This window comes from bacterium, from assembly GCA_035295165.1.
Lineage (GTDB): Bacteria > Sysuimicrobiota > Sysuimicrobiia > Sysuimicrobiales > Segetimicrobiaceae > JAJPIA01.
Window position 1 is genome coordinate 1 of sequence record DATGJN010000112.1, and the last position, 57671, is coordinate 57671.

Below are 57671 nucleotides of genomic sequence, written 5' to 3' on the forward strand. Positions count from 1 at the left end.
AGCGCCAGCGAGCCGATGATGCGCCGACTCGGCGTCGGCTCCAGGGGCTCGCGGGGCAGTGGCCGCGGTTCGGGTACCGGCGACTCCATGTGTTGCTTCGCCGGGAGGGCCTGATGATTAACCACAAGCGCGTGTACCGGCTGTACCGAGAGGAAGGCCTGACGGTCCGCCGGCGGCGCCGGAAACGCGCCGCCAGCCTACGGGCGCCCCTCGTGCGTCCGACGCGCGCGAACGAGCGATGGTCCATGGACTTCCTGACGGATGCCCTGGGCGCCGGGCGCAGTTTTCGGGTGCTGACGATCGTCGATGATCGGACGCGCGAGTGCTTGGCGCTGGAGGCGGACACCTCGATACCAGGCAGTCGGGTCGTGCAAGTGCTCGACCGGCTGGTGGCCCAGCGCGGCCGTCCGGCCGTTATCGTCAGCGATAATGGCCCCGAGTCTGTAGGCCGTGCGGTGGATCAGTGGGCCTATCGAAAGGGGGTGCGTCTGCACTTCATTGCGCCTGGAAAGCCGATACAGAACGGCTACATCGAGAGCTTCAACGGCAAGCTACGAGATGAGTGCTTGAACGGCCATTGGTTTCTGACCCTCGGGGATGCCCGACGGACGCTGGAGGAATGGCGAACGATCTACAACCATGTCCGACCCCACAGTGCCCTGGGGAACATGTCGCCGGAGGAGTACGCTCGAGCGGCCGGCGGCCCGCAGGATGAAGTCCCAATGCCTCAGGTGGTACTCTCACTCTGGCTGGACCTCCTGATGGGGGCAGGTCACCAATACCTCCATTCGTTTCGGGAGTCGGGGCTTAGCGACCACTCGCCAATTGAGGTTTACTTTGCCTCACCGGTCTCGCTAGGGGTGAATCGTCAGTAAGCACCAAGAACATCTAGCATCCTGCCGGGGATCGGGCTTTAGGCAAGGAGGCCACCATGGGCGGATTGTTTCAGTTCACCTGCGTCAACTGTGGATATAAGGCTCAGGTTTCGGGCCGCCCAGACCGCGGCTTCTTCGTCTTCACCGACACGATGGCGTGTGCGAGATGCCAGGAAATCTTCGACGTCGTGGTGGGCGTGGACCGCGATGCCCCGCCGGCGATGCAACGCCCTCGACCGGAGACGCCGAGGTGCCCCATGTGCCACAGCACGGAAATCACACCTTGGGCCGACGCGCATCCCTGCCCCAAGTGCGGCGCCAAGATGGACTCGGGAGACCTCGTCTTGCTATGGGACTGATGCCAGCGCCGGCCCGCGCACGAGTGAATCGCTCACCGACCCGCAATTGGGTGGCCATTGTCCGGCTCGTGCGTGAGCAACTCGCGAATGAGTTCTTCAATCTCCTTGAAATTGCTGGTATCTGATATGTCCCCAGCGGCACATGGCCCGTTGTAGAAGTCTTGGACTCCCTGCGAGAGCGATGCGACGGTGTGAGCCTTGCCTATTCCGCGGACGCGTGCCTCAGGCAGCATCGCAACGAAGCGTACCCTCTTTCGCCTCACCTTGAGAAATGCCACGTTCTTTGGACTCTTTATCGAAATGTAATACTTCTGCGGATTGAAAGAGTCGCTCGCCGCCGGGGAGTGGCGGGGTGCGCTCACGTGCTTAGGCAAGGCGGCCATGTACGAGGATCAGAGCACGGCGCTTGTAGCCGGGCTGACTTGCCCCGTGGTTATTAAAATCGCAAGCATGACCTAGCAAATCGAAGCAACCGTATGCCCGCGCGAGTTTCGGCCCCGTAAGACACACTGGTACACCCCCTATCCTTCCTGAAATAGCGCCGATTTTGGAGAAACGGCGACGTCGCATTGACCCACACGAATCGCTTAGAATTGCGGCACAGGCAATGACGATAGGGAGAACGATATGGCGGGAACGTATGCGCGGAGATGGGGTCCCTCCGCCTCGAATGATCAATTGGTCCGCGCACGGACCCCAATGCCGGAAAATTGCGTCACCGAACAGAGGTTCATTTCCGAGAACCGTGGCACTACGCCGGCCAGAATTTCCGACGGTGCGGCCGTGATGGGGCGCCGAGCAGCGCGGCCGATGGCCCATGTGGCCCAGCCGAAGCGAGCGTTCGCCAACGTGGTCGTTGTCGGCCCAGTGCCAATGTAAAGGTGCTGGCCGTACCGGGCCACTTGGGCCACTCCGTTTAGCATAAGAGCTGCGGCGGATTCCATGGCGGGCCGTGCTTTCCCGCTCGTATTGGGTCGAGGCTGAGAGAGCCCGGTTCTGGGCACAATCTGGACGTTCCTGGAGGACCTGCGGAGTCTCGCGACGCCCTAAGATAGGGGAGCCACGGCAGAGTCAAGAAGTGATCTGCTTAGCTGGACCGTCGAAGTCCTTACCAACGGGGGCTGACGTTATCGTGCACAGTCAATGTCCCGCCACCCAGCCTCCCAATGCCGTGCCCGGTGACCCGTACTGACCGCGTGTCGCTCACGAGTTGTTAATGCAATGCGCTAACGGGCGCCTCCTGTTCTCGCCCACCGACCTCAATGACTATGTTGAGTGTGCCCATCTCACGACCCTCGCACTAGAGGTCGCTCGCGGTCAACGCCCGCGCCCACACCTTCCGGATGTGCAGGCCGACCTGCTCAGACGCAAGGGTGCAGAACACGAGAGAGCCTACCTCACCCGTCTGCGCGCGGAGGGCCGGCAGGTCGTCGAGATCACGGTCGGAGAAACCTGGGACTTCGCGCACGCGGCCCGTGACACGGTCGAGGCCATGCGCGCCGGCGCTGAGATCATTTCCCAGGCCACGTTCGTTGGCGGGTGCTGGCGAGGCCGTGCGGACTTCCTTCGCCGCGTGGACCGCAAGACGGCGCTCGGCCCGTGGGGCTACGAGCCCCTGGACGCCAAATTGGCGCGCGCGGAAAAGCCCACGTACGTCCTGCAACTCTGCTATTACTCACAGAGCATTCACGCGATTCAAGGGACACCGCCGGAGCAGATGCACGTCTTGTTGGGCATCGGCGAAGAGCGTGCGCTGCGTTACGCGGACTTTCAAGCGTACTATCGCCGCGTCCGCACTCGTTTCGAGGCTGCCATTGCGCAGCCCCCCGCCACGGAGCCGTATCCCATCGAACACTGCGCGCTCTGCCAGTTTCGCGAGGTGTGCGCCGGGCGGTGGAGGGACGAAGACCACCTGGTCCTCACCGCCAACATCCGGCGTGATCAAGTCTCTCGACTCCGGGAGGCCGGCGTCGACGCGCTCACGGCGCTCGCCCAATCGGCCGCCGGCACCGTGGTCGAACGCCTGGCGCCCCGTATTTTCGAAAACCTCCGCGATCAGGCCGCGCTGCAGCTCGAGCGGCGCACGACCGGCCGCCTCGGCTGGCATCATCTTACCGCCGAACCGGGGTGTGGATTCGAACTGCTGCCGCGGCCGTCGCCCGGCGATATCATCTTCGATATCGAAGGAGATCCGTTCTGGGAAGCCGCGCGCGGCTTGCACTTTCTTTTCGGCTTCCTCACCCGAGACGACGGCGACTGGCGGTACCAGAGCCTGTGGGCGCACGATCGGGTAGGGGAGCGCCGGCTGTTCGAAACGTTTGTCGATCTCGTCCACGACCGCCTCGCCGCTCACCCGGACATGCACGTTTACCACTACGGGGCCCACGAGCGGGTCACCGTCTCCCAGCTCATGGGCCTCTATGCCACACGCGAGGACGAGGTGGACCGGCTGCTCCGGCGCAAGGTTTTTGTCGACCTCCTCACTGTGGTCCGGCAGGGACTCCGCGCGGGTGTGCCATCGTACTCGCTTAAGGAGGTCGAAGCCCTTCCGGCGTTTATCCGCCACGCCGACCTGCGGAGCGGTACGCCGGCGGTGCTCGCCTATGAACACTGGATGGACACGCGCGACCCGACGCTCCTTGAAACAATCGCAGCCTACAACGACGAGGACTGCCGCGCGACCCTCGCCCTCCGGGACTGGCTCACTGTCCACCGTCCGGACGGCGTGTCGTGGGCCGACCCCGTCGGTGAGGAGGTTCCCGAAGACGCCCCGGGCGGCGAGCGAGATGTCCTCCGCCGTGCATTGACCGACGGGCAAGAACCCGGCGCGTCGCGCTGGCTCGCCGGCGAACTGCTCGAGTATCACCGTCGCGAAGCTCGTCCCGCCTGGTGGTGGTTTTTCGAGCGGCGCGATCAGATGACAACCGAGCAGTTAGTCGAGGATGCCGAGGCCATCGGTGGTCTCGAACCGGCAGGCGCTCCAGTGATGGTCAAGCGCTCCTTCGCGCACCCGCTGCGGTTTCCCGAACAGCAACATAAACTTGCGCCGGGCGACTCGCCTGTGGATCCGACGACGAAGGAGTCCGCGGGGACAATTGACGAGCTCGATGACGCCACCGGCATACTCACCGTGCGCCGCGGGCCCAGCCTCGCCGATGTCGCGCTTCCGCGCGCGCTCATCCCTGGCGGACCGATCCAGACATGGGCGCAGCAGGACGCGCTGGCCCGCCTCGCCCGATCCATCCTCGCCGCTGACGGAGGCTATCCCGCGCTCCGCGATATCCTGGCGCGTACCCCGCCCCGCACGACGGGTCGGCCGCGCCCGACCATCCAAACGACGGGTCTCTCCGATCTCCGGGGCCTCGCGGCGTCCTTGGACCGGAGCTATCTTTTCATTCAGGGCCCGCCCGGCACGGGCAAGACGTGGACTGGCGCGCGCATCGCTGTGGACCTTATGGCTAGGGGACGCCGTGTCGGCGTTGCGGCAACCAGCCACAAAGCGATCCACAACCTGCTCGATGAGATCGAGCGAGCCGCGCGCATCGAGTGCGTCCGGTTCCGCGGCCTCAAGAAAGCGTCGGCGACCAACGACGAGTCCGTTTACAACAGCCGGTCCATCGCCAGCACGACGGACGTCGCCACTTTCGCCGAGGCCCCTTCCGACGTGCAGCTTTTCGCTGGCACCGCGTGGCTATTCGCCCACGAGGATCTCGACGGCGCGCAACACCCGGTGATCGACACGCTCGTGATCGACGAAGCCGGCCAGGTCGCGCTCGCCGACGCCCTCGCTATGGGCACGGCGGCACAGAACGTCATCCTTCTTGGCGATCCTCTCCAGCTCGCACAGGTCTCGCAAGGGACGCACCCTCCTGGCACCAGCGCCTCAGTCCTGGAGCATCTCCTCGGCGAAGACGCCACCATCCCGCCTCATATGGGCGTCTTCCTCGAGCACACCCGGCGGATGCACCCGGACGTCTGCCACTTCATTTCGGAGGTCGTTTACGACAACCGGCTCACGGGCGTCCCTGAGGTTGCTCGCCAGGGTACCGCCTTCGGCACCGGTCTGCGATTCCTTCCCGTCGACCACACGGGGAATGCGTCCGCATCACCCGAAGAAGCCGTCGCCGTGGCCACCCGGATCCGGGCCATGCTCGGCGCGCCATGGACAAGCAAGGACGGCGTGACGCAGCTGCTCGGCCCGAGCCACTTCATGGTCGTGGCCCCGTACAATGCGCAGGTCCGCCGTCTCCGTGGAGCCCTCGATGCGGCTGGCCTCCGCGGCGTGCCAGCCGGCACCGTCGATAAGTTTCAGGGCCGCGAAGCGCCGGTCGTCTTTTTCTCGATGGCTACGTCAAGCGGCGAGGACATCCCGCGCACCCTCGAGTTTCTCTTCTCGCGAAACCGCCTCAACGTTGCCGTCTCACGGGCCATGTGTTTGGCGTTCGTTGTCGCTAGCCCGCGCCTGCTCGAGTCACGGGCGAGAACCATTGATCAAATGCGCCTGATCAACGCGCTGTGCCGATTTGTCGAAATTGCGGAGCAGCAACAATGTTGAGGCCGCCGAGTAGCGTAAGCGGCAGCGAAGCGGGGGGTGGTGACCGGCTGTTGATTGATGCCCCCAGTATTTTGGGGTCTGGGAGGGCGAGACCGAGCACGTTGAGAATTGATGAATGCTGACGTACAAGAACGACTCGGCGAACCGAATCTAGGAGTTGCCACTTTGATCGGCGACCTGACGGTGTCCCCGCGTGACCTCCAGCAGCTTGGCACGGCCGACGCAGTCGCGGCCTTCTTCGCCCGCCTTGGGTATCAGACCAACGCGCGGACGCCGCAACCTCCGGCCAACCTTGGCATCACCGCTGAGGGCACGGTTCGCTCACTGAGGCGGGTCGAGCTGATCGCGGACAATGAGGGACTTCAGGTCTACCTTTTCGAAGTCTCCAGCGTTACGCTTTCCCTCACTCGCGCCCTCGCCCGAACATTCCGCAACCGTGCTGGCAACTACCTCTTGGTCTTAACCAGTGACTACGAGCAAATCGACTTCGTCCTGCTGGAGCGCTACCTGTCATCTATGTCGCACGATGCCCTAGGCATCGGCACGCCTCATGCCGGCATCCGGCCCAGAGTATTGACGGTCGAGCGCAGGAATCCGTCCCGGGCAAGTCTGCGGGCGCTGCGGAGGTTCGTCTTTGCTGGTTCGGACGGATACGGCCAATACGAACGTCTACGTGCTGCTTACGACGTCGCCGATTGGTCCGAAGACTTCTTCAACAACCGTGGCCTCTTCTCCGACTACTACCTGTTAGAGCGTCTCCGTGAGAACCCCGCCTGGGTGGAGGATCCGAAGCCAGCGTTCCTGCGACTGCGCGAGGTCTTCCGGTCGGCAAGCGATGTTTCTGGGCAGCCAGAAGAACCACTGCGTCGCCTAATCGTCGAGCCAACCCTTGAAATCTTGGGCTTCCGATTTCGCGCAGGCGAGAGGGCAGGTGGTGAGGGGGTTGAACCTGACTACCTCCTGTCTACCCATGCTGGACTGGACACAACAATGGCAGCCTGCCTTGCCTATTCCTGGGGCCGATCACTCGACGGCAAGGACGAGCATCACGATCGAGAATCGCCTGAGGAGAATCCTGGCGCCATCGTCGTGAGCTTGTTGGAAAACGGCAAAGTCCCATGGGTTATCGTCACCAATGGCAAGCAGTGGCGGCTCTACTCTGCCAAGGCTCACTCCCGCGCCACCAACTACTACGAAGTGGATTTAGAAGAAGCGGTGACGGCATCGATTGCGAACGGGAGCGATTCTGCCGAGGCGTTCCGGTACTTCTGGCTCTTCTTCCGCCAACAAGCCTTTGAGCCTGCGCCGGTTGCACGCGGGGGTGCAACACAAACGCTCTCCTTCCTAGATTTGGTGCTGGCCGAGAGTGAAGACTACGCAAAGGAGCTGGGTGAGCGGCTAAAGGAGCGGGTGTTCACCCAGACATTTCCGCACCTCGTTGAGGGCTTCATTACGTCCATCCACCAGCGCGACGGTCGGCACACCGCAATCTCACAAAAGCGCTTAGATGAAATCTATCAGGGCACCCTGACCCTTTTGTATCGTCTGCTTTTCCTCCTATACGCAGAAGCTAGAGACCTGTTGCCCGTTAGGGAGGTGCGAGGCTACTGGGCGGCCAGCCTCGCGAGGCTCAAGCGCGAGATCGCCGACGCCGTGGGGCCGATCGCGGATGAGGCCGACGGCCGGCTACGGAAACGCTTCAGCCAAACCGACTACGAGCTCTATGATCGACTCGGACGGCTCTTTGAGGTCATCGACCAAGGTGACCCCGATCTCAATGTACCGACCTACGATGGTGGGCTGTTCATCTCCCTACCGGATGCCAAGGACGACTCCCCTGAAGGCGCGAACGCCCGCTTCCTTCGCTCACACAAGGTTCCCAACTACCACTTAGCCCGCGCACTCGACCTGCTAGCCCGCGACGAAGACCCGAAGCGTCATGACCTGGTGGCCATTGACTACAAGTCACTAGGCGTACGGCACCTGGGTTCGATTTACGAAGGATTGTTGGAATTCAGGGTGCGAATCGCCGACCGCACACTGGCCATTGTCAAGGAGAAGGGCCGTGAGGTCTATGTTTCCTTGGCGGGCCTATCGAAGTCGCAGGGAGAGCGAGCCGAACACCATGGCCGGGTGATCAACAAGGGTCAAGCCTATCTCGAGAACGATCGCCGCGAGCGCAAAGCTACTGGGTCGTATTACACTCCCGATTACATCGTGAACTACATCGTTCAGCACACTGTTGGCCCTGTGCTCCGTGAGAAGTTTGAGGCGTTGCGATCGAAGCTGCGGGACGCCCAACGTCGGCGACAAGAGTTTTTCAAACGGCAAGATGGCTCTCGCAAAGCGCATGTCCGACCAGAGCCATCGGAGAAGGCCGACCTCATCGGACAGGAGTTGGTCGCCGAGATGTTTGACCTGAAGGTGCTCGATCCAGCCATGGGATCAGGGCATTTTCTGGTGGAGGCCGTGGATTTCATCACGGACAAGATTCTGGACTTCCTGAACGCCTTCCCCTGGAATCCCGTCTTCACGGAACTCCACCGCACTCGCCAGACCATCCTGAAAGAGATGGCAGAACGAGGCATTACAATCGACGAGCGGCGGCTGACCGAAGTAAACCTTCTCAAGCGTCACGTTCTTAAGCGCTGCATCTACGGCGTAGACCTCAACCCGATGGCTGTTGAACTGGCCAAAGTCTCGTTGTGGCTGGACTGTTTCACTCTAGGCGCCCCATTGTCGTTTCTCGATCACCACCTCCGCTGCGGTAATGCTCTGATCGGCGTGACTGTCGCGGAGGTCGACGAGATTCGTGCGCGCGAAGGCCAGTTGCAGCTGTCCGAGTCAAGCGACTGGCAGGGGCTGCAGCAGGCGATTCAGGGAATGATCCTAGTTGGTGGACTGCCGGACGCGACTGCCACTCAGGTTGATACTTCCCGCACTGAATATCGACGAGCGTCGAATCTCCTTACGCCATTCAAGAGGATACTTGACATCCACACTGCACGCTGGTTTGATGGCGGTGTTTTTGCGAGCAAGCGCAAGGAAAATGGGTCGGCCGTTCTCGACGAGATTCTGAAGAGTGGTGACCTCTTCAATTGGGCGAGCGGTCGCGCTGCGTATATGTTCGACACTGAGCAGTATCAACTGATATTGAGAACCACCGAGAGGATCTCGCACGAGAGGCGCTTCTTCCACTGGGAACTAGAGTTCCCCGAAGTATTCTACGGTTCGCGCCTTGGGAAGGCGCAGACCTTCGAACGTTTGAAAGGCGCAGGGTTCGACGCCGTGATTGGGAACCCGCCATACATTAATGTAAAGCGGGGGATGGAGGACGCTCTCAAACGTTACCTTGAACATCGATATGCGCTGGCCATTGGACAGTGGGATCAAGGCGCACTCTTCTACGAACTCGCTCTCGGGAGTGTACACTGGCCAAGCATCGCAAGCATTCATGCAAGCGTCGGGCTCATTGTCCCCAAGCCATTTTTTCTATCTGAAAGCTATCAAGCGTTGAGAGCGCTTCTGATGGCCGCGGGCAGTATTCTCTACGGACCGTGTGGGGAGTGCTTCGCCGATTCCGGAGTGGAGGCGAGCATATGCATAGTCGACAGACGTTCTCGGGGGACTCTGTGCATCGTCGATGGTCGGCAACCCCCGAGCTTCCTGAAGAGGACGGACGTTCCCATTGCCGTGATGAGTCGGGTCCCCTTTGCCATTTTCACGTACATGCTTCCAGAACGAGCTTTCTTCGCACTCTACGCCGGCGCGAAGCATGAGAAACTGGTTCCATTGAGCGAGCTGGTAGAGTGGACTAGGGGCGTCGAAGCAGGTAAGGGAGACCTCGCGGTATCGAGAACAAAGGCTCCGGGGACCCACCCTTTAATAGTTGGCGAGGCCATGACGGCTTTCGCCGCCCCTCCTACCGCCTGGATTAGAGTCGATCTACATGATGAGAAGAAGTTTAAGCTCCCGACGCTGTATCGTGCCGTCCCGAAACTCCTCGTGCGTCGAGTGGCCCAGACTCTGATCGCTGCAGTCGACGAGACTGGAGCGTACGTCCTTAACACCATCTACATTGCTCGGGCGAAGGGAGAATTAGATCCGTACGCCGCCGCAGCGCTGTTAAATTCTGCGTTAGCAAGGGGCATCCTACGGGCGACGTTTAACATGGATGACACGCTTTTCCCCTACATTCGCGTTTCGCAGTTGGATCGTCTTCTCGTCCCGCTGCTTGCAATGAATGACGCTACGTTGGCACGTCTAGGTAGGCTCCTATCGAGCCAACCAGAAGAGGCAAAGAGAGATGTTCGCATAATGGAGTTGGAAACACGAGTGAGGGAACTTTACGGCCTCGAACCAGACCTTGCCGATGCGATCTGTGCTGTGGGAGCAACAACCGTTGCACCCGATGTGGAAGGACAGCAATGAGGATTACCGGTGCCCTCTGGGTCTGGATCCAGTCCTAATGGGACCAAGGTGCTACTCGGCGCACAAAGCGGAGGCCAAAGGGATATTCGCTTGGGCACGCGAGTCCGTCTTGAGCTACGACCGGCGCCAATACGAGTGGGCTCTGCCCCGGCCGAACGTCGGGCACGGGGTGGACGTCCGTTACGCTTGTTCCTTAAGCCGACTCCGAATAATGTCGGCAACAGCCGCCTGATCAAGGCCGCCTTCGCCCATGAGTCCCTCCAGGACGGCGGCCTGGTCCTGGGCGGGGCGGTTCTGGCTCATCTTCCACTTGCCTTCAAGGCGGGTGATGCGAATGACCACGCCCACGATGCCCCGCAGCATGCTGTCGATGAACTCGGACGGTGCGTCGCTGACCGCCCACGGCGCCGGCCGGCCGCCTTCGTGCGCCTTGGTGAGTCGTGTCACGTGTTCGCGCAACCGCTCGGGGTCGTCAAAGGTATGGATCTCGCCGTAGGCATGGATCGCCAGGTAATCCCAAGTCGGGACGACTTTGCCGGTCTCTTGCTTGGTCGGATACCACGATGGCGAGATATAAGTATTCGGCCCGAGGAAGATCGCCAGCGCGTGCGTGCCGGATCCGATGTCTTTCCACTGGCGGTTCGGCCGGGCCAGATGGCCGTGCAGCGTCCCACACGGCGCCTGGCTGTCGTCAAGCAGCAGTGGAATGTGACTGGCTTCCAGACCGCTTGAGCCGTGCGTGACGAGCGTGCCGAAGCCAAACCGCCGGATCGCGTCGTGAAGTACTGGCACGCGATCTTCCTTAAAGTGTGTGGGAACGTACACCGCGTTCCTCCCAACGTCGCTCTGCAGCCATTATAACGCCTGGTGTCACCGCGGCGTATCCGCGCCGCGGATGCGGTCCCCGGTCTTCGCGACCTGCACGTAGACTTGGTTCAGATGGTGATCGTGGCCTTGGTTTCTCGATATGGGCTATAATGAGCCGGAAACATCTCCTCCACACGCACGAGAGGAAAGGGCATGACACGCGTCTTTGCCGTCGCGATCGTTCTGGTACTCCTCGTGCCACTACAGCAGTACGGTGACGCCGCGCCACGAGACATTCACGTGATCAAGCACGTGATCATCATCATGCAGGAGAATCGCTCATTCGACCATTACTTCGGCACGTACCCAGGCGCCGACGGCATCCCGGTGAAGGATGGCAAGCCGACCGTGTGTGCTCCTGATCCTCGATCCGGGCAGTGCGTCGCACCTTATCCTGACCACCACGATGAGAACGGCGGCGGGCCACACGGTGCGGCCAACGCGGTCGCCGACGTCGACGGCGGCAGGATGGATGGCTTCGTACGCCAAGCGGAAGCCGGCGCGCGGGGCTGCTTGAATCCGTTCAATCCGGCGTGCTCGGAATCGGCAACGCCAGACGTGATGGGGTACCATGATGGTACCGACATCCCCAACTACTGGGCCTACGCGCGCAAGTTCGTGCTGCAGGATCACATGTTCGAGCCGAACGCCTCATGGAGTCTGCCGGCGCACCTGTTCATGGTGTCGGAGTGGTCAGCGCGCTGCCCAAACCACAATCCTTCGAGCTGCGTCAATGCCCTGCAGGCGCCAGGACTGCCGCCCGATTTCCGCGCCGGGCGGCCCGCGTCCCAGATCCGGCCCCCGATCTACGCCTGGACCGACCTGACGTACCTCCTCCATAACAACGGGGTGAGCTGGGGCTACTACATCGTGGCGGGGACCGAACCCGACTGCGAGGACGACGCGAAGGTGGATTGCCTGCCTGTACGGCAGGATGCGAAGACGCCTGGAATCTGGAATCCGTTGCCGTGGTTCGACACGGTCAACGCCGACCACGAACGCGACAACATCCAACCGATTGGCACCTTCCTCAAGGCCGCGAAGAGCGGCACGCTCCCGGCGGTGTCGTGGGTCACCCCGTCCGGCGACGTGAGCGAGCACCCGCCGGCCCTCGTGTCGACCGGTCAGACGTACGTCACGATGCTCGTCAACGCGGTCATGCGCAGCCCCAACTGGGCCGATAGCGCGATCTTCCTGGCCTGGGACGACTGGGGCGGATTCTACGACCACGTGGTGCCTACGAGGGTCGATCAGAACGGATATGGGCTGCGCGTGCCGGGACTGGTCATCTCACCCTACGCGAGGCCGGGGTTCATCGACAAGCAGGTGCTCAGCTTCGATGCCTACGTCAAATTCGTCGAGGATGATTTCCTCGCGGGACAGCGTCTCGCCCCTCGAACCGACGGCCGTCCCGACCCTCGTCCCGACGTCCGAGAAAACATGCCGCAGTTGGGCGACCTGGCCCGCGACTTCGATTTCGCCCAGCCGCCTCGCCCGCCCCTGATTCTTCCGGTAAAGCCCCCGACCCAGTTGATCGCCCCTGCCAAACGCTAGCGACAGCCGTGGAGATCGGGCCTTGGATCAACTCGGGGTCCGGATAAACGGCTGTCTCACTGAGCCGTTACATAGAATACTTCATCGGGCGACAGGGTGGGGTTATTCGCGGTGCACAACTCAGCGATCAATAGCTGGCGCGACTGCTACGACGGGCAGGTATGTACGAGACAGCGTAATTGACCCAACGGTCTTGTACAGATCGCTCCGCGGCTTCGGACGCGGGATGCGTTAGCGCGTCGGCCGCACTCCGGTTCTCCTACGGAGGTATCGGAAGCGCACATGTTGTGTTAGTACTGCGCCCACCACCAGCGCGGTCCAGTGAATGAACTGAGGGACATCTTTCCGCTCGAACTCTTCTCATCTAGCTCCACACGATAGCGCGCGAACAGTCGCCTCGTGTGGTAGGTGCAAATTGAGTGCAGGCCGGATGCGCGTCATCGGACGATGAGCCGATTCCCCAGGGAGCGCATACGCGCAAACCCTTGCGTACCACGCGGTCCCGAGCAGGTCGTCGTCATCGATTGGAATGGGCTGGTGCGGCAGTGGGGAGGCTCAATACCTGCATCGCCCACCAAGGCCTGCTTGGTGGCGGTGTGCAAGAGAAACAGAGAGCCCGCTCTCATAACGAAGGCGGGCTCTCATCACTTACAACTACTCGTCGAGCGATTCGTTAGCTCGCAGACGAGCGCTGAGACTGTCTCCGCAGAAAACTTACGATCGCGCTGACAGCAAGCGCCGCACCTAGGGCGAGCGGTACGCCAACAAGCAGGCGCTCAATGGAACCATTCCCTGCATCAGGGTCGATTCCGAATCGCTCTTCGATCCAGTCCTGAGGCAGGATCGCAAACAACACACCGACGGCGATCGCGATCGCTGAAGCCGCAGCTTGAGTCTGTACCGATAGCCATCTTTTCACACCCATCCCTCCCTGCGCTTGTCTTCCGCGTGTGTCACTCGAATTTCGCTGCAGTGCCGCGTCATCAAGCCCTGAAACACGGATAGGCGGCACCCTTACCTGCGCGCTATACGCCCTGACTTCGTCTCCTGTTCCACTGAATTCCTTCTCGCCAGGTATGCGAAGTTTGGTCCGTTGTTTCGCCATGGTAGCGGAAGCACGAGAGGCTCTTTCGGAACCGACCGAGATGAGGCCCGTGCGCTCGCGGAAAAGGGCTGGGCTCCCATTGCCGAAAGGAGTGCGGGCGTCAGAATGGGAATCCTGAATCGAGGTCGCCGGGGCCGGAAGCCTGGGTAAGCGCCCCGTGCGTCCGTACCGAGGTCGATGCGTCCGGTCGATTCGGCATCGGTTCCGTGCCCTAAACGGGCAAGCGGGGTGGCGGAGGCGGCAACGTTTCAGAGGGGGGGAACATGCGACGGGGGAACTTTCCATGGCAGAGCGCTCCGGTTCGACGATGAGACTCGAGGCCCTCAAATGGCGCTGCATCGGGCCGCCGCGCGGCGGCCGCGTCGTCGCCGTCGCGGGTGACCCGGAAGATCGCAGCGTGTTCTATTTCGGCGCCTGCGCCGGCGGTGTCTGGAAGACGGCCGACAGCGGCACTTATTGGCGTTGCGTGAGCGACGGGTACCTCGGCTCGGCCTCGATCAGCGCACTCGCCATCGCTCCCTCGGATCGCAACGTGATTTATGCCGGCACCGGGGAAACCGCGATCCGGCTCGATGTCTCCTATGGCGATGGTGTGTACAAATCGACTGATGCGGGCCGCACCTGGAGCCATCTCGGTCTCCGCGAGACCCGGTTCATCGGGCGCATCCGCATCCATCCGCAAGACCCCGATCTCGTCTATGTCGCCGCGCTCGGCGATGTGTTCGGCGCGAACGAGGAACGCGGGGTATTCCGATCAGAGGACGGCGGAAAGACCTGGAGCAAGGTGCTCTATCGAGATGCCAATTCGGGCGCCGTTGATTTGTCGATGGACCCGAACAATCCCCGCATCCTCTTTGCGGCGTTCTGGCAGACGCGCCGGAACTTCTGGAACCTGTCGAGCGGTGGGCCGGGAAGCGGCCTCTTTCGCTCGAAAGATGGTGGCGACACCTGGACGGAGATCTCCCGGTATCCGGGTCTGCCGGCGAGTCCCCTCGGCAAGATCGGCGTTGCGGTGTCGCCCGCCCGCGCGGGCCGCGTCTGGGCGCTCGTGGAGACGGACGCCGAGAAGACGGGACTCTACCGATCGGAGGATTACGGCGAGAGCTGGGCGCTCGTCTCGTCCAATCGCGACCTCATGCATCGGCCCTGGTACTACACGCATGTCTTCGCCGATCCCTGCCACGGCGAGACGGTCTACGTCGCCAATTTTCAGCTTTGGAAATCGACCGACGGCGGTAGCGGCTTCACAGAGATCCAGACGCCCCACGGCGATAACCATGATCTCTGGATCGATCCTACCGATCCGAACCGGATGGTCGAGGGAAACGACGGCGGCGCCTGCACAAGCTTCAACGGCGGCGAGACATGGTCGTCGATCTACAACCAGCCGACGGCGCAGTTCTATCGCATCGACACCGACAACCAGCATCCCTATCGCGTGTACGGTACGCAGCAGGACAACTCCTCGATCTCAGCGCCGAGCGCCACCGTCTGGGGCGCGATCACCCTCGGCGACTGCACCTATCCCGGCACCGGGGAAAGCGGCTTTATTGCCGTCAATCCCAAAGATCCGAACATCGTCTTTTGCGGCGCGATCGGCTCGAGCCCCGGCGGCGCCGGGGCGTTGCAGCGCTACGATCATCGCACCGGGCAGATCCAACTGGTCAACGTCTGGCCCGAGGAATCGACCGGCATCGCACCCAAGGACATGCGTTACCGCTTCGCCTGGACGTTCCCGATCGTCTTCTCACCGCACGACAGCGGCACCCTCTACGCGGGCGGGAACCACGTGTTTCGCAGCCGCGACGAGGGCATGAGCTGGGAGGAAATATCGCCGGATTTGAGTCTCAACGATAAGAGCCGTCAGGGGCATTCCGGCGGCGACATCACGCATGAAAGCGCCGGGGCGGAGGTGCACGCGACATGCGCGTCGCTCGCCCCATCGCCGCACCTGCGGGAGGAGCTCTGGGCTTCGACCGACGACGGGCTCGTTCATGTGACGCGAGACGGCGGCAAGAGCTGGCAGAACGTCACGCCGCCCGACATGCCGGAGCTCGCGTATGTTGGGTGCGTCGAGATCTCGCCGCACGACCCGGACACGATCTATCTCGCGGCGACACGCTACAAGCTTGCGGACTACCGTCCGTACTTGTTCCGCAGCACCGACGCCGGGCGGCGGTTCGAATCGATCAACGGCGATTTTCCAAAGGATGAGATCACCCGCGTCGTGCGTGCGGACCCGGTGCGCAAGGGACTGTTGTTCGTCGGTACCGAGACCGGCGTTTATTTCACCCTGAACGACGGGCGCAGCTGGATGCGCATGGGCGGGGGCCTGCCGATCGCGCCGGTCTACGATCTGAAGATCAAGGGGGCGGATCTGGTCGCGGGAACCCACGGCCGCTCCTTCTGGATCTTGGACGATATCACACCACTCAGAAGCTTCGTCGAGGGCAAAGAGGGACGTCGCCTCTTTGAGCCGCGCACGACGGTTCGGAACAAGCTGCATTTCGGTGCCCTGCGAGGTCTCCGGCCGAGCGGCGTCGCGTTCGCGGTCGCCCCCGGGGTAGGCGGCGGCATCCGCACGTTTCGCAAGCCGGACGGGACGAGCGGGCGCGAATATCTCGACGTCGGAGAGAACCCACCGAACGGCGCGATCATCTACTACTGGCTGGACGACGGCGTTTCCGGCCCGGTTTCGCTCACGATCCGTGACGCCTCGGGGGCCGCGATCGCGAGCTTCCGCAGCGACGACGGTGCGTTGCCGGCCGCGAAGCGCCCGTCGGTTCGCCCCGGGCTCAACCGGTTCGTGTGGGATCTCAAATATCCGGGGCCCGAGACGCTCGATACAAGCCTCGCTCCGCCGCGCAACAAGCCGCTGGCGGAGCCGGCCGATCCACCGAGCGGGCCCACGGTGGTACCGGGCCGATATCGTGTCGAGATGTCGCTGGATTCGGAGACGATGGCCGCGGAGTTCTCGGTCGTGAAGGATCCGCGCCTTTCGACGACTCCGGAGGCGTACCGCGAGCAGTTCGAACTCTTGCGGGAATTGACGGCATCGCTCGGCAAGGTCCACGGGACGGTCAATCGCATCCGTCGGCTGAAGCAACGGTTTACGGTACTGGCTGCGGGATCGGAAAGTGGCACGCGCGATCTTGTCGCGCAGGCAGGGGCCGTGGTGGAACGGCTGTCGGAGGTCGAAGGCGTGCTCGTGGACGTTCATCGCGAGTCGGATCGCGACGTGCTCCGCAACCCCGCGGGTCTCAATGATACGCTCGTGGACCTGATCAACACTGTATCCGTGGCCGATGCCGCGCCGACGAAGCAGGCGGCGGCCGTTTCGAAAGAGATCATGGCGCGCGTTGATGCCGAGATCGGCAAAGTCGAACGGCTCATCGCAACCGAGGTTGCCGCAGTCAATCGCTTGGCCCTGGAGCGGGCGGTCGAGGCGGCGGGCGGCGGCTGAAGGAGGCAGCTCTCAGCATCTCGGCATCCCTGAACCGCACCGGTTGCCATCAGTGAGACGGGTTAAATGCCCACACGTCGCCATGGCTTTGGCGGTAGGCCGGGATGTTCTTCACTGGGATGTCGCCGTATGCGACTCAGACGACTTAGGAAGAGGACAGGCCGCGGTCTTCCTAAGCCACCCGTCGGGGGTTCTCTTTCCACTACGGTCACCAACGCCGTCGGACACTGAGCGCGCTGTCCCCCGGGGCGGCCGCTCCACAGGTTTAGGTCGATGTGTCTCTCCGAGCACCACCGCGCTGGATTTACGACACTGCTCCTGAACCCGTCGCGCCCCCGGAACGCCTTCGATTGGATGGTCTCGAATATCCACACTCCATCCACCTCTTGACGCAGCCATAGAAGCAGCGATCAATCAACGGCAGGTGGCGGTAGACGACCACCGTAGTAGAGATGGCGGGCCGACGCGTCGGACGATTGGGGGAAGGAGGCGCTGCATGATTGCAAGCGACGCACGTGTACGTATCCGGGAGCTCTCGCACTTCAACGCATTCATCTCGGTGACCGCCGAGGAAGGCGAGGGCCCGGTCGTCGCCGTCAAAGACCTCGTTCGGGTCCGGGGTACGGTCACCACCGGTGGAGGGGCGATTCTGCCAAACATCGTCGACGCGGACGACGCACCGGTAATCGCGCGCATGCGCACCCACGGGTGCGTCGTGGTGGGCAAGGCGAACCTCCATGAGTGGGCGTTCGGCGTGACCAGCGGGAATCCGCACTACGGCGCGGTCCTCAACCCGCGCGACCCGAGGCGGATACCCGGTGGTTCATCGGGTGGATCGGCCGCCGCGGTTGCGCTCGGCATGTGCGACTGGGCGGTCGGGAGTGACACGGGGGGGTCGATTCGGATCCCCGCTGGATTGTGCGGCGTCGTCGGCTTCAAACCGACCGTGGGCACGGTTTCGACCGAGGGCGTGATTCCGTTGAGCCGGAGGCTGGATACGCTTGGGCCGCTCGCGCCCGACGTGCTGTCCGCGGCGCGAGCGCTCGCCACAATGTGCGATGTTCCCGATTTGGTGCCCGAGGCCCCGCGCGTGCTTGGCTCGCTGCGGCTCGCCGTGCCGGCGGGGTGGGTCTCGGATCTCGATGCCGAAACGGATACCGCCTGGCGTCGGGTCGCCGCCCACTTCCCGGAGATCCCGTTTCCCGACCTCGCACAACTCTCCGAGGTGGGTCGGATTATCCTGTTCGCGGAGGCCGCCGCGTACCATCGGCGATGGCTCGAGGAAGATGCGAGCCGCTACGGCGATGACGTTCGCGCACACCTCGAGCGGGGATTGGGCGTATCAGCGGTCGACTACCTCCATGCCTGCGACGCGCAGCCCCTGCTGAGAAAGGAGATGGAGGAGGCCATGAGCGACGTCGACGCCGTTTTGTTGCCCGCCACCGCCGTAGTCGCGCCGCTCCTGGGGACGCCTGAGGTGCGGGGACCGCTTACCCGTTTCACCCGAGCGTTCAACACAACGGGGCATCCCGTGATCACGCTCCCCGTGCCGGGGACGACACTCCCTGTCGGGATCCAGGTGATTGGACACTGGGGGCGTGACGCCGAACTGGTGCGGATCGCTTGGGCGCTTGAGCAGGCGTGGGGTCTTGGAAGAAGGTCATGATGCCACCAACCACGTTGGGGAGTGAACGTAGACTCACCGAACGCACTGGATTCTCAGGAGCAGTGGCGATTCACATCGTTCCTTTCACGATACCCCCATCGACTTGCAGCGTTGTTCCCGTCACGAAACTTGCTCTCGGGGATGACAAGAACACCACGACATCCGCAAACTCCTCGGGTCGCCCGACTCGACCCAGCGGGATTTGACTCGTCCACAGCGTCCGCTCGGCCTCCTCAAAGGGCACCCCTTGGCGATCTGCGTATACCTGGGTCAGGTGCTGAAGCCGTTCCGTCGCGATTGGTCCCGGGCAGACCGTATTGACGAGGATATTGTCCGGCCCGAGTTCGGCCGCCAGCGTCTTCGCCAGCCCGACGACGGCCAGACGCACCGAGTTGGACAGGACGAGGTTGGGTAGTGGTTGTTTGACGGTGAAGGACGTGATGTTGATGATGCGTCCACCGCCGTGACGCCGCATATGCGGCACGACGGCTCGACACAGGCGCACGGTACTCATCAAGTTCGCTGCGATTCCTTCCGCCCAATCGGCTTCGGTTGTTTCTGCGAAGGGTCGCGACGGGGGCCCTCCGGCGTTTGTGATGAGGACGTCGAGGCGTCCCAACTCGGCCACCGCAACCTCCACCAATCGATCGATATCTTCGGTCTTGGCAACGTCTGCCTGTATCGGTGCGACGCCGCTGCCGATTTCCTTCGCTGCGGCTTCGAGCGTACTCAAGTCGCGCCCGCAGATAGCGACACGGGCACGCTCCTGCACGAAGGCGCGGGCGATGGCTTTCCCGAGGCCTCTGCTGGCTCCGGTCACGAGGACGCCTTGCCCTTCAAGCTGGAGATTCACTGTGACCCCTCCCTTCTGTTAGCGCCGCATGACTTGCGATCAACGAAGGCGCGGGCGGATTTCACGAAATCAGGCATCTACCTTGTGCGATATTCAACTTGCTTCGGCCCGTGTCTTCCTCCGACCGGTCGTGTTGAAGAGCAGTCACAGGGAGTGCCCGGTCCATCATAGAATCCGTGTCACGTATCCACACGTGGTCGGATGAGGTCCAGCAATCGCAGGAGGGGGCCATGGTCAAACCGCCGGTGCACCGCCGATTGACGGATATTGAACCTGAAGTCGTGAACCCCGGGATGGTACGGCGCTTGTTGTGGGGAGACCGTCTCATGGCAGGGTACCTGGAGTTTAAGCGAGGCACCTTGGTCCCGGTCCATGAGCACGAAAACGAGCAACTCACCTACTGTATTTCGGGTCTCATGCGGTTCACCTTCCCGGACGGCGATCGCATCGTACATCCGGGTGACGTCCTCCTGATACCCGGCGGGACTCCTCATGGAGCCGAGATGCTGGAGGATACGGTCGAAATGGATTTCTTCAGTCCACCGCGGCGTGATTGGATTCAGAAGACGGACGACTATCTCAGACGATGATCGCCGGTCACGCAACCAATCTTCGTGCTCGTGCCGACCGACGATGTGAGAACACTCCATTTCACCGATCTACGAGCACACGAACCCTAGCTCCAACGCGTGGCCACGTGCAAAACGCGTGGAGAGTCGCAGCATGGCGTTGACCGACGCGCGCGCTCGAGACCCCGTGAGTGCTTCAGTTCGTGGATGTGGATGCGGTGGTGAGGGCGCAAGCCGTGCAAGCCCCACCGGCGCTGCGCGCAACCCGAATTCCAACCCGGAGGAGTCGAAGCTTGTCCCGCGGCGATGACGCATAAGGTCTGGCGTCGCACGGGCGCGACGCTCACAGTCACCGGGGCACCGGTTCCGGTGGCCATTACCATCTGCACCCCGCGCATTGTGCGCATCCGGTTTGGCAACGGCTCTCAGCCGCCCGAGTCGTCGTACGTTCCCGTACGAGAATGGTCGTGCGCCGCATTTACTGAGGAGGCCGGACCCCCGGCATCCATCGCGACGGACGGGATCATGGTGGGTGTCACGACCGATCCGTGGTGCGTGACGTTCGCTGATCGCCTCGGAAACACGCGCGTGTGCTTGCCGCTCGCCGAGCTACAGTGTTCACCAAGGGTGCACGTTCGTCTCGAGGCGACGGACGTGCAGCACTTCTATGGGCTCGGTGAGGGCGGGCAGCAGTTCGATCGACGTGGGGTCACACGCAGATTCTGGAACAATCACGTGAACCACGGGCACGGCGCGGACGTTCCCATCCCGCTTCTTCTGTCGCACCTCGGCTACGGTTTGTTCTTCGACAACGCCCAGCCAGCCGGCGTGACCGTGGGAGGCGGCGACGGCGGGAGATGGGTGGAGTACCGCAGTGTATCGGCGCCGTTGGATCTCTACTATCTCGGCGGCGCCGGCGGCCTTCGGGACGTGTTGGGCGATGTCGCAACGCTGCTGGGCCGGCCGCCGCTGCCGCCGCGCTGGGCGTTAGGTTACCTGCAGTCGACACGCCATTTCGAGAGCGCAGCCGAGTGGTACGGGCTGCTGGCGACGATCCGCGAGAAGCGGCTCCCGTGCGACGGGCTCATCTTCCTGTCCACCTACGGGCAGGCCCTTGGGTGGAACCGCGGCGTGGGGCATCTCGAATGTGAACCGAGGGTGTTGCCGGACCCGGCGACGATGTTCGCGGAGCTGCAGGCGCAGCACTTTCACGCGGTCACGCACGAATATCCGGTGCTGCACCCCGACTCCCCGCTCTATGCTGAGGCGTGCGAGCGCGGCTACGTGCTCGATGCCGGGTATGCTCGCGTGGTGTCGGCCGGGCGCCCGACGGACAACTATCGCGACGGGCAACGCTATCTGGATTTCTCGCGACCGGAAGTGCAGGCGTGGTGGTGGCAGCAGCACCGCCCGCTCGTGAAGCTCGGCGTCGACGGCTGGTGGCTCGACGGCGGGGAGGGGCCTCCCCCAGACGCGTGGCCACAAGGAGGCTCAGCGAGCTTGCACAATCGGTACGACGTCATGCGCCAGCAGGCGTTCGCGGACGGGGAGGGCGTCGACCGTCCCGATCACCGGGTCTTTCTGTTGTGCCGGTCCGGCGGCCCCGGCATGCAGCGCTATGGCGCGGCCTGCTGGTCCGGTGACATCGATGCGACGTTCCCCAGCCTCGAAGCCCAGGCGGCGGTCGGGTTGAACCTGGGCCTGTCGGGTGTGCCGTATTGGGGCACCGACATCGGTGGATTCTACCGGGTGGCGCCGCACTCAAACGAGCTGTTTGTGCGATGGATCCAACTTGGGGCGTTTTGTCCCATTTTTCGGGCCCACGGGCGTGTCTGGCGCGAGCACGTTCCGTGGGCGCATGGGGCGGAGGTGGAAGCGATCTGCCGTGACTACCTCGAATTGCGCTACCGGTTCTTGCCGTACACGTACACGCTGGCCTGGCAGGCGCACCGGCAGGGGCTCCCGCTGATGCGGCCCTTAGTGCTAAACTATCCCGACGATCCCCGCGCGTGGAATCAGGCGAGCGAATATTTGTGGGGAGACGACCTGCTGGTGGTGCCTGTCACCCGCGAAGGGGCGACGCACTGGCCCGTCTACCTGCCCGCCGGCACCTGGTACGATTTTTGGACCCACCAACGCTACGAGGGCCCGCGTGGCCTCACGGTGCCGGCCCCGCTTGATCGGATCCCGCTGTTCGTGCGGGCGGGGGCGATACTGCCTCTCGGCCCGGCGATGCAGTACCATGACGAGATGCCGCTGACGGCGATGACCCTGCTGGTGTATGGCGGCCCTGATTCGTCGTTCAGTCTCTACGAAGATGACGGCGTGACAAGGGCGTATCTCCGGGGCACGTATGCGCTCACAGATTTTGAGTGCGTCTCGAGCGACGATAGTCTCACCGTCCGCGTCGCGGCCCCACGAGGCGAGACGACCGTCGTGCCTCCCGGCCGGTCCTATACCGTGAAAGTCCACTCAGCGCGCCCGCCGCGACTCGTACGGATCGACGGCGTCGGAGACCTGCAGGAACAACGTGCTCCGGGTGGCGCTGGCTGGTGGCGTGACGGCGAGTCGTTTACGTGCGTGCGCGTTCCGGCGCAACCGGCCGTGCTGCGGATCGAGTGGTGACCGTAGCCGGATCTTCGCAGATTCGCCGCTCAAGCCGTGGTCGTGGCGCCGCTACGCCTTCGGGATCCAGACACGCATGGGTCCCTGCTCTCGGTTCGCCCACGCATAATACGGAATGGCTATTAGCTGGGTCGGGCAGCGCATCGCCGGCGGCGCGGACCCCACCGTGCGGTACAGCGGCTTCCCGTCCCAGGAGGACGTATCGAGCTGCGATCCGGTCGCACGCACCGTGGTGACGCCACCCAGCGCGTCGGGGTCCCGCTCGGAGGTCAGCGGCGCGGTGGCGTCGATCGCGAGGTCCGCAACCCGGGCCGAGGGATGGTCTGCTTGCTCGAGACAATAGACGAACGGCCCTCGCTCGATCGCCACACAGTCCCGGGTCGATTCAATCCACGGGTGTCCCTCGACGCACCGGGGGCTGATCGACCACGTCATCTCCACCGTATCCCCGGGCCTCCAGGTGCGAAGCAGCCGGAGATAGCCGGCGGGATCGGGCTCTGCCGCTGCGCCGGTGCCGTTCACCCGAACGATCACATCGGCGCTCTCGCTGGGCGCGCGGAGCGCCAAGGTCCATGGTGCCTCGGTGCCTTCATCGACGACGAGCCGGATGTTCCCCTCCCAAGGGTATCCGCTCTCCGTCCGTAACGCCACACGCCGGCCGGGCGCGATCTCGGTCGCGATGCGTGCCGGTGCATATTGGTGAATCTGGAGACCCGACGAGTCGCGCGTGCCGACGTAGTGCCCCAGCGATGCGAAGAGCCGCATGAGGTTCGGCGGGCAACACGCGACGAGGTGCCAGTCGCGTCGCCGGCACCCGCCTCTGCTGAGGTACTCGTCGCGGCCGTTGCTGGCGAGCGGGTTCACGTAGAAGTACCGCTCTCCGTCGAGGGACATGCCGCTGAGGACGGCGTTATACAGGGCGCGCTCCATGAGCTCCGCGTACCGTGCCTGGCCGGTGGCCAAGAGCATGCGCCAGTTCCACATGACGTTCGCAATGGCGGCGCACGTTTCGCCGTACGCGAGTTCGTTCGGCAGTTCAAAGGGTTGCGCCACGGATTCCGCGAGGTGCCGCGCCCCGACCGCTCCCGTGACATAGAGCTTATGGGTGACGAGGTCGTGCCATTGCCGGGTGAGCGCGTCGAGCAATGCCTGTTCGCCGGTCTCCAGGAAGAGATCGGCGATGCCGATCGCCAGGTACTGCGCGCGTACCGCGTGTCCCTCGAGTTCCACAGCCTCGCGAACGGGAACCCGGTCTTGGTAGTGTGCCGAGCTGTTGTAGCGTCCCGGCCCCAGCCACCCGTGTCCCCGCTGGTCGACGAAGAACAGCGCCAAATCCAGGTACGCGCGGACGCGCGTCTCCCGGTACAGCTCGACGAGGGCCATCTCGATCTCCGGATGACCGGGCGTGGCCACGCGCGTGCCCGGCCCGAAGGTGCCCACGAGATGGTCGGCGAAGCGCCGCGCGATATCGAGCAGCCGCCCGTCGCCTCGGGCGCGGCGGAGGGCCAGCGCCGCCTGAATCAAGTGCCCCGCACAGTACAGTTCGTGGCCGTTTGGGAAGTCGCTCCAACGCTCGCCCGGCCGCGCCACCTGGTAGTAGGAATTGAGATACCCGTCTGGTTGCTGTGCCGCTGCGATCAGCTCGATCAGCGAGGTGATGTCGGAGGCCAGGTCATTCGGCCGGGCGTTCGCGCCCTCGTAGGCTGCCGCTTCGAGCCACTTGTATACGTCTGAATCCATGAACACCGGGCCACGGTACGGGCCGCGCGTGCGTCCGGCCGCGATCCGGAGGTTGTCGAGATTGCCGGCGGTCTCGAGCATGCGGAGGCCGTGCGGCAGCGCCGCGTCTCGGTTAATCGCCTGGCGAGCGCCCCAGAACCCCCCGGTGAGCCTCACAGCGTCAAGTTCCAAGGTCGTCAGTCTCGCCCACGGACTGCGACGCGTGTCGACTGGACCGGCGGCTCGGGTCTCGGATGCAGACGGCATGAACGCCTCCTGTGAGTTGTCCTGTGTGACGATGGGTTTGATGCCCGACACGCGAGCGTGGCGCGCGGGAACGAACCCCCGTTATCGCCGCGATGGGCCGGACGACGATGGCCGGGGCTCGCCGCGTGCGCGCGTTGTCCGTCGGCCGGACGCCACGAATTCGCGGGCTCGTCAGGTCCGCGCTAGATGGCGCGGGGGCGGAGCGATGGCCCCACGGCGGCATCCCGATCGCCCGCCGCAGGACGTGCGTGGGCCGGCACCCCGGCGAGCGGTTCCCCGAGCGTGCTCACACGGTTTGCAACAGCGGACGCGGGACATCGGCCGCGGCGAGGAAGCGAAACACCTCGTCACGTTCCGCTTGATTCAGCCCCCGAAACGGCGGCCGGACCGTGCCGCCGGTCAATCCGACGTATTCCAGGGCTGCCTTCAGCACCGTTTTGCTCGACAACCCCCCGTGCGTGTCTGTCTCCGCTCCGCGGTGGAAGCGTGCGACGAACGGGTACAGCCGCGAGTGATAACGCTCGGCCTCGAGGTACTTCCCAGCCTGGAGCAGCTCCCAATAGCGCAGTTCGTACTCGGGCCACCAGGGGGCGATGCCGGTGATGAAGCCCGCCGCTCCGTGCATGTGTGCCGTGGTGGCCGTATAGCCGGCCGAACTGTCGATGTACGCGATGCGCTCATGATAGCGGTTAAGGATCGTGAACTCGTCGATCAGTTGACCTAGGCCGCTGTGCTTCATCGAAATCACGTTGCGGATCGCGACCAGGCGCTCCATGCAGCGAACGGTGATGCAGGCGTTGATGAACTGTCCGCGCCAGGACTGATCGTACACCATGATCCCGATATCGACGCTCTTGGCCAGGCGGTCGTACCAATCGACGATCGCGTCTTCGTTGAGGGGGTAGTAGAAGGGCGGGGGGCACATGATGCCGACCGCGCCGGCAGCGCGGGCTCGCTGGGCGAGCGTCGCGGCTAGCCGATAGTCGGTCGCGGCAACACCCGCCACGACCGGAATGGTGCCGTCGGCGCCGCGCACCGCGGCGGTGACGACGGCCGTGTGCTCCTCGGGTGACAGCGCGGTATACTCTCCGTCGCCGCACGGCGCGATGAGGAATCCGGATCGCTTCCCAAGCCCATGCTCGGCCATGAATCGCACGTTCCGCTCGATGGCCTGCGTGTCGAGGGAGTAGTCGTCCTTGAAGATCGTCGACACCAATGCGGCCGGTCCGTTCAACTGTGCCTTCACCGCGTCCATGTCCAACATCGAATTTCTCCCTCCTCACACCGAGCCCATGCCCACCCTGCACGCCCGCCGGTCGACGCTGCCGAGCGCACCACGCAGTGCAAAGAGATTCCCCACCGTCCGGCCTGAAACCCTCTCATCGGCGAATCGAATTCGAGAGGGGTGTGGTGCGGGTCACGTCCCTGAAAACTCTTGGCCTAGTGCATCACCGTGGTCGTCGTGCGAGGTGCGCCGGACCGCTTGCCCGGCGTTGTCGCGAGACGGATTCATCGGAATGAGCGCCGGCAGCGCATCCGCATGTTGCGCGAGCCGTCTGAAGGACTCCACAAAAGAACCGGCGAACCGTGATCGCCGAAGCAACTCGGCGGAACGCGGTGTTTTCTCTGGATCTGCGAAGGGATGGTGACGGTCGTTGATGAGGCGAGGCGTGGCACTCGCGGCGGTCTTGCTGCTCATGGCCTCCGGCGTTGGCGTGGCGCAGAGCCCCGGGTCAGATCTGGATCTCACCGTAAAGTACGGTGTGCTGGTTGCACTCACCGGCCCCAGTGGAGCGTCGGGCCAGCTCTGGAATCAGGCGACCGCCGTAGGCGTGGCGTACGTGAACAAGGCGCTCAAAGAGATGGGTCTCTCGAGCCACGTGAAGGCCCAACTCATCGACTCCCAAGACAGCCAGAGCCAGGCCGCCTCGGGGGTGGAGGGGGCGCGGAAACTTGTCTTCATCGATCACGCCAACGTCGTGATGGGCGACATTTTGAGCGCGGTTACCGCGGCGGTGGCGACGTCCGTCACGATTCCCAACCACGTCGTCGAGTTCACCGGAGGTACGGCTACCTCGCTGCCCGATATCAACCCGAAAGGGATTCCTCCGCTGTTGTATCAGCCGCCTGCCTCGAATGCGCTCGAGGGCGTCGTGCTCTCGCAAATCATGGCCGCGGCCTTTGGCAAGAGAGCGGCCGTGAACGTCGCCGCGGAAAATGATGCCTACGGTGCCGGCCTCGCCGCCGACTTCAAAACCGCATGGACGGCAAGCGGGGGGACGATTCCCCAGTACATTCTGTACAACGAGACGCAGCCGACGTTGGACACCGCCGCGCAGCAGCTCGTGCAAGGGTCTCCCGCGGGGTGGCTGATTATCGACTTCTGCAGCAATCTGCCCAAACTGGTCGATCCGCTGCAGCGGACCGGCAAATGGCGGCCGGACAAAACCTTCGGCGGCGACACCTTGTCCGATTGCAAGTCCCAGGGGCAGACGTCAGTCCCGGGGATGCGTGTCGCGAAACCGTATGTGGGCGGGGGCAGCACACTCCCCCAATACCAGGCGTACTACGAACAGACCGCAAGCGGCGGTGGCGGGTTCCAAGGATGGACCGCCGAGGCGTTTGACAGCGTGATTGTCTCGTTCCTGGCCGCTGTTCAGGCCAAATCCGCAGATCCCGCGAAGTTCGCTCAGTACATCGTTCCGCTGACGAACCCGCCAGGGACGAAGTTCACATTCCTCCAGCTCGATAAGGCGATCGCCGCAATTTTGAGAGGTGAGAAGGTACAGTATGAGGGCGTGTCGGGCCCGCTGAACTTCTTGAGCAACGGAGCGACCGGGGCCCCTGCGTTTCAAATCTTCGAAATCCAGCCCGATGGGACAAGCCGGGTTGTGAAGGAGCTTATCGTCAAGACGCGCCGGCCCTAGTGTTTCCTACGGACCAGGATCGCGAGGTGCTTCAGTTCTTCGTCCCCATCGAGACGAGGCGACGACGCCGTGCGCCCGGGGTCGGCGCCCGATCGGCGTGTGGTGAGCGGCGCGAGCGAAGTGCGCGCTGTTCGGCGCGGGGCGCAGAGGCAAGATCGACATCCCGCGCAGCATGACACCGGACAGGCCGAGTGCGCCCCGCGTGCCGACCCACGTCCGATCGACCCAGCGCGACGTGGTCGTCATCGGCGGTGGCCCGGCCGGCATGGCGGCTGCGCTCGCGGCGTCCCAATGCGGGGCCCAGGTGACGCTGGTCGACGAGCGATCGGCTCTCGGCGGACAAGTCTACAAACAGTTCAACCCCGCGTTCCAGGTCACGGACGAAACCGGGCAAGGGGCTCAGTACCGGAGAGGGCGCGACATGATCGCCGCGGTGTTGGCGAGCGCGGTTGAGGTGCTCACCGATACCGTCGTCTGGGGGATCTGGGGGCGGGAGGTCTTCGTCTGCCGCGGCGAGGAAGAGGTGCACCGAATTGAGGCGCTCACGATCATTATTGCCGCGGGGGCGTACGACCGGCCCGTGCCGTTCCCAGGATGGACACTTCCGGGTGTGATCACGGCCGGGGGCGGGCAGTCGCTGGCCAAAGTGTTTCGTGTGGCGCCGGGGCATCGAATCCTCATGGCCGGGTCGGGGCCATTGTCGCTGTCATTTGCCGCCGAACTCAAGCACTACGGCGCGAACGTGATCATGCTGACCGAAGCCTGCAGACGCCCGACTGTCGCGGCGATCTGGCGCCTGTTATGGGCAAGCCCGGGCAATGCGGCGAGTCTGCGCGATGGGTTGGCCTATCTCACTGCGCTGAAGACCCACAGAATCCCGGTCCGGTGGTCGACGATCGTGTCTCGTGCCGAAGGGCGGGACCGGGTCGAGCGCGCCGTCATCGCGAACGTGGACGAGCGCTGGCACGTCATCCCGGGGTCCGAGGACGTTCTTGACGTGGACGCGATCTGTCTTGGGTACGGTTTGTGCCCGTCCAATGAGCTGACGAGGCTCTGTGGGTGTGCGCACAACTATGATGAACAGCACGGCGGATGGGTGCCGTGGCGTGACGAGTGGATGCGATCCTCCGTGCCTGGCGTCCTGGTCGCCGGCGATTGCGCCGGCATCTCCGGGGCGGCGACCGCCGTCGACGAGGGATATGTGGCCGGCCTCGCTGCGGCTGTGGACACCACTCACCTGAGCGTCGCCCGGGCGACGGCGTTGGCGGAGCGCGCGCGTCGGAAGCTGCGCCGTCAGCGGCGGTTCCGCGCTGCCCTCGATGCGATGTACCCGGTGGGCACAGGCCTGTACGATTTGGCGGACGAGAGCACCGTGATCTGCCGGTGCGAGGAAGTCACACTCGGCGAGATTCGGACGGCGCTGAGGCAGTGTCCGCCAGATGCACACGGCGTGAAGGCGTTCACTCGCGCGGGGATGGGGTTCTGTCAGGGTCGCGTATGTGGGCGCCAGGTCGCCGCCGAAGTCGCCGCGGCGTCCGGCCTCCCGATCGGCGCGGTCTCCCCGTCATCCGTCCGGCCGCCCGTGAAGCCGCTCCCGATCGCCGCAGTGGCCGCCGAGATGCCGGAACGCCGGCGTCCGATCGTGAGCTTGGAGCCCTGATGGACAAGGCCTGCGCGCGCGGTCTCCCTGACGGATCGGTGGAGACGGATGTCGCCATTATCGGTGGCGGCCTTCTTGGCTGCGCGCTGGCGTTCAAACTCGCGAAGGCGGGCGTCGACACGATGCTCCTCGAACGCGGGGAATTGAACCGTGAAGCATCGGGAACCAATGCTGGCAGCTTGCATATCCAATTGCTGCGCCCGCCGGGAATGGACGAGGCGTGGCTGGAGAGGTTCAGGCCGTTGGTCCGGCTGCACATCGACGCCGCGAAGGCCTGGCGCGGACTCGAATCCGAGGCCGGGATTCAGGTTGGCGTCCGGATGCACGGCGGCCTGTTCCTCGCCGAGACCGAAGACGAACTGCGCATCTTGCAGAAGAAGGTGGCCGTTGAACGCGCCGAGGGACTCGACACGACGCTGATCAGTGGTGACGAAGCCCGCGCCATGTGTCCCCTGCTTGCGCAATCGGTGATCGCCGCCGATTATTGTCCGGACGACGGGCTGGCCAACGCGCTGCTCGTCACGCCGGCGTTGGCGCGCCGCGCGATGGACTATGGGGCATGCGTGGCGACGCATCATGAGGTCCTGGCGATCACGATCCGCGGGGTCAACGACTTCCTCCTCGATACCACCAAGCGTCAAGTCCGGGCCCAACGGGTGGTCGTGGCGGCGGGGCCGTGGACGGGACGGGTTGCGAAGATGGTGGGGATGGATCTCCCGATCGGCCCGAACGTGCTCAGCATGAACGTGACCGAGGCGCAGCGTCCGGAACTTGATCTGCTCATCCAGCACATCGGGCGGCGACTTACGCTCAAACAAACGGAGAGCGGCACGTACATCGTCGGCGGGGGTTGGCCGGGGGAGTATGCAGCTACGGGCAATTGGAAGGGTACGACCGTCGAGAGTTTGGCCGGGAACATGGGGGCCGCTGTCGCGGTCCTCCCGCGGATCGCGCGGCTGCGCGTGCTCCGAACGTGGGCCGGCCTGGGCGCCAACACCCCTGACTGGCGTCCCATTATCGGTGAGTATGCTCCTGCGCCGGGCTTCTACGTGTTGTTCGCCGGCCTTGGGTTCACGCTGGGCCTGACGTGCGCCCAGCGCATGGCCGATCTGCTGAGACAGCCGACGGGCGCGCACAGTGCCGCTGGCACGGCCTTTGCCCCGGGACGATACATCGAGTCCCCTGCCGGCAGTGCCTAGGGCCGCGGCATGGTGAACGAATCGCACATGGGAAGTCTGCTCCTCCAACTCATCTACAACGGGCTCGTCGAAGGGGCGATTCTGGCGTTGGCGGGCCTCGGCGCGACGCTGGTCTGGGGCATACAGCGTGTCGCCAATTTTGCCCACGGCGACTACATGACCCTGGGCGCCTACGTCGCGTTCCTCCTGGACGTGACCTGGTCCTTGAACCTTGTCGTCGCGGCGATCGGCGCGGCGGTGGCGACCGCGGCACTCGCCGTCGGGCTGCATTTCGTGCTCTTGAGGCCGCTCCGCGGTCGTGGCTTGGTCGCACTGTCGCTCATTACCGTCGGGTTGGGGTTGGTGCTGCGGAACGCGCTGTTCATGGTGGCGGGGTCGCAGCCCCGGCAGTACGCCTTCAATCAGACCGCCGTGATCGATCTTCGCTTCATCCGCGTCGCCCCGGCGGAGCTGTGGACCGGGGTGGCCGCATTGGTCGCCGTGCCCGCGATCGCGGCGATGCTGGCGTGGACCACACTCGGCAAGACCATGCGGGCTGTGGCCGACAACCGCGATTTGGCAGAAATCGCCGGCATCGATACGGACGGCATTGGACTGTATGTGTGGATCGTCGCCGGGGCGCTCGCCGGGCTCGGCGGGGCGATGCTGGCGCTGGTCCAGGGTACCTTCGATCCGAACCTCGGGTTCAACGTGCTGTTCCTGATCCTGACCGTGGTCGTGCTCGGCGGCATCGGCAATGCGTTCGGTGCGTTGCTCGGCGGGCTCGTCCTCGGCCTCGTGATGGAGGTCTCCACGTGGCCGCCGCTCTTCGGCGGTGTGCCGACACAGTACCAGCCCGTCGTCGGGTTTGTCGTCTTGATCCTGCTCTTGATGTTTCGACCGCAGGGGCTCCTCGGCAAGGCGCGGGTCCTGTAGGGAGGTTGTGATGGACGCCTTGAATCCGGCATTCTGGGTGTTCGTCGGCGTGGTGGCCGGGATCTATGGGCTGCTTGCGCTGGCGCTCTACGTGCAGTTCTCGATGGCCGGATTGCCGAATTTTGGTCATGTGGCCTTCATGGCGCTCGCCGCCTATACGATGGCGCTCCTCGTGATCCGCGCCGACGTCGCCCTCGTGTGGGCCGGGGCGCTGGGGATCGCCGCTGCCGTCGCCTTGGGACTCCTGCTCGGTATCCCGTCGGTTCGGTTGCGTGCGAACTACCTAGCGATTGCGACCGTCGCGGGCAGTGAAATGATTCGATATCTTTCCACCAACCTGAGCCTCACCGGCGGCGCGGTCGGTTCCGTCGGAATGCTCGGCCCCACCCACTTCGCGACCTACACCGGCTCGTGGCAACCGTTCATCGAAGGCATCACCGCGATGCTCCGCCGCGTGGTGGGCGGTGTCGCCACCACCGATTTCAGCATGTTCTGTGTAGTCTGGGCGACGCTGGCACTCTTGTTGGTGCTGTTCCGGCGGCTCGAGAAATCGCCGTGGGGCCGGGTGATGAAGTCGATTCGCGAGGACGAAGAAGCAGCCGCGTCGCTCGGCAAGAACGTGGATGCGTACAAGCTGCAGGCCCTCGTCCTCGGAGGGATCCTCGGCGGATTGGCAGGTGTCCTCTGGGCGCTGGAAATTGGGGTATTCTCCCCCGATGACTTTCAGCCGACCTTGACCTTCTATGCGTACCTGATCCTGATCCTGGGCGGAATGAACCGCATTTGGGCGATCCCGATCGGGGCGGTGTTGTTCGGCGTGCTGTATTCTGGGACGCGGTTCCTCGGCTTCTTCCCGCTCTCGCTGGTGGACTCCGGCGAGCGCGCGTATCTCCGGCTCCTCATCGTGGGCGTGGTGTTGGTGGTGCTCATGGCGGTGCGGCCGGAAGGCATGTTCGGCAAGCGCGAAGAGCTTGTGCTCGAGAAATGACGGGGCCAGCCTTGGTTGTGGACGGCATTGCGCGCCGGTTCGGCGGCGTCCGCGCCGTTGACGGCGCGAGCTTCACGGTGCAGGAGGGATCGATCACCGGGTTGATCGGCCCCAACGGCGCCGGGAAGACGACGGCGTTCAACATCATCTCCGGATTTCTTCGTGCAGATGCTGGGGCGGTCACGTTTCGCGGACGCCGCCTGGATTCGCTGCCGCCCCATCGGGTGGCCCAGGCCGGCGTGGTCCGCACGTTCCAGGCCCCCCGGATTCTGACTCGGATGTCGGTCCTCGAGAACCTCATGCTCGGCGGCGTCAATCAGCCGGGGGAACGCCTGGCGCTCGCGTGGCTACATGGGTCGGCGTCCCGGCGGGAACGCGAAGTGCGCGCGGAAGCCCTGGCGGTGCTCGAGCTCCTGCGGCTGACCCATCTCGCGCCGGCGTATGCGGGGACCCTCTCGGGCGGCCAGCGCAAGTTGCTCGAGCTCGGCCGGGCGCTCATGGCGGCCCCCCGCGTGCTGCTGCTGGACGAGCCGCTCGCCGGGGTGGCGCCCGCGCTGGCAGACCAGCTCCTCGACCATGTGACGATGCTGCGCAATCATCGAGGCATGACAATCCTGATCATCGAACATGACATGGAGGCGGTGATGTCGATCTGCGATTGGGTCGTTGCGATGGACCAAGGTCGGGTGATCGCGTCGGGAACGCCCCGGCAGATCCAGGCGAATGAGCAGGTCATCGCATCCTATCTTGGCAGCGCCGGCACGGCGCCCCGGTGATCCCCATGGACCCCCCGGGCGCAGGCGCGACGGGATCGCCGGATTGCATTCTTAGCGTTGCGGACGTCCGGGCGCGCTATGGTGACGAAGATATCGTGAAGGGGGTATCGCTCGACGTCCCTCGCGGGTCCATTGTCGCATTGTTGGGCCCCAACGGGTCCGGCAAGTCGACTCTGCTCAAGGCGATTTACGGTCTACACGTCAAGCGGACCGGGACGATTCTGTTCCGACCCCGAGGGCAGCAGGTTGTCGACCTGATCCGCCTCAAGCCGCACGAGGTCACTGCGCGCGGCGTGAACCTGGTGCCCCAACTTGCCAATACGTTTCCCGACCTGTCGGTCTACGAGAACCTGGAAATCGGGAGCATCCACGACCGGAAACGGACAGCCCAGCGGATCGAGCACGTCCTTGGAGTTCTTCCGTTGTTGCGGGTGCTCTTAGGGCGACGGGCGGCGACCTTATCCGGCGGCCAGCGGCAGACGCTCGGGATCGCGCGTGCCTTGATGTCGGAGCCCGAGTTGCTGATCCTTGACGAGCCGTCGGCAGGGCTCGCGCCCAGCGTGGTTGACGACGTGTTCGCGCAGGTGCAAGGGATCAATCAGGGAGGCGTGAGCCTGCTCATCGTCGAGCAGAAGGCTCGCCAGTGTCTCGCGATCGCCCACTACGGCTACGTGCTGGATCAAGGTCGCAATCAAATTGACGGCCCGAGCGCGCGCCTGTTGGAGGATCCTGAGATGGTCCGGCTCTACCTAGGAGCTCGGCGCCGCAAGCCAGAATCGAATTGACCAACACGGAGCGGGTGCGACGCGTTGGCGGACCGCCGATCGGCCCGCTGTTGCGGACGATGTTTCGGGAGTGTCACGACGTGTCGTCCGGAACGGGATCCATTGGACGGCCGCAGACGACGCGTGAATACGGGGCGGCTCCGGCGGTTCACGCGGGCGCTCATCAGCACCTGGCATTCACGCCGCCGGGGTCGCGACGCGCAACGAAAGGACAGCCGTGATGCATTCGCCTGGTAACGGTGAGACGAACCTGCGCTTGAAGAACGGTGTGCAACGCGGTCAACAGGTCACGATCTTCCTGGATGACCACCCCTTGACGGCCTATCTGGGAGAATCTGTTGCAGCGGCGCTGATGGCGGAGGGGCACATCGCGTTTCGACGCACGGCTCACCGCCGCGAGCCGCGGGGACTGTTTTGCGGCATGGGTGTCTGTTTTGACTGCCTGGTTGTGATTGACGGGCAGCCCGGCCGCAGGGCGTGCATGATCGAGGTGCGCGACGGGATGCATGTCCATCTTCAGCGTGGATGGGGCGAGGACGATACCTAGGTCTAAACGCGCAGGACATGCGTGACACATGAGGTTGGAACGCTACGCCTCCTCGGGAGGTGGCCCGTGCGCCCGGATGGACGCGCCATCGGGCATCGGCTTGGATGGTTTCGACGGATGAACTCCCTGGCGATGAGATTCATACTCACGAACCCCTACGTATCAAGCCGTTCCGAGCAGATGTCGTCAATGGGGCAGAGGGCTGGCGTGGGGACGAGGTAGGTTGAAGACCTGCACCGTCCCGCTGCGTGTTCCTGCGAACCGGCCTGAATGACCTTGCCAGACCCCGCGTAGTGCTGGCTTGTGACCCTGCCGGGCTCTGTGCGCCTGGCGCCGGCGCAGGGTGCTGACACACCGACGACACCCGTTTCGACGTACTTCACTCCATACGCGGGAATCCCCGTTCCAAAGGGAAGCCCCCTTGCGGAAGGATCTTCATTGATCGACGCGAAGATTGTTGCTCCATGACGGCAACATTGTTGCCGAAGAGGCAACGCCTAACAAGACGGTTGGAATCCGTCTACCGGGCCGCGAAGGCGCTGAGTCTGTTCCTCGAATTGGATGTGGAGAGCGGGCTTCGTGTGACCGAGGCGGCACGAAAGCTTCGTGTCAATAAATCGACAGTCTCTCGTCTCTTTGCGACCCTACGCGATCTGGGCTTTGTCACTGCGGACGTAGACCGTGGCTGCTACTATGTGGGCCCGACCGCGTATGCCGTGGGGTGTCGGTTCTCCGGGGCAGCGCTGGCGCGCGCCGTGCAACATGTCATTCGCGATCTCTCGGGGCAAGCGTCGAGCACTGCTCAGTTTGGGATGCTTCAAGGGAACCGGGTCGTCTTCCTCACGGTCAATCCCGGACCCCACCGCCTGCGCGTCGTTGCACGGCCGGGCGACATTCAGTACGTCCACGCATCAGCAATGGGCAAGGCGATACTGGCCGCATTGCCGGTTGGTGTGAGGGACACGCTGATTACCACCATGCTTGATCGCGCGGGGTTGTTGCCGGCGGTCGGGCCCCGCACCTATCGAGATCCGGCGGCGCTCCGCACAGATTTGGTGCGTACGGCCAAACTCGGCTACTCAGTCTCGAATGAGGAGGGTGCTGCCGGCATGGTGGGGATCGGTTCATACGTTGGGAATGTGGCGGGTATCCATACAGCCCTCAGCGTTGCCTTCCCCATTCATCAGCACAAGGGGACAGCGCGGATCGACGTGGCAACGTCGGTTGCCAAAGCGGCGCTGACCGCGCGGCGTCTACTCATTCCGGATGGTGTCATCCCGGTCACCGCGCCTGAGGGCCCGGACGTCCCGGAGTGGAGCGGTGTTGCGAACACCCACACTCACACGCCCCCATGGGTGCGCCCATGAGACTGATCGATCTGTCCCAGGTGTTTCGGTCGGGCATGATGAGCGGCGTCGCTGACGAGGCCCCCGAGGTGGCCGTGCGCATCCGTGAAGTACGCTCGGTGACCCGCGACGGGATTAACGGAATGGAGATCATTCTCGGCAACCATGCCGGAACCCACATCGACGCACCGCGGCATGTGATTCCCGGAGGCGGCACGATCGCGAACCTCAATCTCGAGCTCTTCTTCGGGCCCGCCGTGGCTCTCGACGTACGGAAGGGCGACGATGCGCCGATCACCGTGCAAGACCTGGACCGAGACGGCACCATCCGTGCCGGAGACATGGTCTTCCTCGAGACCGGGTGGTCCGCGTACGCCGGCACGCCGAGATACAGAGACCATCATCCCTACGTGGATCAAGAAGCCGCACGGTGGCTCGTGCACCGGCAAGTGCGCGCCGTTGGTATTGATGCGTCGAGCCTAGACGTGCCGCGCGCTGTTCGGCCTCCGGGTTTTCGCCATGAGACGTTGCGGATCATCCTTGGGGCCGGGATTCCCGCCATTCACGGGTTGGCGAATCTTGCCGCCATCCGCGGCCGTCGCTGTGCCGCCGCGGCGTTCCCCGTCGTCTTCGATGGATCGGATGCAGGCCCGGCCCGAGTTGTCGCAATCCTTGAGGCTTCAGAATCCTTCGGCGACACGGCCTAGATGGGCACGACCATGCGGAAGCGCTCAACGGACCGGACTCAGGCTCCAGTTGGAGGGAGGCGAGATCCGATGTTGCTTCGCATCGCACAACGACTCGTTGCCTTGGCCCTCGGAGGGGTGCTTGCGTTTGCGGGTGGGGCTTACGGGGCCGCTCCCGGGGTCAGCCTCAAACTGGCCGATGTGCTGTCGAGTACCGACGCCGGGACCGCGACCCTCAACAATTTCGCGCGTCTGGTGGCGACAGACACCAACGGCGAGGTCCAGGTGACAGTGTACCCGAACTCCCAGTTGGCGAACGAGACCACGATCGTCTCTGCGCTCCGCACCGGGACCGTCGACATGGGGCTCGCGTCCGTGGAGTTTTGGACGAAGCTCATTCCGGGGGCGGACGCGTTGGAGTGGCCGTACGTCGTCACGAGTTGGCAGCAGGCGGCCGCGATTGCCACGAACGATGCGATCAACAGCGCCTACAGCCAGGCGTTCGGCCAGTACGGTGTGGTCTTTATCGCGGCCTTCCCGTACACATGGAAGCAGCTGCTGAGCACGAAGCCGGTCAGCTCCCCTGACGATCTTCGGGGCTTGAAGATTCGAAATGCCGCGGGCGCGTCCACGGATTTCTTGAAGACCTACGGTGCGAACGTGGTACTACTGAGCAACACGGAGCTGTACCAGGCGTTGCTGACCCATACCGTCGATGGGGCAAATCTGTCGATCAGCCAGACGATCTCCCTGAAGTTCTACGAGGTGGCGAAGTACTTCACGCTCTATCAACAATCCATGATCTGGCTGCCGATCTTTATCTCCCAGGGCCAGTGGCAGAAGTTGACTAAACAGCAGCAAGACGGCATGATGCAGGCCGGCCGGGAGATGATTCGCGACCAGGTCGCCTCGGCGGTGAAGAGCGAGATGGACCAGCAGCAGATTCTCGCGAACGATGGAGTGCATATCATCGCCATTCACGATTTTGCGCCCTGGAAGAAAGTGGTGTCCACGGAGATGGTTAAGAAAGAGGCCGAATACCCGATGGCGCACCGTCTTTTGACCCTCGCGGCGAAGCTGAACAGTCCGAAGTGAGTCTGCGAGAGGGTGTGCTTCGGATGCGGGACGGCGCCGGTCTCCCTGACGCGCGCCGTGTCACAGGCGTGGCTCCACTGTTATGGGCGCACGCCGCATTGACCGGGGTGGTGGCGATCGCCGTGGCCACCACCCCCGTGATCGTCCTCGTCGAGGTCGCCGCCCGCAACGTCTTCGCCGTATCCGCGACATGGTATCAAGACGCGATCGCGCTGTGCGTCTATGTGGTGACGTTCATGGGGGGTGCCCTCGCATACGATCGCGGGCAGCACCTGCGGCTTTCGGCGCATATCCAGCGGCTCCCTAAAGGGGCGCAGATGGTGGTGGACGGCGCCGCGGAGTGGATCGTGCTGTGCACCGCGGTGTGCATCGCGGCGAGCTCCCTGCGGCTGCTTCAGGTCGACTGGATTCAGACGATGCCGGTCCTCCAGATTTCCGAAACCTGGGCGGTGCTGCCGCTTCCGCTCGGTCTGCTGATCGTTGCGTGCATCGCGCTTGCCCGGATCTGGCAGTTGCCGCGGCGAGTTGGCGTCCTCTCCGGCGCGCCGGTGGTGGGCGTCGCCGCCGCCATCGTGCTCGTGACGCATCTCTTCCCGGCGGTGTGGCGGATGTTCGGTGTGAGCGGGCCTATGGCAGCAGTGCTGGGTACGAGCGCGCTGTGCCTGGGAGTCCCCGTCGCCTTCGTCTTCGCGGGCGCCGCGCTAATCTACTTTTACCTTTCCGGCACGGCGCCGCTCGTGGCGGCACCGCTGGCGATGCACAGCGGTGTGGGGAATTTTGTCCTCATCGCGTTGCCGTGCTTTTTTCTTCTCGCGTATCTGATGGATGAAGCGCAGCTGGCGGCGCGGCTTGCGAGCGTGGTCAGCGCGCTCCTGGGCGTGGTGCGACACAGTGCGATGTACGCTATCATCGCGACGATGTACGTGTTCTCCGGACTGTCCGGCTCGAAGAGTGCGGATATCGCGGCGGTCGGTCGTGCACTGCTGGCCATCTGCGACGAACGCGGATATCGACGGGCAGACAGCGCGGCCGTGCTGGCGGCCTCGGCCGCGATGGGCGAGACGATTCCTCCGAGCATCGCCCTGCTTGTCCTCGGATCGATCACAACCCTCTCGGTTGGCGCGCTGTTCCTGGGCGGGTTGCTGCCGGCCGCGGTCATGGCGGCGGCCTTGGCGCTCGTCGTTTCACTCCGTCCGGCTCCTGCGGGCAAACCGTCCGTGATCACGGACCGGACGCCCCTCGCCTGGTGGCGGGGGGTGGCCGGCGTACTCCCCATCGTGGCGGGCATCGCGTTTCTCGTCGGAAGCATCGTCACCGGCATGAGCACACCCACCGAAGCGTCGGCGCTGGTGGTGTTGTTCATGGTGGTCCTTGCAACGGCCGCCTATCGCAGTTTGAACTGGCGCGCCGCGACGCGTGCGTTGGTCACGACGAGTTCTTTGTGCGGAGCGATCCTTCTGGTCGTGGCCGCGGCCAGCGCGGTCTCGAACGCCGTGGGATTTTCGGGTGTACTGAACACCGTGGGCGCGATCGATTTCGGACCCGACTGGCTCTTCTTTCTCGTGTCCATGGTGGTGCTGCTTGTCGCGGGAGCCGTGCTGGAGGGACTGCCGGCGCTCCTGCTGTTCGTGCCGATCTTGATGCCGATGGCGGCGAAGCTCGGCATCAACCCGCTCCAGTATGGGATCGCGGCAATCATCGCCATGGGCATCGGCGCGCACACGCCCCCTGTCGGGATCGGCTTGTACACCGCGTGCGTGGTCGGCGACACATCCGTCGAAGCGGTGGGCAAAGCGATTCTGCCATATCTGTTGGTGCTGTGCGCGGGGCTGCTGGCGGTTCTGTTGGCCCCGCAGCTCTCGCTCTTTCTTCCCACGGTGGCCGGCCTGAGGGTGCGGTAGCATGCGTGTTCCGCTGGACCGACGGACGCGCACACGGGGCGGAACGTCAAGAGATAGGAGAGGATCAGGATGAGCGTGCTTGTGACGGGCGGAACCGGAGGGATTGGCAGCGGCGTGGCGAGGTTGCTTCTCACTAGGGGGCACGAGGTCGTCGTCTACGATGTGAGCCCCCTGCGCCCCGGCAACAAAGTGCTGGACGGCTTTGGCCATCGCCTGACGGCGGAAGTCGGCAGCGTGACTGAGATGGGACGACTGATGGATGTCGTCAGGAGTCACCGCGTGACGGGGATCATCCATTTGGCCGGCATGCTGCCGCCGCACATGAATAACCTCCGGCCGATCGAGGCGCTCAGCGTGAACGTCATCGGAACAACCACGGTGCTGGAGGTAGCGCGCATCCTGGGGTTGGGCCCGGTGATCGTCGCCAGCGCCGCCGGGGTGATGGGGCGCGCGAAGGACGTCACGACGTTGCGCGCGGAGGAGGACGTGAGCCTTCCGCTCGTAGGGATCTATCCGGTGAGCAAGCTGGTCAGCGAGCAGCTCGTGTACACGTATCGGCAGCTGCACAAGCTGAATACCACGGCGGTCCGGCCTCGGAACGGCTACGGACCGGGTACGTCGTATAGAGTCCAGCCGCTGTACGACGTGGTATACGACGCGGTTGCAGGCAAGGATGTGGTGCGAAAAACAGGCGGGGCAGCGATCTTCGACTACACGTACGTCAAGGATCTCGCGACCGGCGTTGTGCAGCTCTACGAGATGAAGTCCCGGCCGCCGCACTACGTGTACAACTTGGCGCGCGGACAGGGCGTGACGATGACTCAGGTGTTCGACGCCGTCCAGAAGGTCTTCCCACATTTGCGCATCGAGGTGGGTCCGGGGCCGTGGGAGGGTGTCGTTGAAGGCGGTCGGGAGCTGGACCTGACGGTCTACCCCGCCGTGATGCCGCTTCAGGATATCTCGAGGGCGCGGGAAGACTTTGGTTTCGACCCGCACTGGGGCATCGAGCGCGGCGTCGCCGACTGGGTGCGGTGGCTACAGACCGGAGAGTACGGCGAGTACTGATCCGCGCGCGCCAGCGAGAAGAGGGTGAATCGTGGGGCGATGGATCGACATCAGCATGGCGCTCACCGACGGGCTGCGCTCCAATCACTCCAGGCCCGGGGAAGAGTTCCGAATCACGTACGACATCACACCGGCCGACGACCCGGAGAAGCGCAAGACCGTGCGCCGCATCAACACGCGCCTGCATGCGGGCACGCATATTGACTGCCCCGAACATCTCGTCGTCGGCGGGAAGCGCGTCGACCAGTTCCCGATCGAGACGTTCGTCGGACGCGCGGTGGTCGCCGAGATGCGTCACAAAGCGCCGCGCGGGGTCATCACGGCGGCAGATCTGGACGCCGCGGTGGGCCGCGCGGTGCGGGCGGGGGATATCCTCATCGTGCGGACCGGCTGGAACAGCCGATACACCGAACCCGATTTTTTCAGCGATTCGCCGTTTCTCCACCCAGACGCCGCACAGTGGTGCATTGATATGCGCGTGAAGATGGTCGTCGTCGACTGCTTGTGCGACCCGATCACGGCGGAGCTGCGGATCGGAGAACTGGACGCGTTCAAGCGGAAGGTGTTGAGTGCGGGCATCCTCGTCATGACCAACGCCGACCGCCTCGACCAGATCACGAAGAAGGAGGTTACCCTCTATGGCTTTCCTCTGCGGATCTCACCGTCGGAGGCGGCGCCGACTCGCGCCGTCGTCTGGGAGGAGTAGCGGCGCCGCCCGGCCGCCGCGGATGTCGATTCCCCCAGAGGGCACGTGCGTGCCGGGAAGGAGAGGCCGCCGATGAAACTCGCGACGTACATGCCGCGCGACGCGCAGTCGCCCAACGCTGGCATCGGCGCGGTGCTCGACGGCACGCTCATCGACCTCAACTACGCCTACGCTCGCTACCTGCGAAATGTCGACGGCGAACTGCGGGCGTACGCGCTGGCAGATGCGCGAGTCCCGCGCGATATGATCGGGTTTCTCCAGGGCGGGCAGCGGGCGATCGACGCGGTGAGGCGCACGATTCAATTCGTACGAGAGTCGCCAGCCGACGCCACGGGCATCTCGGGAGAGCGGCTCCGGTACGAGCTCCACGAGGTGAGGCTGCTGGCTCCGATCTCGCGCCCTGGAAAGATCCTAGGCGCGGGAAAGAACTATCTGGATCACGCTCAAGAGGGCGCTGCCGCGGGGCAAGCCGTCGAGATCCAGCCATTTCCGCGGGGGTTTGTGAAGGTCTCCTCGGCCGTGATCGGCCCCGACGATCCCGTTATGCTACCCCACGTGACGGCGCAGCTCGACTACGAAGTCGAGCTCGCCGTCGTGATCGGGAAGCCCGGGCGCTACATTAGCAAGGCGCGCGCCTACGACTACGTGGCTGGCTACACTATTCTCAACGACGTCAGCGCGCGCGACATCCAGGCGGCGGAATCGAAGTACGGCAACCACATGATCGCGAAGAACATGGATACTCTCTCGCCCATGGGACCGTGGATCGTGTTGAAGGATGAGATCGAGGATCCGATGCACCTGGACGTTCGGCTGTCCATCAACGGAGAACTGCGTCAGCACTCGAACACATCTAGCTTGATCCACGACATCCCGGCGATGATCGAGCGGTGGTCATGGGGAACCCTGGAGCCGGGCGACGTCATCGCGACGGGCACGCCCGCCGGGGTCGCGCTCGGCGGGAAATACCCGTACCTGCGAGTGGGGGACTTGATGGAGTGCGCGGTGGAGAAGGTCGGCGAGCTCCGCAACCGTGTGATCGCGGAGCCGGAGGCCGGCGAATGACGACGATGATCACAGGCGTGGGCGCGGTCGGCGCGCACGTCGCATGGAAGCTGCAGGAGATGGGAGAGCGCCTGGTCCTGTATGATCTGAACCCGCGGATCGATTTCCTGCGGACGATATTTGATGTAGATCGAACGAACGTCGTTGTCGGCGATGTCAACGATCTGCGTTGCCTGGTCGCGACGATCGAGACGGAGAAAGTCGACCGAATTGTCCATCTGGCCGGGGTGCTGACCAAGCACCTGAAGGACAAACCCTACGACGGCATTCATTTGAATATCCTCGGCACAGGCTCGGTCCTCGAGGCGGCCCGGCTGAGCGGTGTTAGACGGGTTGTCTTTGCAAGCACGCGCGGAGTGAATCAGCTAGCAATGCCGCCGACACACGGGGAAACTCTCGACGAGGATTTCACCATGCGGGTACTCAGCAACCGACCGAGGACGATGTACGAGCTCAGCAAGCTGACCGGTGAACACTTGGGACTGTTCTACCACGACGCCCATGGCGTGGATTTCGTCGCCATCCGTCTTGCGGGCGGCTTCGGGCCGACATCCGGGGCGCCGAGCGGGCTCACCGGCACCGTGCTGCGTCCGCTGGTGTTTGAGGCCGCGTTGGGCAAGCCGGTCACGATCGACGACCCCTCGCTCACCTACGCGGGTCGACACGAGTTCATCTACTTCAAGGACGACGCGGAGGCGGTCGCACTCGCGTGCTTCAGAGAAGGCTTGAAGAAGCGAGTCTACAACATTCGCATGGGGACCACATACCGATATCAGGAAGTCGTTGATATCGTGCGACGGATATTCCCCGACGTCCCTGTTGAGATCCGCGCGGCCTCGAACACATCAATGAGTCCAGGGCGTGCTCCTCGCGACGACGTCGCCGACACGACGGCGGCGCGTGAGGAGCTGGGGTGGGAACCGAAATACGATCTCGAGACTGGGATTCGGGACTGGGCGGGGTGGATCAGGCGGACTGCACGCGGGACTGTCGACGCGTAGCTCCGCCCGTGCTTCGCGGGTGGGCAGCGTTCGGAGTTTAGAAGGGAGGATGGATCGGTGACACAGGACCGATATGCGGCTGCGCTGGCGAAGGTCAAGGAATATCGAGGTCAGTCCGCGACGCTGGGCCAGGGACCGATGGCCGAGCTCGCGCCCGACGTCGACCGTATGAAGGATGAGTTCCTATGGGGGCTGTTGTGGAGCGACCCGGCGGTTGACATCCGAACTCGCAGCCTGTGTACGATCAGCGCGCTGATTGTTCTGGGGAAAGAGGAGCAGCTCAAGAACCATATGGGTTGGGCACTGCACGTTGGAGTGACCAAGGAGCAGATCGTCTCGATCGTTTCGCAGATGCTGATCTATGGTGGTTTGGCTGGCGCCCACAACGCGATGAGAATTGCCAAGGAAGTGTTTGCGGAAAAAGGCCTGCTGTAACCGACCACGAGCGGCGAGCAGCGCCGGTGACGTCGAGGGGCGATTCGCTGACGGCGCTCATGGCGCCGGAGGCGTGGGCACCAGAGAGACAGCCACTGGCTGTTGACTCGCTGACCGGTCTTTCGATCGTGTTGTCGATGGCGACACTCAGGAGGGAGCAGATCATGGCCGGCCCAACAGCACCCAAGTCATCCAGGGTCGAAACGCGGTCGCCGGACTTCCGGCTTTGGCTCAACGGCCGAAGTTGCCCGGCACATTCGGGCGGAACGTTCTTGCGCCCAAACCCGTTCGACGGCTCCATCGCGGCGGTGTTCGCCAATGGAGATGAGACCGATGCTCGGGCCGCGGTCGCCATTGCTCGTGCCGCCTTTGATGACGGGCTGTGGCCGCGAAGTGCGGCGCGACGACGCTTCGAGGTCCTCATGCGTGCGGCTCAGATCCTCTCCGACAACGCGGTGACCGTGGCCGAGAGGATGATTTTTGAGTCCGGTAAGCCGCGCTCGGTGGCTCTGGGTGAGCTTGGCGTGGCGGTCAGGACCTTGGAATTCTATGCGGGTGCGGCCCTGGACCTCGAGGGGGCGGCCATCAACGATCGCGTTCCCGACGCCCTCGGCCTCGTGCTTCTCGAGCCGGTCGGCGTGGTGGGTTTGATCACGCCTTGGAACTTTCCGCTGCTGAACCCGGTTGTCAAGATCGCGCCGGCGTTAGCGGTCGGGTGTACTGTCGTGATCAAACCGTCGCACTTGTGTTCGGGTCCGGTCCTGCTGCTCGCGCAGTATCTTGCCGAAGCGGGCCTGCCCGAAGGAGTGCTCAACGTCGTCACGAGCGATCTCGAACGGGGCGCGGTCGTGGGTCAACTGATCGCGCAATCACCGAGTGTCGATAAGATCGCCTTTACCGGATCGACGACCACCGGTCGCGCCGTCATGCGGGCCGCCGCCTCTACCACCAAGCGCGTTTCGCTGGAGCTCGGGGGGAAGTCCGCAAACATCGTGTTCGCCGACGCACCGTTCGAGGAGGCAGTGGCAACATCTGTGAACGCCTTCTGCCACAACAGTGGTCAACAGTGCTCAGCTGCGACCCGCCTCCTGGTCCAGCGCGACATCCACGACCGCTTCGTCCGAGCCTTGGTGGAGCAGACGCGGCGTCAGGTCTTGGATGATCCGGCGAAGGGAACGACCACCATGGGCCCGATCGTGAACGAGGAGCAGTTCAAACGCGTTCAGCAGTATATTGCGATCGGCAAGAGTGACGGCAGGCTGATCGTTGGAGGGGATCGACCCCCGGGGGCAATGTTCGAGGACAGCCTCTTCGTTGCACCGACGATCTTCGACGGTATAGACAACTCGTCGCGGCTTGCTCAGGAGGAGGTGTTTGGACCGGTCCTGGCGGTCATCCCGTTTGACACTGAGGAGGAAGCGATCCGCATCGCGAACGGCAGTCGCTATGGTCTCGCCGGCGGGGTGTGGACAAACTCCATCGGGACCGCCCTGAGGGTCACAAGGGCGGTGCGCACCGGGAAGATGTTCGTCAACTGCTACAATAACTCAGGTCTTGAAGATCTCCCCCACGGCGGTTATAAGGACAGTGGCATCGGACGGGAACAGGGGCGGAAGGGCCTGGAGGAGTACCAGGAGGTCAAGACCGTCCAGCTCAAGTTCGGCAGGTAGGAAAGAATCCGGTGGCTAGGTTCGACCACCTCGGCCGCACTGGTCGCGGTCACCAGACTGAGGTCGAGCGCGTGACGCTCGATCAACCACCCTCCGCCATGTCCAGGGTCGCGCAGCATAGTTCCGCTGAACGCTGTCGTTCCTCATCGTTCGGCTACCGACCTCGATACAGCTGTTACGGGCAAACCGGATGTTTCCTGCTGGCACGCCCGTAGCTGCGGAATTGGAGGAACGGGATGGAGAAGACTGAGGTACACTTCTACAGCGCGGGGCATAGGCTGACTGGGTACTGGTATGCGCCACGCACGTCTGCCGGTCCGGTGCCTGGTATCGTGTGTTGTCATGGCTTTTCGGGCATGATCGACGTCCAAATGGTGGGCATCCCCGAGGCGCTAAGTGAGGCCGGCTATGGCGTACTCACCTTCTATTCCCGCGGGATAGGAGAGAGCGAGGGGCCCAGGGGGCGCGTGATCCCTTGGGAGGAAGTTGACGATGCGCGCAATGCGATCACTTACCTCCAGACGCGCGATGAAATCGATCCCAAGACGATCGGGGTCTTTGGCAGCGCGTGGGGTTGCAGTATCGGGGTGAGCGCGGCCGCAATTGACAGCAGGATCAAATGCTTCGTCGGAACCGTGGGGATCGGGGATTGTGAGCGCTGGCTGAAGGGCGAGAGGCCGAGATGGGAGTGGACGAAGTTCCTCAAGCGGCTCGAAGAAGATCGGAGTAAGCGGGTCCTCACGGGCAAGTCGGCCGTCGTGCATCCCAACGAGATCCACATTCCGGATCGGGCCGCATCCGAGGCGAGGGACCGTCAGTGGAATGCCTTCATCAAGAAATCGGGCTACGAGGGGTATCCGCTGGAAACGGCCGAGGCCGTGATCGAGTTTAAGCCTGAGACACTTGTTCACCGGATCAGCCCCCGGGCGGTGCTGTTCATCCACATGGGGGATGACGTGACGGTCCCGGCCGAAGAGTCCCAGAGCATGTATGAGCGAGCCAAAGAGCCAAAGAAATTGGTCATTATGGAAGGGCGTGCCCACTACGACACGTTCAAGTTCACGAATCCAGAAGTCTTCGCGCAGATCATGTCGATCGCGATAGATTGGTATGATGAGCATCTCAAGGGCGACAGGCAGCAGCAGAACGTACGCGTACCGTAGTGAGCATTCGCAGATCAGTAGGCTAGCATACGCGTGGTGAAGATGAGCTTCCCGCGGCGGGGTTCATTCGCTGACACCGGCCGCCGACGCCGCGGCCGAGGTCGTGGCGTGTGCCGCCACCGGCCTGGCCGGCGAGCGCGGGAAGCTCTCGGATTTGGGGCTCGTCCAGATGGAGCGACAGATGCTGCTCCCCACCGTCATCGAACCGGCCTAACGTGGGCCGGCGGCCCCGGACGTCTTACCCGCGAACCAGCGCGATGCCGAGCGCCGAGATTCCGCCGGCGATGAGGACGACCGCACCGAGCCGTGCGATGCGGCCGCCCCAGGGCGGGATCTTCTCGGCGAGCACCCAGATCGCGATCGCCGCCGCCCACGCCACGTTCATCAGGCCGCCGACAAACAAGAGGCTCATCAAGGCGGCGCAGCAGCCGAGGCACGAGACCGCGTAGCGGAGGCCCTGGAGCACCGCGTGCGGCGCCCGCCGAGTCTGCCCGCCTGCCAGACAATCGTCCAGCGCGCGGCAGCGCTCAAGGCACGCGCGCTTGAGCGGTGTCAGTTGGTAGAGTCCGGCGGTTACCACCACGAGCCCGGCGAGCGCCGCGCTTCGGACTGCCATCGCGTCTGACAGGAGGTGCGCAGTGTCAAGCGCCCACTGAAGACCGGTCGCCGCGGCAGCGAACCCAGCCCAGATCACCAAGTACCCGGCGGCGAACCATGCCGCCCGGCCGACACCACTGGCAGTGTCGGCGGGTCCGAGACCCGCCCGGCCGGTCATCCTGAGGACGGCGGGCGCCGGGCTCGGCAACATCATGGCGGTCATCATGACGGTCCACATACCGAGCATCAGCGCAGTGTAGCCCGGCGTCCACCCGGGTGCCATCTGCGCCATCGGCATGCCGGCGCCGGCCGTTTCCATCCCTCGCATCGCGGCACCCAGTCCGGCACCGGCGGCGAGGTAGAACCCCGCCGCGCCCGCGAAGGCGCTGAGGCCGGCAAGGGCCAGCCCGGCGCTCCAGCGCGCGCTACCGGCCGTACTCATCGTGGCACCGCACCCAGAACATCGGGAAATCGTGGCCGGCGCGACATCGGTCTACCCCTTGTACTCGTCGTGGCGGCGCCACCAGCCGCCCGTCTCGTTACGTCCTCTGGGGGCGCGATCGAGCCACTGATACATGCCCCAGAGACCGTCGAGCCCCCGCGCATAGGTGGAGTATGTGTGGTAGACGATCCCGGTCTCGAGGACGAAGGCGCTCATGCCGGGCCGTTCGCGTATGTACGTGGCCACATCGGTTCCGCACATAGCCGCGTGGGTGACGGTGCCGCCGCCACCCTTCGGCTCGCGCCATGCGGCCTCGCGCCGGTAGTTGTATTCGATGCCGCCCTCGCGTTGCTGCTGCTCGCTGAACCCGACGCTGAAGTCGGTGTTGAAGTCGCCGCCGAAAGAGGACGCCCACGGAAACGTCCACCCCATCCGCCGCTTGTACGGCCGGAGCTTGGCGAGAGGCGCTCGCGACACCGCCCAGAGCATGACGTCATGATTGGCCAGATGAATGGCGAAGCCGTTGAAACCGTCCGCGATCGCCGAACAGGACGGACAGCCGGCGGCGTAGTCGGGCCCGAACATGAAATGATAGATGAGAAGCTGCGAACGCCCGCGGAAGAGGTCGGCCAATGAAGCAATCCCTTCGTCGGTCTCGAAACGATAAGCCTTGTCGATCTGAACCCACGGTAATTCCTGACGACGCCGCGCCACCTCGTCGCTGTGCCGCGTGAGCTCCTTCTCCGCCCTGAGCAACGCTAGGCGCGCTGCCAGCCACTCTTCACGTGTCCCGGTTGCGTGTTCCATCGTCCTCGTTCACTCCCTTCTCGGATGTTACGGTCTGCCGCTGGGCCGTCGCGAGATATAATAGGGCCGGATACCGGACGGGTGGGAGTGACAAGTGTGGCGGGATTCCGATGGATCAACTGACTGCGGCCGCGGCGCGCGCCCTCGCCGAGGGTGATCCCCTTGGCGCCTTGAACTGGGTCGCCCTGCGCGACGACGCGCCGGCGCTCGCGCTTCGGGGCATCGCGATGGCCCAGCTCGGCGATCTCGTACGGGCGAAGGCGCTCCTCCGGCGCGCGGTGCGCGCCTTCGGCCCCAAAGAGGCGGTCGCCCGCGCGCGGTGCGTCGTCGCCGAAGCCGAGATCGCGCTCGCCTCGCGCAACCTGGGCTGGTCCGCGAAGGTGCTCGATGCGGCGCGGGCGGCGCTCGAACGGCACGGCGACCGGGTAAACGCCGCGCATGCGCGGCTCCTCGAGGTCCGGCGCCTCCTCCTGATCGGACGCCTCGAGGAGGCCGAGCGTACGCTCGCCGGGCTCCACCCCGCGTCCCTCCCGCCAGGGTCGAGGGTCGCCTACGAACTCGTCGTTGCCGGGATCGCGATGCGGCGCCTCCGGACGAAGGCGGCGCGTGCTACGCTGGCCCGGGCCGAGCGCGCCGCGCGCCACGCGCGCATTCCAGCGCTGACGGCGGAGGTCGAACGCGCCCTCCTCGTCCTGAACACCCCCGCGGCGCGTCTGATCGCGGACGGCGAGGACCGGCTCCTTCGACTCGAGGAGGTCGAAGCGCTGCTCGGTTCCAACGCGCTCGTCGTGGACGCGAGCCGCTATGCTGTGCGTGACGGACGCACGGCGATCTCGCTCGCGAGGCGTCCGGTGTTGTTTGCCCTCGCGCGCGCACTGGGGGAGGCGTGGCCGCGTGACGTGCCGAGAGATGCACTCGTCGCGCGCGCCTTTGGCTGGAAGGTCGCCGATGAATCGTATCGCGCGCGGCTGCGCGTCGAGGTCGGCCGGCTCCGCAGGGCGCTTCGGCCGCAGGCTGACATCCGCGCGACGCAGCGCGGGTTTGTGCTGGTGCCGCGGCGCGCACGCGGGGTCATCGTGCTGGCGCGCCCGTTCGAGGATGAGCATGCGCCGATGCTCGCCTTTCTCGCCGATGGGGAATCCTGGTCGAGCTCGGCCCTGGCGCTGGCGCTCGGAACGAGCCAGCGCACGGTCCAGCGGGCGCTCGACGCGCTTGCGGCGGCGGGCAAGGTGCAGTCGTTCGGCCGCGGTCGGGCCCGGCGCTGGATGATCCCGCCCGTGCCGGGACTCACCACGCCCTTGCTGCTTCCCGCCCCGCTGCCGGTCGGCTAGGATGGACGCATGAGTCGATCAGCAGCCGAAATCGTCCGTGAGTACGGCCCCTTTCCTGACGTCGAGCGCGTGCATGGGGTGTCGTATGACGGCTGGTACGTTTGGTTTGCTGCTGGGGACAGGATGCACGCGCTCGATCCCGCGAGCGGGAAAATCGTGCGCTCGATCGATGTCGCGGCGCAGGCCGGCACGGCCTTCGACGGGCGGCATCTGTTTCAACTCGCCCGGGGCCGCATCCAGAAGGTCGATCCAGAGACCGGCCGCGTGGTGGCGACGATCCCGGCGCCCGGCGGTGGCGGCGATTCGGGCCTCGCGTGGGCCGAGGGGACGCTCTGGGTAGGGCAGTATCGGGACCGGAAGATCCATCAAGTCGATCCCCAGACGGGGGCGATTCTCCGCACGATCGAGTCCAAGCGCTTCGTCACCGGGGTCACCTGGGTCGACGGAGAGCTCTGGCACGGCACCAATGAGAACGGCACGAGCGATCTGAGGCGGCTCGATCCCCGAACGGGAGAGGTCCTGGAGACGATCGAGCTGCCCCCGGGCGTGGCTGTGTCGGGGCTCGAGTCCAACGGCGGCGATCAGTTCTTCTGCGGAGGAGAAAAGAGCGGGAAGGTGAGAGCCGTCCGCCGGCCCAGGCGAGGCTCTGCGGCCGGCAGCGGTTCCGGAATCCCGGCTGGTTCTACGGCCAGGTAACGGTTCGGGTGGAGACCCGCGGCGCCTCTCTGAAGGCTGCGCTGCGAGCGCGCATCGCCGACGTCGTCAGGCTGATTTCGAGCGCGAAAAGCGGCCGCGCCTGGCTCGGCCGGGCGTCTCAAGGGAATGCCGCCAGGTGAATCCATCAAAATCTTGTGGGGCGCCGTTGAGTCCAGGCGGAAGTCCCGGCTGGTGAGCGCTGAAGTTGACGCTTTGCAGCACTGTACCAGTCGTTGAGGTAAGATCCGCTCGGTATCGGGGACATCGCGGACAGGGATTGTGCGTAGACCAATCGGAAGAGCCCGCTTCGACTGGAAATCGCCAACATGTCGAGGCCCGCGCCCTTAGGGGCGTTCAGCGTCTGCCTTCCTCGATGCCATCTAGCATGATTGAGACGCTTGAACGGTCTGTCCGGACCTTATCTTCTATCCCTGAGAGCAACGACAGACGCCATACGGACGTGACCCGGGAAGCCGGGGAGTCAATCTTTGAGCCCGGTCGTCATGATGCCCCGGACGTAGTATCGTTGCAACCAGACGAACAGCGCGATCACGGGGATCGTCGCGACGGCGGACGCTGCAAACAAGTTGCCCCAGAACTGGGTCTGGCTCGTGGTCTGCTTGGCGATAAACACGGTGATGAGTTGCTTCGTGTCATCCGACATGACCACGAGCGGCCAGTAAAACGCATCCCATGCGAACAGGAACGTAAACAGCGCCAACGTGGCCAAGCCCGGCAGGACGTTCGGAACCACCACATGCGTGAGGACCCGCAGAGGCGACGCACCATCCATGATGGCCGCCTCGTCCAATTCAGTCGGGAGCTCCTCGAACACCTGCTTGAGGAAGAAGATCCCAAACGGGCTGAAAATCCACGGCAGGAAGAAGCCCCAGTACGTATCCTGCAGATGCAGCGTCCGGACCGTTGTGAACAGCGGAATGACGATGGCATCGAACGGGATCAGCAGCATCACGAGGACAAGCCCGAACACGAGATTGCGGCCCGGGAATCGCACGCGCGCGAGAACGAACGCGGCCACGGTGGAGACAAGCACGGTGCCGACGACCTGCGCACCAGCTACCAGCAGTGAATTGAACACATAGCGTCCGAAGGCCTGGTCTCGAAACACGGCGATGAAGTTGACGAGCGTCGGCCGGCGCGGCACGAACGTCCACACGGACAGTGAGAACACGCCTGAGAAGATATCGGCGTACGGTTTGAACGCCGACGCCACGAGCCATTCGTAGGGCGCGAGGAACACGAGCACGATGACGAGCACCGCAAGCGCGAGACCCACGCGGCGGAGGATCGATTCCGGCGTATGCGCGCTGTTCATTCCGGGCGAAGAAGCCGGAAGTACACCGCGCTCAGGCCGAGGATGATCAGCAGCACGATGATCGCCAGGGCCGACGCGTACCCCATCTGGTAGAACAGGAAGGCGCGTTCGTACATATAGTATGTGGCGACCTCGGTGCGGGCCAGCGGCCCGCCCTGCGTCATGACGTATACGGGCGTATACACTTGGAACGCGTTGATCGTCGCGATCACCAGCGAGAACAGCGTGAAACGTTTGAGGAGCGGCAGCGTGACGCTCCAGAACTGTCTCCAGTGTCCGGCCCCGTCCACCTGCGCCGCCTCATAGTATCCTTGCGGGATGCCCTGGAGCCCGGCGAGGAAGATCAGGGCGGTGAAGCCGAGGTCCTTCCAGATCGTGACCGCGGTGAGCGAGGGAAGCGCGAGTCTCGGGTCGATGAGGAAATTCAGCGGCGCGACGTGCACTTTTCGGAGCAGCGCGTCGATGATGCCGATCGTCGGATTGTACATCAGCGCCCACAGGGTTGCGACGACGACGAACGGGGTGACGACGGGCAGGTACACCGCCGTGCGGACGACGCTCGCCCAGCGCCAGCTCTTCTGCATGAGCAGCGCGATGGCGAGCGCGAGGGGGATTTGCACGCCGATCTTCATCGCGGCGTACTGAAACGTGACCGAGAGCGACTGCAGAAAGCCGGCGTCGTGCACGGCGCGGAGGTAGTTGCCGGCGCCGGTGAAGACGCGCTGCCCGGAAAGAAGATCGTACTGGTAGAGGCTGTTCGCGGCCGCCTGGGCGATCGTGCCGACCCGGAAAATCAACAGACCCGCGAGCGGTACCGCGAGGAACGCCCCGGCCGTAAGCAGCGCGCGCCGACTCGAGGGGGAGGGCCACGCGCCCTTCCGACGCGCGGGCCCGACGGGCATCAGCGGAGCCCCCTTAGCGGCAGGCGCGGTCCCGGCTCGGCCGCCGCCTGCGCTACTTGTGCGTCGACCAGAAATCGTCCAACGCGGTTTGCACCTTCGACGCGAACGCGGTCATCTCGGTTTTCACGTCCGCGCCGGCGCTGACGTTCGTGATCGTTTGATTCAGCAGCGCCGTGTACTGCGTGTAGATGGGGATGCGGATGCGCGGAGCGCTCTCTCGTTCGAACTCCTGCAGGTCCAGCGACTTTGGCACGCGCTTGTATACGTCGGTCGTATTCGCCACGGATCGCCGCGCCGGAAGCTGCGGATTGTACTGGAACCACAGACGCTCGCCCGATCGGCTCGTCATCCACCGCGCGAAGAGGACGGCTTCCTTCGCATGTCGCGTGCGGGCCGACACGGTGAACGCGAGCGACCCGTTGTGTACAAACGGGGAGTGGAAGTAGGGCGCCGGCGTCACCGACCACTTGACGCTCGCGTATTTGTTGACGAGCTTGCCCTCGGCCCATTCCGCCCCGAGCCACGCGGCCGCGCGGCCGGTCGGCATGGCGTCGGGAATCGGTGAGCTCGGCATGATGTTCTGTTTCCACATGTCCTGAAACAGCTGCATGGCCCGGATGACCTCGGGCGCGTCCTGGTACCCAACCACGGTGCGTCCGTCGGGGCTGATGCCGGCCCAGGCTTTGTAGGCGCTCGATGTCTTGGGAGCTTTGGGGTCCCCCGCCGACCGAAGACACCCTGCAAGGAGGTACTGTCCAGAGATGAGATCGAGCCCGTAGCGATCGGGTTTGGTCACTTTCTTCAACGCCTCGAAGGCCTGGGGCCAGGTCCACGCCGTCGCCAGGGAATCAGGGGGCTTGATCCCGGCCGCCTCGAAGGCGTCGAGTCTGTAGTAGAGGAGCGGAACCGACTGTTCGGACGCGAGCCCGTACAGCTTCCCGCCCCAGGTGGCCTCTTCGAGGGATGACGGATAGAAGTCGTGAAGGTCGTCGGCGGGGATGTACGGATTCAGCGGCAACAGCACATTCTCCGCCGCGAAGCTCGCCACCGCAGGTCCGTCGATATAGAGCACATCGGGCGGCTCCGACGCAGCCACCTGGGTCTGTATTTGCCTGTACAGCTCCGTGAAGGGCATGGCGTTGCGTTGCACTTTGATCGACGGGTACTGTCGCTGAAACTCTGTGATCATCGCCTCGTGGCCCTCGTCCCATGGGCTGCCGGCCTCGTCCAAGAACCGCAGCGTGACCGGCTCCCTGCCCGCGCCCTCGAGCGGCCCGGTCGTGTCTACCCACGGTGCTGTCGCCGCATGCACGGTTGGCTGCGATCCGTCGGAGAGCAGGTAGCCGGAGATCCCGAAACCGAGGAACGCGCCGATGGAGTTCCGAAGAAGGCGACGGCGCGATATCTGGTCGGTCGCGTGCGGCTGAGGTGCGGAGCGCTTGCCGTTCCGTGCTGTAGGCTTCGGCATCGCAAGGGCCTCCGTCAGGATCAGGATGGATAGACGTACCGGGCGAGTAGGGTAGTTCAGCGGGCTGCCGTGGGGGTCCTCTCCGCGCTGGTAAGTTGAGGATGAGGAGGCATCATGACGACGCGGATCATCATCGATTGCGACACTGGCACGGACGATGCGCTGGCCATTCTGTACGCGCTGAGCCGTCCCGACCTCGATGTGCTTGGGATCACGACGGTCTTCGGAAACACCGACATCGCACAGACGACGCGCAACACGCTGCAAGTTCTGGAGCTCGTAGGGCGCGCCGGCGTCCCGGTCGCCCGCGGTGCCGAACACCCCCTCGTCGGCCGCTTCACGCAGGGCGCCGCGTGGATTCACGGCCGCAACGGGCTGGCGGATATAGAACTCCCGATCCCTGTCCGTCGTCCGGAAGAGGCCTCGGCGCCGGAGTTTCTTCGTCGGCAGCTTCGCGGCGCTCCGGGCGAGATCACGCTCGTGGCCACCGGGCGCCTGACGAACATCGCGACCCTTCTCCGGCAGGATCCCGAGTGCGCCCGGCTGGTGCGCCGGTGCGTGCTGATGGGTGGTGCGGTGACCGCGCCGGGCAACGTGACCCCCGTCGCCGAGGCCAACATTTGCGGCGATCCCGAGGCTGCGGCGATCGTGTTCGGTTCGGGGATGCCGATGACCATGGTGGGGCTTGACGTGACCATGCGAGCGCTCCTGTCCCAGTCGCAGATCGACCGGCTGGCACGCGCCGGCGGCCGCGTTCTGGACGTCGCCAGCGAGATCGCCGCCTTTCGGTTGCGGTCCTATCGGCGCCGAGACCCTCGAATCGGCGGGTGTGCCATTCACGATGTGCTGGCGGTGGATGTCGTGGCCGACCCTACGGTCGTTCGAACGCAGCGGTGGCCGGTCGAGATCGAGACCAAAGGCGATGTTACCCGCGGGATGACCGTTGCCGACCGCCGGCCGCATACGACCGCGCCGCCCAATGCAGACGTCTGCGTCGAGGTCGAGGCTGATCGGTTCCTCGAGCGGTTCGAAGAGCGCATGGGGACGTACCGTGGAACATAACCCTTGATCGCGGCCCCTGGCGGCTCTGTGACCGCACCGCGTCTCGCTCCGGCCGGTCGGCGGCGCGATCCCCCAGTGCGCCTAGGCGCGCCCGTGTCTGTGGGGATCGAGCAGATCCCGGATCCCATCGCCGATGTAGTTGAAGCCGATCACGGTGAGGAAGATCGCGAGCCCGGGAAACGTGGCCACCCACCACTGGGCGAGCAGCTCCCGCCCCGCGCTCACCATCGCGCCCCACTCGGGGGCCGGTGGGGTCGCGCCCAGTCCGAGGAAACTCAACCCGGCGCCGGTCACGATCGCCGATCCGAGATCGATCGTCGCGAGGATCATGATGCCGGGCACGATGCCCGGCAGGATCGCGCGGCGAAAGATGCCCCACGGCCGCTGCCCGATCGCCCTCGCGGCCTGCACGTACTCGCGGTGCTTCACGGCCAGCACCTCGCCGCGCGCGAGCCGGGCGTAGGGAGGCCACCAGACGAGCCCCATCGCGATCGCCGCGTGAAGCAGGCCTGGGCCGAGCGCGACGACGATCGTCATCGCCAGGATGATGGCCGGGAATGCCATGACGAGTTCGGTGCCCCGCATGATCCCTTCGTCGGCCCATCCGCCGAGGTACCCCGCCACCGCACCGGCGAACATGCCGGCGCATCCCGCGAGCGCGACGACGGACACGGCGACACTCAACGTGTAGCGGCCACCGTACAGCACCCGGGTGAGGACGTCGCGTCCGAGGTCGTCGGTGCCGAACAGGTGCACGGGCGACGGCGGCTGGAACGCATTCTCGAGGTGTTGCACGTCGAACCCCTGCGGAGCGACGACCGGGGCGGCGATCGCCGCGAGGATCCAGACGCCCGTCAGCGCCGCGCCGAGGATCAGCCCGACGTGGCGGCGCGGGCGCGCTCGTCCCTCTGCGCCCGCGCCGTCAGGCATAGTGGATCCTCGGGTCGATCAGGGCGTACAGCACATCGACGCACGCGTTGATGATCACGTACATCGTGCCGACGACGAGCGCCACGCCCATCACGGCCGGAAAATCGAGGCTGGCGGCAGACGAGACGGCGTAGCGGCCGAGCCCGGGCCAGGAAAAAATTGTCTCCGTCATCACCGTCCCGGACATCAGCTGCGCGTAGAGCGTACCGGTGATCGTGATGACGGGAATCAACGCGTTGCGGAGCGCGTGCCGCACGACGACCGACCATCTCCGCAGGCCCTTCGCGTGGGCGGTCCGGACGTAGTCCTGTGAGAGGACCTCCAGCATGCTGCTGCGGGTCATCCGCGTCACGAAGCCGATGCCGACCGTGGCGAGGACGATGGCGGGGAGGATGATGTGACTCAGGGCATCGGCAAACAGGTCCGGCCGGCCGCGCAGGAGACTGTCGACGAGATACATGCCGGTGATCGGCGCGGGCGGTGTGATCCCGGTGGAGAGGCGGCCCGGCGGCGGCGCCCAGCCGAGCCGGAAGTACACCGTTGAGAGGAGGAGGATCGCGAACCAGAACGTCGGCACCGCGACACCGATCGCCGAAATCGCCCGGACGGCGAGGTCGACCGCCGAGTCTCGCGCCACCGCCGCGAGGATCCCCAGCGCCGTCCCGATGACGGCGGCCCCGACTAGGGCAACCGTGGCCAGTTCGACCGTGGCCGGCAGCGACAGTTCGAGCTCCACGAGCACGGGACGGTCCGTCGCGATCGACGTGCCGAGGTCGCCGTGGAGCAGGTGGCCGAGGTAGAGCACGTACTGCATGACGACCGGCTGGTCGAGGCCCCATCGGTGGCGGAACGCCGCGACGAGGGACGGGCTCTGCGTGGCTCGGTCGCCCAGGTTGGCGAGGACGAGGTCCGGGGGCAGGAGGTGCGAGACCAGGAAGGTGACAAGCGTGATGCCGAGCAGCGTGGGGAGGGCCAGGAGCGCCCGGCGCAGCAGATACCGGCCCATCGGACGGCTGCGGTGGGCGCCGGCTCCGGCCGGCGCCCACCGTGTCGCTTACTTCCGTCCGAGCGACTCGATCTGGAGGAAGTAGAGCGGATGGAACTTGAACTGCGTGATGTCGTCGCGCGCCGCAGTGATGGCGGTCGGCTGCGCCAGGAACACGTACGGGGAGCCCGGTGTCGCGAGCAGGCGGTTGTACTGCTCGTACATCGTCTCGCGCTTCTGCTGATCGGGTGTCTGTGCCGCCGCCTTGACGAGCGCG

42 protein-coding genes (1 of these 42 running past the window's edge) are annotated in these 57671 nt (G+C 64.4%); 30 read left to right on the forward strand and 12 right to left on the reverse strand.

Going from position 1 to position 57671, the window contains the following annotated elements:
• The 3 genes from VKZ50_19350 to VKZ50_19360 form a co-directional block, all read left to right on the forward strand.
• Window positions 1-875: IS3 family transposase (locus tag VKZ50_19350; GenBank protein HLJ61887.1), on the forward strand; the 875-nt coding region annotated here is incomplete at its 5' end.
• A gap of 1575 nt (window positions 876-2450) precedes the next feature.
• Window positions 2451-5789: a TM0106 family RecB-like putative nuclease gene (locus VKZ50_19355; protein HLJ61888.1), complete on the forward strand. Its 3339-nt coding sequence runs from the start codon at window positions 2451-2453 to the stop codon at window positions 5787-5789.
• 111 nt (window positions 5790-5900) lie between these two features.
• On the forward strand, window positions 5901-10220 hold the full coding sequence (locus VKZ50_19360) for a TaqI-like C-terminal specificity domain-containing protein (protein HLJ61889.1): 4320 nt from the start codon (window positions 5901-5903) through the stop codon (window positions 10218-10220).
• Between the two features lie 180 nt (window positions 10221-10400).
• Here VKZ50_19360 and VKZ50_19365 read toward each other — a convergent pair whose 3' ends face one another.
• On the reverse strand, window positions 10401-11045 hold the full coding sequence (locus VKZ50_19365) for an FMN-binding negative transcriptional regulator (protein ID HLJ61890.1): 645 nt from the start codon (window positions 11043-11045) through the stop codon (window positions 10401-10403).
• Between the two features lie 195 nt (window positions 11046-11240).
• On the opposite strand from VKZ50_19365, the gene VKZ50_19370 reads away from it, so the two are divergent.
• From VKZ50_19370 to VKZ50_19380, 3 genes are all read left to right on the forward strand, one after another.
• Window positions 11241-12641 (forward strand): alkaline phosphatase family protein, encoded by a 1401-nt coding sequence (locus tag VKZ50_19370; protein HLJ61891.1) that lies wholly within the window; start codon window positions 11241-11243, stop codon window positions 12639-12641.
• Window positions 12642-14029: 1388 nt separating this feature from the next.
• A complete protein-coding gene (locus VKZ50_19375) occupies window positions 14030-17209 on the forward strand; it encodes a glycosyl hydrolase (GenBank protein ID HLJ61892.1) in 3180 nt (1059 codons plus the stop codon).
• Between the two features lie 496 nt (window positions 17210-17705).
• Window positions 17706-18875: an amidase gene (locus tag VKZ50_19380; GenBank protein ID HLJ61893.1), complete on the forward strand. Its 1170-nt coding sequence runs from the start codon at window positions 17706-17708 to the stop codon at window positions 18873-18875.
• 70 nt (window positions 18876-18945) lie between these two features.
• Here the strand turns inward: VKZ50_19380 and VKZ50_19385 are convergent, their stop codons facing one another.
• Entirely contained in the window at window positions 18946-19695 is a 750-nt protein-coding gene (locus tag VKZ50_19385) for an SDR family oxidoreductase (GenBank protein ID HLJ61894.1), read from the reverse strand.
• 263 nt (window positions 19696-19958) lie between these two features.
• Here VKZ50_19385 and VKZ50_19390 point away from each other — a divergent pair, with 263 nt between their 5' ends.
• Window positions 19959-20318 (forward strand): cupin domain-containing protein, encoded by a 360-nt coding sequence (locus VKZ50_19390; GenBank protein ID HLJ61895.1) that lies wholly within the window; start codon window positions 19959-19961, stop codon window positions 20316-20318.
• 285 nt (window positions 20319-20603) lie between these two features.
• Window positions 20604-22922 carry a TIM-barrel domain-containing protein gene (locus tag VKZ50_19395; protein HLJ61896.1) on the forward strand — a complete coding sequence of 773 codons (2319 nt, stop codon included), beginning with the start codon at window positions 20604-20606 and terminating at the stop codon, window positions 22920-22922.
• A gap of 51 nt (window positions 22923-22973) precedes the next feature.
• On the opposite strand, the gene VKZ50_19400 is transcribed toward VKZ50_19395, so the two are convergent.
• A complete protein-coding gene (locus tag VKZ50_19400; GenBank protein ID HLJ61897.1) occupies window positions 22974-24908 on the reverse strand; it encodes a beta-L-arabinofuranosidase domain-containing protein in 1935 nt (644 codons plus the stop codon).
• Between the two features lie 286 nt (window positions 24909-25194).
• The gene (locus VKZ50_19405) at window positions 25195-26172 is read right to left on the reverse strand and encodes a dihydrodipicolinate synthase family protein (protein ID HLJ61898.1); all 978 of its coding nucleotides are present in this window, start codon (window positions 26170-26172) and stop codon (window positions 25195-25197) included.
• A 406-nt stretch (window positions 26173-26578) separates the two neighbouring features.
• On the opposite strand from VKZ50_19405, the gene VKZ50_19410 reads away from it, so the two are divergent.
• From VKZ50_19410 to VKZ50_19500, 19 genes are all read left to right on the forward strand, one after another.
• Entirely contained in the window at window positions 26579-27835 is a 1257-nt protein-coding gene (locus tag VKZ50_19410) for an ABC transporter substrate-binding protein (GenBank protein ID HLJ61899.1), read from the forward strand.
• Between the two features lie 202 nt (window positions 27836-28037).
• On the forward strand, window positions 28038-29495 hold the full coding sequence (locus VKZ50_19415; protein ID HLJ61900.1) for an FAD-dependent oxidoreductase: 1458 nt from the start codon (window positions 28038-28040) through the stop codon (window positions 29493-29495).
• Window positions 29495-30694, forward strand: coding sequence for an FAD-dependent oxidoreductase (locus VKZ50_19420; protein ID HLJ61901.1), 1200 nt, complete (start codon window positions 29495-29497; stop codon window positions 30692-30694). Before VKZ50_19415 ends, VKZ50_19420 begins: the two co-directional genes overlap by 1 nt.
• A gap of 27 nt (window positions 30695-30721) precedes the next feature.
• Window positions 30722-31609 carry a branched-chain amino acid ABC transporter permease gene (locus tag VKZ50_19425; protein ID HLJ61902.1) on the forward strand — a complete coding sequence of 296 codons (888 nt, stop codon included), beginning with the start codon at window positions 30722-30724 and terminating at the stop codon, window positions 31607-31609.
• Window positions 31610-31619: 10 nt separating this feature from the next.
• Complete coding sequence (locus VKZ50_19430) at window positions 31620-32597, forward strand: branched-chain amino acid ABC transporter permease (GenBank protein HLJ61903.1); 978 nt, start codon at window positions 31620-31622, stop codon at window positions 32595-32597.
• Complete coding sequence (locus VKZ50_19435) at window positions 32594-33373, forward strand: ABC transporter ATP-binding protein (GenBank protein ID HLJ61904.1); 780 nt, start codon at window positions 32594-32596, stop codon at window positions 33371-33373. Before VKZ50_19430 ends, VKZ50_19435 begins: the two co-directional genes overlap by 4 nt.
• 95 nt (window positions 33374-33468) lie before the next feature.
• Entirely contained in the window at window positions 33469-34158 is a 690-nt protein-coding gene (locus VKZ50_19440) for an ABC transporter ATP-binding protein (protein HLJ61905.1), read from the forward strand.
• A gap of 256 nt (window positions 34159-34414) precedes the next feature.
• Complete coding sequence (locus VKZ50_19445; GenBank protein HLJ61906.1) at window positions 34415-34705, forward strand: (2Fe-2S)-binding protein; 291 nt, start codon at window positions 34415-34417, stop codon at window positions 34703-34705.
• Between the two features lie 464 nt (window positions 34706-35169).
• Window positions 35170-36072, forward strand: a complete 903-nt coding sequence (locus tag VKZ50_19450) for an IclR family transcriptional regulator (protein HLJ61907.1) — start codon at window positions 35170-35172, stop codon at window positions 36070-36072.
• Window positions 36069-36758 carry a cyclase family protein gene (locus VKZ50_19455; protein ID HLJ61908.1) on the forward strand — a complete coding sequence of 230 codons (690 nt, stop codon included), beginning with the start codon at window positions 36069-36071 and terminating at the stop codon, window positions 36756-36758. The genes VKZ50_19450 and VKZ50_19455 overlap by 4 nt, the downstream gene beginning before the upstream one ends.
• Window positions 36759-36827: 69 nt before the next feature.
• Window positions 36828-37832: a TRAP transporter substrate-binding protein gene (locus VKZ50_19460; GenBank protein HLJ61909.1), complete on the forward strand. Its 1005-nt coding sequence runs from the start codon at window positions 36828-36830 to the stop codon at window positions 37830-37832.
• A 68-nt stretch (window positions 37833-37900) separates the two neighbouring features.
• Window positions 37901-39733 (forward strand): TRAP transporter large permease subunit, encoded by a 1833-nt coding sequence (locus VKZ50_19465; GenBank protein HLJ61910.1) that lies wholly within the window; start codon window positions 37901-37903, stop codon window positions 39731-39733.
• Between the two features lie 69 nt (window positions 39734-39802).
• The gene (locus VKZ50_19470) at window positions 39803-40798 is read left to right on the forward strand and encodes an NAD(P)-dependent oxidoreductase (protein HLJ61911.1); all 996 of its coding nucleotides are present in this window, start codon (window positions 39803-39805) and stop codon (window positions 40796-40798) included.
• A gap of 31 nt (window positions 40799-40829) precedes the next feature.
• Window positions 40830-41504 (forward strand): cyclase family protein, encoded by a 675-nt coding sequence (locus VKZ50_19475; protein HLJ61912.1) that lies wholly within the window; start codon window positions 40830-40832, stop codon window positions 41502-41504.
• A 72-nt stretch (window positions 41505-41576) separates the two neighbouring features.
• Window positions 41577-42569: a fumarylacetoacetate hydrolase family protein gene (locus VKZ50_19480; GenBank protein HLJ61913.1), complete on the forward strand. Its 993-nt coding sequence runs from the start codon at window positions 41577-41579 to the stop codon at window positions 42567-42569.
• Window positions 42566-43570 (forward strand): NAD(P)-dependent oxidoreductase, encoded by a 1005-nt coding sequence (locus VKZ50_19485; protein HLJ61914.1) that lies wholly within the window; start codon window positions 42566-42568, stop codon window positions 43568-43570. Before VKZ50_19480 ends, VKZ50_19485 begins: the two co-directional genes overlap by 4 nt.
• 57 nt (window positions 43571-43627) lie before the next feature.
• Entirely contained in the window at window positions 43628-44005 is a 378-nt protein-coding gene (locus VKZ50_19490; GenBank protein HLJ61915.1) for a carboxymuconolactone decarboxylase family protein, read from the forward strand.
• 59 nt (window positions 44006-44064) lie between these two features.
• Window positions 44065-45675 carry an aldehyde dehydrogenase family protein gene (locus VKZ50_19495; protein ID HLJ61916.1) on the forward strand — a complete coding sequence of 537 codons (1611 nt, stop codon included), beginning with the start codon at window positions 44065-44067 and terminating at the stop codon, window positions 45673-45675.
• A 236-nt stretch (window positions 45676-45911) separates the two neighbouring features.
• Window positions 45912-46838 carry an alpha/beta hydrolase gene (locus VKZ50_19500; protein HLJ61917.1) on the forward strand — a complete coding sequence of 309 codons (927 nt, stop codon included), beginning with the start codon at window positions 45912-45914 and terminating at the stop codon, window positions 46836-46838.
• Between the two features lie 238 nt (window positions 46839-47076).
• Here VKZ50_19500 and VKZ50_19505 read toward each other — a convergent pair whose 3' ends face one another.
• Together VKZ50_19505 and VKZ50_19510 are read right to left on the reverse strand one after the other, a co-directional pair.
• The gene (locus VKZ50_19505) at window positions 47077-47877 is read right to left on the reverse strand and encodes a DUF2182 domain-containing protein (GenBank protein ID HLJ61918.1); all 801 of its coding nucleotides are present in this window, start codon (window positions 47875-47877) and stop codon (window positions 47077-47079) included.
• 51 nt (window positions 47878-47928) lie between these two features.
• Window positions 47929-48684 carry a DUF899 domain-containing protein gene (locus tag VKZ50_19510; GenBank protein HLJ61919.1) on the reverse strand — a complete coding sequence of 252 codons (756 nt, stop codon included), beginning with the start codon at window positions 48682-48684 and terminating at the stop codon, window positions 47929-47931.
• Between the two features lie 110 nt (window positions 48685-48794).
• On the opposite strand from VKZ50_19510, the gene VKZ50_19515 reads away from it, so the two are divergent.
• Both VKZ50_19515 and VKZ50_19520 read left to right on the forward strand, forming a co-directional pair.
• Window positions 48795-50015: a helix-turn-helix domain-containing protein gene (locus tag VKZ50_19515; protein HLJ61920.1), complete on the forward strand. Its 1221-nt coding sequence runs from the start codon at window positions 48795-48797 to the stop codon at window positions 50013-50015.
• 9 nt (window positions 50016-50024) lie between these two features.
• On the forward strand, window positions 50025-50711 hold the full coding sequence (locus VKZ50_19520) for a glutaminyl-peptide cyclotransferase (protein ID HLJ61921.1): 687 nt from the start codon (window positions 50025-50027) through the stop codon (window positions 50709-50711).
• Between the two features lie 481 nt (window positions 50712-51192).
• On the opposite strand, the gene VKZ50_19525 is transcribed toward VKZ50_19520, so the two are convergent.
• The 3 genes from VKZ50_19525 to VKZ50_19535 are packed head-to-tail and all read right to left on the reverse strand — an operon-like array spanning window position 51193 to window position 54417.
• A complete protein-coding gene (locus tag VKZ50_19525; protein HLJ61922.1) occupies window positions 51193-52047 on the reverse strand; it encodes a carbohydrate ABC transporter permease in 855 nt (284 codons plus the stop codon).
• Window positions 52044-52949: a sugar ABC transporter permease gene (locus tag VKZ50_19530; GenBank protein ID HLJ61923.1), complete on the reverse strand. Its 906-nt coding sequence runs from the start codon at window positions 52947-52949 to the stop codon at window positions 52044-52046. Before VKZ50_19530 ends, VKZ50_19525 begins: the two co-directional genes overlap by 4 nt.
• A gap of 52 nt (window positions 52950-53001) precedes the next feature.
• On the reverse strand, window positions 53002-54417 hold the full coding sequence (locus tag VKZ50_19535) for a sugar ABC transporter substrate-binding protein (protein HLJ61924.1): 1416 nt from the start codon (window positions 54415-54417) through the stop codon (window positions 53002-53004).
• Window positions 54418-54531: 114 nt separating this feature from the next.
• On the opposite strand from VKZ50_19535, the gene VKZ50_19540 reads away from it, so the two are divergent.
• On the forward strand, window positions 54532-55479 hold the full coding sequence (locus tag VKZ50_19540) for a nucleoside hydrolase (protein ID HLJ61925.1): 948 nt from the start codon (window positions 54532-54534) through the stop codon (window positions 55477-55479).
• Between the two features lie 81 nt (window positions 55480-55560).
• On the opposite strand, the gene VKZ50_19545 is transcribed toward VKZ50_19540, so the two are convergent.
• The 3 genes in view from VKZ50_19545 to VKZ50_19555 are tightly spaced (at most 48 nt apart) and all read right to left on the reverse strand, a layout consistent with a single transcriptional unit that may run on beyond the window.
• The gene (locus VKZ50_19545; protein HLJ61926.1) at window positions 55561-56409 is read right to left on the reverse strand and encodes an ABC transporter permease; all 849 of its coding nucleotides are present in this window, start codon (window positions 56407-56409) and stop codon (window positions 55561-55563) included.
• Window positions 56402-57415, reverse strand: a complete 1014-nt coding sequence (locus tag VKZ50_19550) for an ABC transporter permease (GenBank protein HLJ61927.1) — start codon at window positions 57413-57415, stop codon at window positions 56402-56404. Before VKZ50_19550 ends, VKZ50_19545 begins: the two co-directional genes overlap by 8 nt.
• Before the next feature lie 48 nt (window positions 57416-57463).
• A protein-coding gene (locus VKZ50_19555; protein ID HLJ61928.1) for an ABC transporter substrate-binding protein crosses the window boundary here: on the reverse strand, window positions 57464-57671 show its 3' portion. It continues 1385 nt past the right edge of the window; 208 of the gene's 1593 nt are visible here — the last part of the coding sequence; the start codon falls outside the window, past its right edge; the stop codon is at window positions 57464-57466.

Coding starts and splice junctions, on each gene's coding strand:
- VKZ50_19355 (HLJ61888.1), top strand. CDS start 2,451: ATGCAATGCGCTAACGGGCGCCTCCTGTTCTCGCCCACCGACCTCAAT.
- VKZ50_19360 (HLJ61889.1), top strand. CDS start 5,901: ATGAATGCTGACGTACAAGAACGACTCGGCGAACCGAATCTAGGAGTT.
- VKZ50_19370 (HLJ61891.1), top strand. CDS start 11,241: ATGACACGCGTCTTTGCCGTCGCGATCGTTCTGGTACTCCTCGTGCCA.
- VKZ50_19375 (HLJ61892.1), top strand. CDS start 14,030: ATGGCAGAGCGCTCCGGTTCGACGATGAGACTCGAGGCCCTCAAATGG.
- VKZ50_19380 (HLJ61893.1), top strand. CDS start 17,706: ATGATTGCAAGCGACGCACGTGTACGTATCCGGGAGCTCTCGCACTTC.
- VKZ50_19390 (HLJ61895.1), top strand. CDS start 19,959: ATGGTCAAACCGCCGGTGCACCGCCGATTGACGGATATTGAACCTGAA.
- VKZ50_19395 (HLJ61896.1), top strand. CDS start 20,604: ATGACGCATAAGGTCTGGCGTCGCACGGGCGCGACGCTCACAGTCACC.
- VKZ50_19400 (HLJ61897.1), bottom strand. CDS start 24,908: ATGCCGTCTGCATCCGAGACCCGAGCCGCCGGTCCAGTCGACACGCGT.
- VKZ50_19405 (HLJ61898.1), bottom strand. CDS start 26,172: ATGTTGGACATGGACGCGGTGAAGGCACAGTTGAACGGACCGGCCGCA.
- VKZ50_19420 (HLJ61901.1), top strand. CDS start 29,495: ATGGACAAGGCCTGCGCGCGCGGTCTCCCTGACGGATCGGTGGAGACG.
- VKZ50_19425 (HLJ61902.1), top strand. CDS start 30,722: ATGGGAAGTCTGCTCCTCCAACTCATCTACAACGGGCTCGTCGAAGGG.
- VKZ50_19430 (HLJ61903.1), top strand. CDS start 31,620: ATGGACGCCTTGAATCCGGCATTCTGGGTGTTCGTCGGCGTGGTGGCC.
- VKZ50_19435 (HLJ61904.1), top strand. CDS start 32,594: ATGACGGGGCCAGCCTTGGTTGTGGACGGCATTGCGCGCCGGTTCGGC.
- VKZ50_19450 (HLJ61907.1), top strand. CDS start 35,170: ATGACGGCAACATTGTTGCCGAAGAGGCAACGCCTAACAAGACGGTTG.
- VKZ50_19455 (HLJ61908.1), top strand. CDS start 36,069: ATGAGACTGATCGATCTGTCCCAGGTGTTTCGGTCGGGCATGATGAGC.
- VKZ50_19460 (HLJ61909.1), top strand. CDS start 36,828: ATGTTGCTTCGCATCGCACAACGACTCGTTGCCTTGGCCCTCGGAGGG.
- VKZ50_19470 (HLJ61911.1), top strand. CDS start 39,803: ATGAGCGTGCTTGTGACGGGCGGAACCGGAGGGATTGGCAGCGGCGTG.
- VKZ50_19480 (HLJ61913.1), top strand. CDS start 41,577: ATGAAACTCGCGACGTACATGCCGCGCGACGCGCAGTCGCCCAACGCT.
- VKZ50_19485 (HLJ61914.1), top strand. CDS start 42,566: ATGACGACGATGATCACAGGCGTGGGCGCGGTCGGCGCGCACGTCGCA.
- VKZ50_19495 (HLJ61916.1), top strand. CDS start 44,065: ATGGCGCCGGAGGCGTGGGCACCAGAGAGACAGCCACTGGCTGTTGAC.
- VKZ50_19500 (HLJ61917.1), top strand. CDS start 45,912: ATGGAGAAGACTGAGGTACACTTCTACAGCGCGGGGCATAGGCTGACT.
- VKZ50_19505 (HLJ61918.1), bottom strand. CDS start 47,877: ATGAGTACGGCCGGTAGCGCGCGCTGGAGCGCCGGGCTGGCCCTTGCC.
- VKZ50_19510 (HLJ61919.1), bottom strand. CDS start 48,684: ATGGAACACGCAACCGGGACACGTGAAGAGTGGCTGGCAGCGCGCCTA.
- VKZ50_19515 (HLJ61920.1), top strand. CDS start 48,795: ATGGATCAACTGACTGCGGCCGCGGCGCGCGCCCTCGCCGAGGGTGAT.
- VKZ50_19520 (HLJ61921.1), top strand. CDS start 50,025: ATGAGTCGATCAGCAGCCGAAATCGTCCGTGAGTACGGCCCCTTTCCT.
- VKZ50_19525 (HLJ61922.1), bottom strand. CDS start 52,047: ATGAACAGCGCGCATACGCCGGAATCGATCCTCCGCCGCGTGGGTCTC.
- VKZ50_19530 (HLJ61923.1), bottom strand. CDS start 52,949: ATGCCCGTCGGGCCCGCGCGTCGGAAGGGCGCGTGGCCCTCCCCCTCG.
- VKZ50_19535 (HLJ61924.1), bottom strand. CDS start 54,417: ATGCCGAAGCCTACAGCACGGAACGGCAAGCGCTCCGCACCTCAGCCG.
- VKZ50_19540 (HLJ61925.1), top strand. CDS start 54,532: ATGACGACGCGGATCATCATCGATTGCGACACTGGCACGGACGATGCG.
- VKZ50_19545 (HLJ61926.1), bottom strand. CDS start 56,409: ATGCCTGACGGCGCGGGCGCAGAGGGACGAGCGCGCCCGCGCCGCCAC.
- VKZ50_19550 (HLJ61927.1), bottom strand. CDS start 57,415: ATGGGCCGGTATCTGCTGCGCCGGGCGCTCCTGGCCCTCCCCACGCTG.